Origin of the sequence: Streptomyces sp. NPDC088350 (assembly GCF_044753545.1) — a bacterium.
Taxonomy (GTDB): Bacteria; Actinomycetota; Actinomycetes; order Streptomycetales; family Streptomycetaceae; genus Streptomyces.
Genome location: NZ_JBIVNL010000001.1, coordinates 1030712 through 1088382 on the forward strand (window position 1 = coordinate 1030712; position 57671 = coordinate 1088382).

Annotated in this window: 49 protein-coding genes and 1 tRNA gene (1 of these 50 cut by a window edge); 34 read left to right on the plus strand and 16 right to left on the minus strand. The window is 69.4% G+C overall.

The features are described 5' to 3' along the window. Positions 1–56 precede the first annotated feature (56 nt). Together ACIQBL_RS04805 and ACIQBL_RS04810 are read right to left on the minus strand one after the other, a co-directional pair. Positions 57–3404: an N-6 DNA methylase gene (locus ACIQBL_RS04805; protein ID WP_401936780.1), complete on the minus strand. Its 3348-nt coding sequence runs from the start codon at positions 3402–3404 to the stop codon at positions 57–59. Between the two features lie 642 nt (positions 3405–4046). Continuing rightward, a tRNA-Arg gene (locus tag ACIQBL_RS04810) sits at positions 4047–4118 on the minus strand. A gap of 59 nt (positions 4119–4177) precedes the next feature. Here ACIQBL_RS04810 and ACIQBL_RS04815 point away from each other — a divergent pair. From ACIQBL_RS04815 to ACIQBL_RS04940, 26 genes are all read left to right on the plus strand, one after another. Further along, complete coding sequence (locus ACIQBL_RS04815) at positions 4178–4786, plus strand: response regulator (RefSeq protein WP_401936783.1); 609 nt, start codon at positions 4178–4180, stop codon at positions 4784–4786. Between the two features lie 155 nt (positions 4787–4941). Beyond that, positions 4942–6213, plus strand: coding sequence for an ArgS-related anticodon-binding protein NrtL (gene nrtL, locus ACIQBL_RS04820; RefSeq protein WP_401936785.1), 1272 nt, complete (start codon positions 4942–4944; stop codon positions 6211–6213). Between the two features lie 68 nt (positions 6214–6281). After that, positions 6282–7673 carry a diaminopimelate decarboxylase gene (lysA, locus tag ACIQBL_RS04825; protein ID WP_401936788.1) on the plus strand — a complete coding sequence of 464 codons (1392 nt, stop codon included), beginning with the start codon at positions 6282–6284 and terminating at the stop codon, positions 7671–7673. 161 nt (positions 7674–7834) lie between these two features. After that, positions 7835–9127, plus strand: coding sequence for a homoserine dehydrogenase (locus tag ACIQBL_RS04830; protein WP_401936789.1), 1293 nt, complete (start codon positions 7835–7837; stop codon positions 9125–9127). A gap of 6 nt (positions 9128–9133) precedes the next feature. Further along, complete coding sequence (gene thrC, locus ACIQBL_RS04835; protein WP_363097098.1) at positions 9134–10192, plus strand: threonine synthase; 1059 nt, start codon at positions 9134–9136, stop codon at positions 10190–10192. Between the two features lie 270 nt (positions 10193–10462). Next, entirely contained in the window at positions 10463–11392 is a 930-nt protein-coding gene (gene thrB, locus ACIQBL_RS04840) for a homoserine kinase (protein WP_033285391.1), read from the plus strand. Between the two features lie 411 nt (positions 11393–11803). Then, positions 11804–13876: a transcription termination factor Rho gene (rho, locus tag ACIQBL_RS04845; protein ID WP_401936792.1), complete on the plus strand. Its 2073-nt coding sequence runs from the start codon at positions 11804–11806 to the stop codon at positions 13874–13876. Between the two features lie 164 nt (positions 13877–14040). Next, complete coding sequence (locus tag ACIQBL_RS04850; RefSeq protein WP_401936795.1) at positions 14041–15903, plus strand: trypsin-like serine protease; 1863 nt, start codon at positions 14041–14043, stop codon at positions 15901–15903. 218 nt (positions 15904–16121) lie between these two features. Then, positions 16122–17258 (plus strand): LCP family protein, encoded by a 1137-nt coding sequence (locus ACIQBL_RS04855; protein WP_401936797.1) that lies wholly within the window; start codon positions 16122–16124, stop codon positions 17256–17258. 194 nt (positions 17259–17452) lie between these two features. Continuing rightward, the gene (gene rpmE / locus ACIQBL_RS04860) at positions 17453–17677 is read left to right on the plus strand and encodes a 50S ribosomal protein L31 (protein WP_401936800.1); all 225 of its coding nucleotides are present in this window, start codon (positions 17453–17455) and stop codon (positions 17675–17677) included. Between the two features lie 108 nt (positions 17678–17785). Then, on the plus strand, positions 17786–18862 hold the full coding sequence (prfA, locus tag ACIQBL_RS04865; RefSeq protein WP_401936802.1) for a peptide chain release factor 1: 1077 nt from the start codon (positions 17786–17788) through the stop codon (positions 18860–18862). A 55-nt stretch (positions 18863–18917) separates the two neighbouring features. Beyond that, on the plus strand, positions 18918–19763 hold the full coding sequence (gene prmC / locus ACIQBL_RS04870; protein WP_401936805.1) for a peptide chain release factor N(5)-glutamine methyltransferase: 846 nt from the start codon (positions 18918–18920) through the stop codon (positions 19761–19763). A gap of 163 nt (positions 19764–19926) precedes the next feature. Further along, positions 19927–20574, plus strand: a complete 648-nt coding sequence (locus ACIQBL_RS04875) for an L-threonylcarbamoyladenylate synthase (RefSeq protein WP_033285396.1) — start codon at positions 19927–19929, stop codon at positions 20572–20574. Further along, positions 20571–21248, plus strand: a complete 678-nt coding sequence (locus ACIQBL_RS04880; RefSeq protein ID WP_401936808.1) for a protein-tyrosine-phosphatase — start codon at positions 20571–20573, stop codon at positions 21246–21248. Before ACIQBL_RS04875 ends, ACIQBL_RS04880 begins: the two co-directional genes overlap by 4 nt. 71 nt (positions 21249–21319) lie before the next feature. Next, positions 21320–22558, plus strand: a complete 1239-nt coding sequence (gene glyA, locus ACIQBL_RS04885) for a serine hydroxymethyltransferase (protein ID WP_401936811.1) — start codon at positions 21320–21322, stop codon at positions 22556–22558. A 129-nt stretch (positions 22559–22687) separates the two neighbouring features. Next, complete coding sequence (locus ACIQBL_RS04890) at positions 22688–24001, plus strand: MraY family glycosyltransferase (protein ID WP_401936813.1); 1314 nt, start codon at positions 22688–22690, stop codon at positions 23999–24001. Positions 24002–24295: 294 nt separating this feature from the next. Next, the gene (locus ACIQBL_RS04895; RefSeq protein ID WP_401936815.1) at positions 24296–24709 is read left to right on the plus strand and encodes a hypothetical protein; all 414 of its coding nucleotides are present in this window, start codon (positions 24296–24298) and stop codon (positions 24707–24709) included. Between the two features lie 210 nt (positions 24710–24919). Beyond that, positions 24920–25756, plus strand: coding sequence for a F0F1 ATP synthase subunit A (atpB, locus tag ACIQBL_RS04900; RefSeq protein WP_200711013.1), 837 nt, complete (start codon positions 24920–24922; stop codon positions 25754–25756). 74 nt (positions 25757–25830) lie between these two features. Beyond that, positions 25831–26067, plus strand: coding sequence for an ATP synthase subunit C (locus tag ACIQBL_RS04905; RefSeq protein ID WP_043683105.1), 237 nt, complete (start codon positions 25831–25833; stop codon positions 26065–26067). Positions 26068–26108: 41 nt separating this feature from the next. After that, on the plus strand, positions 26109–26651 hold the full coding sequence (locus ACIQBL_RS04910; protein WP_200679770.1) for a F0F1 ATP synthase subunit B: 543 nt from the start codon (positions 26109–26111) through the stop codon (positions 26649–26651). Next, complete coding sequence (locus ACIQBL_RS04915; protein WP_401936819.1) at positions 26648–27463, plus strand: F0F1 ATP synthase subunit delta; 816 nt, start codon at positions 26648–26650, stop codon at positions 27461–27463. Before ACIQBL_RS04910 ends, ACIQBL_RS04915 begins: the two co-directional genes overlap by 4 nt. A 131-nt stretch (positions 27464–27594) precedes the next feature. Beyond that, positions 27595–29184 (plus strand): F0F1 ATP synthase subunit alpha, encoded by a 1590-nt coding sequence (atpA, locus tag ACIQBL_RS04920; protein WP_043683095.1) that lies wholly within the window; start codon positions 27595–27597, stop codon positions 29182–29184. 21 nt (positions 29185–29205) lie between these two features. Continuing rightward, on the plus strand, positions 29206–30123 hold the full coding sequence (locus tag ACIQBL_RS04925; protein WP_401936823.1) for a F0F1 ATP synthase subunit gamma: 918 nt from the start codon (positions 29206–29208) through the stop codon (positions 30121–30123). Further along, on the plus strand, positions 30123–31559 hold the full coding sequence (gene atpD / locus ACIQBL_RS04930) for a F0F1 ATP synthase subunit beta (protein ID WP_401936826.1): 1437 nt from the start codon (positions 30123–30125) through the stop codon (positions 31557–31559). The genes ACIQBL_RS04925 and atpD overlap by 1 nt, the downstream gene beginning before the upstream one ends. A gap of 110 nt (positions 31560–31669) precedes the next feature. Then, positions 31670–32044 (plus strand): F0F1 ATP synthase subunit epsilon, encoded by a 375-nt coding sequence (locus ACIQBL_RS04935; RefSeq protein ID WP_401936829.1) that lies wholly within the window; start codon positions 31670–31672, stop codon positions 32042–32044. 138 nt (positions 32045–32182) lie between these two features. Continuing rightward, entirely contained in the window at positions 32183–32629 is a 447-nt protein-coding gene (locus ACIQBL_RS04940; protein ID WP_200679780.1) for a DUF2550 domain-containing protein, read from the plus strand. On the opposite strand, the gene ACIQBL_RS04945 is transcribed toward ACIQBL_RS04940, so the two are convergent. The 3 genes from ACIQBL_RS04945 to ACIQBL_RS04955 form a co-directional block, all read right to left on the minus strand. Continuing rightward, entirely contained in the window at positions 32616–32825 is a 210-nt protein-coding gene (locus tag ACIQBL_RS04945; RefSeq protein WP_401936832.1) for a hypothetical protein, read from the minus strand. The genes ACIQBL_RS04940 and ACIQBL_RS04945 overlap by 14 nt on opposite strands. Before the next feature lie 201 nt (positions 32826–33026). After that, positions 33027–34853, minus strand: a complete 1827-nt coding sequence (locus tag ACIQBL_RS04950) for a glycosyl hydrolase family 18 protein (protein WP_401936835.1) — start codon at positions 34851–34853, stop codon at positions 33027–33029. Positions 34854–34955: 102 nt separating this feature from the next. Beyond that, the gene (locus tag ACIQBL_RS04955; protein WP_401936836.1) at positions 34956–35099 is read right to left on the minus strand and encodes a hypothetical protein; all 144 of its coding nucleotides are present in this window, start codon (positions 35097–35099) and stop codon (positions 34956–34958) included. Here ACIQBL_RS04955 and ACIQBL_RS04960 point away from each other — a divergent pair. Beyond that, positions 35098–36594 carry a M4 family metallopeptidase gene (locus ACIQBL_RS04960; RefSeq protein WP_401936839.1) on the plus strand — a complete coding sequence of 499 codons (1497 nt, stop codon included), beginning with the start codon at positions 35098–35100 and terminating at the stop codon, positions 36592–36594. The genes ACIQBL_RS04955 and ACIQBL_RS04960 overlap by 2 nt on opposite strands. On the opposite strand, the gene ACIQBL_RS04965 is transcribed toward ACIQBL_RS04960, so the two are convergent. After that, positions 36591–37163, minus strand: coding sequence for a cob(I)yrinic acid a,c-diamide adenosyltransferase (locus ACIQBL_RS04965; RefSeq protein WP_401936841.1), 573 nt, complete (start codon positions 37161–37163; stop codon positions 36591–36593). The two genes, ACIQBL_RS04960 and ACIQBL_RS04965, sit on opposite strands and share 4 nt — an antisense overlap. Before the next feature lie 194 nt (positions 37164–37357). Here ACIQBL_RS04965 and ACIQBL_RS04970 point away from each other — a divergent pair, with 194 nt between their 5' ends. The 3 genes from ACIQBL_RS04970 (at position 37358) to ACIQBL_RS04980 (ending at position 41413) form a co-directional block, all read left to right on the plus strand. Further along, entirely contained in the window at positions 37358–38206 is an 849-nt protein-coding gene (locus ACIQBL_RS04970; RefSeq protein ID WP_401936843.1) for a 3-hydroxyacyl-CoA dehydrogenase family protein, read from the plus strand. Positions 38207–38362: 156 nt separating this feature from the next. Continuing rightward, positions 38363–38686, plus strand: coding sequence for an STAS domain-containing protein (locus ACIQBL_RS04975; protein WP_393620160.1), 324 nt, complete (start codon positions 38363–38365; stop codon positions 38684–38686). 219 nt (positions 38687–38905) lie between these two features. Beyond that, positions 38906–41413 carry an ATP-binding protein gene (locus ACIQBL_RS04980; RefSeq protein WP_401936845.1) on the plus strand — a complete coding sequence of 836 codons (2508 nt, stop codon included), beginning with the start codon at positions 38906–38908 and terminating at the stop codon, positions 41411–41413. Between the two features lie 97 nt (positions 41414–41510). On the opposite strand, the gene nucS is transcribed toward ACIQBL_RS04980, so the two are convergent. Next, the gene (gene nucS, locus ACIQBL_RS04985; protein ID WP_401936848.1) at positions 41511–42182 is read right to left on the minus strand and encodes an endonuclease NucS; all 672 of its coding nucleotides are present in this window, start codon (positions 42180–42182) and stop codon (positions 41511–41513) included. A gap of 253 nt (positions 42183–42435) precedes the next feature. Between nucS and ACIQBL_RS04990 the strand changes: the two genes are divergently transcribed. After that, on the plus strand, positions 42436–42828 hold the full coding sequence (locus ACIQBL_RS04990) for an SCO5389 family protein (RefSeq protein ID WP_317887470.1): 393 nt from the start codon (positions 42436–42438) through the stop codon (positions 42826–42828). Between the two features lie 81 nt (positions 42829–42909). Here the strand turns inward: ACIQBL_RS04990 and ACIQBL_RS04995 are convergent, their stop codons facing one another. After that, positions 42910–43938 carry an LLM class flavin-dependent oxidoreductase gene (locus ACIQBL_RS04995; protein WP_401936849.1) on the minus strand — a complete coding sequence of 343 codons (1029 nt, stop codon included), beginning with the start codon at positions 43936–43938 and terminating at the stop codon, positions 42910–42912. 221 nt (positions 43939–44159) lie between these two features. On the opposite strand from ACIQBL_RS04995, the gene ACIQBL_RS05000 reads away from it, so the two are divergent. Continuing rightward, positions 44160–44492, plus strand: coding sequence for an ATP/GTP-binding protein (locus ACIQBL_RS05000; protein ID WP_401936851.1), 333 nt, complete (start codon positions 44160–44162; stop codon positions 44490–44492). Positions 44493–44505: 13 nt separating this feature from the next. Here ACIQBL_RS05000 and ACIQBL_RS05005 read toward each other — a convergent pair whose 3' ends face one another. The 5 genes from ACIQBL_RS05005 to ACIQBL_RS05025 form a co-directional block, all read right to left on the minus strand. Beyond that, positions 44506–45378 (minus strand): ABC transporter permease subunit, encoded by an 873-nt coding sequence (locus ACIQBL_RS05005; protein WP_401936854.1) that lies wholly within the window; start codon positions 45376–45378, stop codon positions 44506–44508. Beyond that, positions 45375–46856: an ATP-binding cassette domain-containing protein gene (locus ACIQBL_RS05010; RefSeq protein ID WP_401936855.1), complete on the minus strand. Its 1482-nt coding sequence runs from the start codon at positions 46854–46856 to the stop codon at positions 45375–45377. The genes ACIQBL_RS05005 and ACIQBL_RS05010 overlap by 4 nt, the downstream gene beginning before the upstream one ends. A gap of 143 nt (positions 46857–46999) precedes the next feature. Further along, a complete protein-coding gene (locus tag ACIQBL_RS05015; RefSeq protein ID WP_401936860.1) occupies positions 47000–47770 on the minus strand; it encodes an ABC transporter permease in 771 nt (256 codons plus the stop codon). Position 47771: 1 nt separating this feature from the next. Next, on the minus strand, positions 47772–48746 hold the full coding sequence (locus ACIQBL_RS05020) for an ABC transporter ATP-binding protein (RefSeq protein ID WP_401936863.1): 975 nt from the start codon (positions 48744–48746) through the stop codon (positions 47772–47774). A gap of 9 nt (positions 48747–48755) precedes the next feature. Further along, a complete protein-coding gene (locus ACIQBL_RS05025) occupies positions 48756–49949 on the minus strand; it encodes an MDR family MFS transporter (RefSeq protein WP_401936866.1) in 1194 nt (397 codons plus the stop codon). Between the two features lie 297 nt (positions 49950–50246). On the opposite strand from ACIQBL_RS05025, the gene ACIQBL_RS05030 reads away from it, so the two are divergent. Then, complete coding sequence (locus tag ACIQBL_RS05030; protein WP_401936869.1) at positions 50247–50825, plus strand: TetR/AcrR family transcriptional regulator; 579 nt, start codon at positions 50247–50249, stop codon at positions 50823–50825. A gap of 73 nt (positions 50826–50898) precedes the next feature. Here ACIQBL_RS05030 and ACIQBL_RS05035 read toward each other — a convergent pair whose 3' ends face one another. The 3 genes from ACIQBL_RS05035 to mce form a co-directional block, all read right to left on the minus strand. Then, positions 50899–51834 (minus strand): cellulose-binding protein, encoded by a 936-nt coding sequence (locus ACIQBL_RS05035; RefSeq protein ID WP_019060749.1) that lies wholly within the window; start codon positions 51832–51834, stop codon positions 50899–50901. A gap of 205 nt (positions 51835–52039) precedes the next feature. After that, positions 52040–55888 carry a polarized growth protein Scy gene (scy, locus tag ACIQBL_RS05040; protein ID WP_401936871.1) on the minus strand — a complete coding sequence of 1283 codons (3849 nt, stop codon included), beginning with the start codon at positions 55886–55888 and terminating at the stop codon, positions 52040–52042. Positions 55889–56097: 209 nt separating this feature from the next. Continuing rightward, positions 56098–56538, minus strand: coding sequence for a methylmalonyl-CoA epimerase (gene mce, locus ACIQBL_RS05045; protein WP_401936873.1), 441 nt, complete (start codon positions 56536–56538; stop codon positions 56098–56100). A gap of 149 nt (positions 56539–56687) precedes the next feature. On the opposite strand from mce, the gene ACIQBL_RS05050 reads away from it, so the two are divergent. Further along, positions 56688–57671, plus strand: the 5' portion of a protein-coding gene (locus tag ACIQBL_RS05050; RefSeq protein WP_401936875.1) for an acetyl-CoA C-acetyltransferase. 219 nt of this gene lie beyond the right edge of the window; 984 of the gene's 1203 nt are visible here — the first part of the coding sequence; the start codon lies at positions 56688–56690; its stop codon lies off the right edge, out of view.

Consider the following 57671-nt stretch of genomic DNA (forward strand, 5'->3'; position numbering starts at 1 on the left):
ACGCAAACCCGGGGTGGTTCAGCCTCTCCGACTGTTCACCACTGACGTCGAGTTACTCATTCGGGTTCACTGTCCGGGATCTCCAGGGTGTGTTCCTCTAGGCTGCGCAACGTCAACTGCCCGTCCCGCACCTGATTCAGCAAGAAGAGCTCGCGGGTCCGGCATTCGGGACACAGGCTCACGGCGGCAAGTGGCCACAGGTCCACCGGTGGGCCCGAAGGAGTGCTGTCGACGTATATACGATCGGGGCGCAAGGGATAGATGCTGGACCGCTCGAAGGGCTCCCAGCTCGGATGGCTCCCGCGAAGTCGTAGACCGACGAGCTTGTACGAGGACTCGTCGACGTACTCGCACCGTTCCACCCAGTCCCAGTGAGTACCGGAGAGCCAGCTGACCGAGCTGATGGCGGACACCACGTATGGCTCTAGTTTGTCCACGTCCTCATCGAGCTCGTGGGTTGCCCGCACACCGTGAGCATGGTGGGAGTCATTCCTGAAGTCCTTGATCTCGCCCAGCAACGGGCGCGCGTTGTCGCGACCGTGAAGTGTGGAGAGTTCTCTCAGACGAGGAGCATCGACCGCATTCGGGAGTCTGTCGATGAGCGTCAGCCAGGTTCCGAAGGTCGCCCCTGTACGGAATTTGTTCCGCACGTTCCTCGTGAAACCCTCGCTTGCGACGATCTCGCTCAGCGCCAGGAGGCCCAGAGTTCGGGCGATGCCCTCACCGAGCTTGAGGAGGCCGTCCTTCCGCTCGGCAGGATGGGTGCTGATCCGGTACCGGTGGGCGAGCGCGGCCACGTGATACGGGTAGCTCCATTCCGCCCGCCAGACTGGGTCGCCAAGAGGACGCACGAGCTCTCCGACCAACCGGGCTTCGTAGGCCGCGGACCGAACCTGCTCGCGGAGTCGCTGGATGTCCGACTCACTGTCCGTGAAAATGTTGGGCAAGATGCCCGATGTCGCGCTCCGGAGTGTACGTCGCCCCTCCTGCACCTCCATCAGGAGATCGTCGACCTCCTCGTCGGCAACCAGTGCCACGGGAACGGGCAGGTCGAGCAGGTCTCGTGCGTTGGGGAACTGTCCGTTTTCCTTGAGCGAGTTGAGCCATTCACACAATGCCCTTCCGCTGCCACGCAACGGACGCAGGACAAACAAAGAGGTGGCTGCTTCGCCGAAACCTGGAGGAAGAAGTCGCCACTTTCCGGGCCTTCCCACCAAGTTGCCTCCCGCGCAGGGCGTGAGCGCGGGACCTTCCTTCGGGGCATCCGGCAGTTCCACTGCAGATTCGGCCTGGTACAGATCCTGAGCTCTGAGGTGTTTGGGTCGGTCTCGCTCGCCTCGTCCGCGTCGTCGCGATGAGGTCCGATACGGACCGTCTCCAGGTGCGCGAAGTGCCGCAGTGGTTCCACCGGGCCGACGAACTCCGCTACGAGGAAGAGAGCGGGCGCGATCGCGTAGCCGACCCTGGTCCTGCTGTAGTCGATCCAGGCATTGGGCGTATGAGGGTGCACCTCGCGTCGGAGATAGTCTTCCGGGTCCTCGTGCAGTGCAAGGTCGACGAATGTGCGCAATTCTAGATCGGGTTCGGTTACCCCCCCTTGATCTCTGGACCTCCCCCTGGCTGGCGCGTACTCCGATTGCCTTGCGAACCGCTCTGTTGAAGGCGGCTCCGCCGGGCCAGGACTCTCCGCCGGCTGCGACCGCGTGCCGCAGCGCGGCGAACGCCGCGGAGCTGGTGCTCCAGATCGATCCGACGAGCGTGCGCAGGGACGCCAGCAGAGCGTCGGCAGTGCTCGTCCGCTGGACCAGCCGGGATGCGGCGAGTTGAGTCAGGCTCTCGGTGGTCAGTTCGTACCGCAGACGTAGTGGTTGCTCGATGGTGATGCGACGGTGGCCCAACTCGTCGTTGCGGAGAACGCGCACTCTGTCGTACTGCGGACGATCGGAGGTGGTAGGCAGCGCTTCCTGGCAGAGTCGGGTGATCTCACCGATCTGATCCGGTCCGATGTACTTCCGCTTGCCGCCTACTGCGCTGCGCATCTTCTGCCACTGATCCTGGGCGTTGACCAGGACGACGCTGCCTCTCCGGCTGGCGGACTTCCGGTTGGACAGCACCCACAGATAGGTACCGATGCTCGTGTTGTGGAAGAGCTGGTCAGGGAGGGCCACCACGGCCTCAAGCCAGTCGTTCTCGATGATCCACTTCCGGATGTCGGACTCACCCGACCCCGGAGCCCCTATATGCATCGTGGAGCCGTTGAAGATGACGGCCATGCGGCTCCCGCCGAGGCCGGAGGCGTCCACTGTCTTCATCTTCGACAGCATGTGCTGTAGGAAGAGCAGTGATCCGTCGTTGATACGCGGCAGGCCCGCACCGAACCGGCCCCTGTAACCGAGACTTTCGTGTTCCTCCCGGACGGAGTCCGCGACCCTCTTCCACTCCGTGCCGAACGGTGGGTTGGCCAACAGGTAGTCGAACTGCCCCTCTTGGTGTCCATCGCGGCTGAGTACATTTCCATAAGCGATGTTGTCCGGGTCGAGGCCCCGCATCATCATGTCGGAGCGACAGATGGCCCAGGTCTCCGCGTTGATCTCCTGTCCGTACAGGGCAACATGGGCCTGGGTATTGAGCCCCGTGATGTAATCTTCCGCCTCGCTCAACAACCCGCCGGTTCCGCAGACCGGATCGAGGACCGAACGGACGGTACCCGGCAGGGTGAGGATGTCCGTGTCGGGAGCCGCCAGGAGACTGACCATCAGCCGGACGGCTTCGCGCGGAGTGAAGTGCTCCCCTGCTGTCTCACTGCTGTGTTCCGCGAAGTGGCGTACGAGCTCCTCGAAGACGAGTCCCATCTGATGGCTGGTGACCGTCGGCCCGAGGTCCAGCGAGACGAACTTGTTGATGACCAGGTACAGCAGGTCGGTGTCGTGCAGCCGTTTGATCGTCTGGTCCAGCTCGAAGCGCTCCATCACCTCCCGGGCGTTGTCCGAGAGCCCAGCGACGTAATCCCGTAGCAGGGGCGCCGTGTTGTGCGGTGAGGAAGCGACATCCTCCAGCGTGAGACGGCTGGTGTTGAAGAAAGCTTGCCCAGAGGCGACTCTGAGGAGCGCCTCCAAGGCGTGCCCGCCGCCCTCGAAGTTGTCGGCCGCGTTATGTACTTTGCCCCTTGTTGGCGCCAGGACACCGTCCAGGCGCCGCAGGACGGTGAACGGCAGTATGACCTTGCCGTAATCGGAAGTCTTGAAGTCTCCGCGGAGAAGGTCCGATACGGACCAGATCAGCCGCGCCAGATGCCTCGACTCGTCACTCATGATGTCCCCCGTGAAATCAGTCGTGCGAATACTTCCGATCCTCTCACTTGCGTCGTCGGTGCATTCATCGAAGGGGTGGTACTCGTCCTCCACCGCTCCGCTCAACGCCCGCAGGCGTTCGCTAGGTTGTCGGGCGCAGACAGCGGCGGCAACCCCGCGACGCTCGGCTGATCTCGTTCCGCGGCGAGTGCGCCCGCTAATGTTCCAGCGCCCATCGAGTGAGTTCGTCCACGCTCCCGTAGTACGTGGAGGAGGCGAGACTTCCGATGCCCTACGGTGGTTCAGTTTCTACGCGGGCTCCCGGGCCGAGGCGAGTTGGGGGAACCGGAGCTTGGGGGAGGCGTCACTGTGCCGGGCGTTAGCTTCTGCGGTGCCTCACCCGGGCCGCCCGGCGGGCACGAACACCTTCGCGAGACCGTGCCGAGTCTGGTCCGGGAAAGTGCAACGGCCTGTTCCTCCGTGTGCCTTCTGGCTGGCCCGCTTGGTAAACATGCAGCTCAAAGTGGCCTCCTGAGGGTGAGGGACCGACGTTGCGGCTTTCTCGGCCCACGTATGTCCCGCAGGAATTAATTTCGCGGGATCGGACAATTAGGATCTCGTCCGCCCGGCCATGGAAAACCCCAGATCAGGGCAATGAGGGGTCGAGTGGTCACGGCCAAGCAGGCCGTGTGCGTTTTGGCATGCACAAGAAAGGCCCTGACCGGCGTTTCCGCTGGTCAGGGCCTAAATTTCCGGTGCCCCCGGCAGGATTCGAACCTGCGCACACGGCTCCGGAGGCCGTTGCTCTATCCCCTGAGCTACGGGGGCGTGTTCGTCGCGGTGTTCGCGGCGACGGGTAGAACCCTACCAGCTCCATACCGGTGTTCATGAACAGGTTTCCCGGTGGTCAGAGAGGCGGTCCGGGAGGTCGTCGGAGAGGTGTCCCGGGTCCCTCGCAGGGGGTGGAAGTGGGGAAAACCCGGACGCGGTGGCCGGTCCGGACCTACTCTCGAGTTGTGCCAGGCGCGTCGGGTCGGGTGCTTGTTGTGGACGACAACAAGGTCATCCGGCAGTTGATCAGGGTCAATCTCGAGCTGGAGGGTCTCGAGGTCGTGACCGCGGCCGATGGTGCCGAGTGCCTGGACGTCATTCACCAAGTGCGGCCCGATGTGGTGACCCTCGACGTGGTCATGCCCCGGCTGGACGGGCTGCGTACCGCCGCCCGGCTGCGCAGCGATCCCCGTACCCGTGATCTGCCCCTCGCCATCATCAGTGCCTGCACCCAGTACGAGGTCGAAAGCGGGCTCGACGTCGGCGTCGACGCGTTTCTCGCCAAGCCCTTCGAACCCTCCGAACTCATCACTCTCGTACGGCAGTTGATCGAGCGGGGGCGACGTGACCCGGCGGGAGGCCTCTCCCTCGATGACGCCCTCGACGGCGCCTTCGGTGCAGGCGAGGCCGAGCGGGCCGGGCGCGCCGGTCGTACCGGCGGCTGAGGTTCCCCACCCGCACCCACCTCCCCACCCGCCTCCCTGCCCACAGCTCCCCCATAAACAAGCCCCTCCCCTACACCCACCCCCGGCGTCCACATCCCGGACCCCCGGCCAAACCGGCTGGCCTACCCACCCCCCTCCTCCCCTACGCTTGTCCCGTGACCCCCGTCGAGCTCTCCCGTACCGTGCTGCGCGCGGTACGTCGTGCTGTCGACGACGGGGAGCTGAGCGTGGCCGTGCCGGAGAAGGCACTGGTGACCGTGCCGAGGGCCGGCGGGTGCGGGGACTACGCCACCAACATCGCCCTTCAGCTCGCCCGGCCCGCCGGGGAGACCCCCCGTCGCGTCGCCGAGCTGCTGCGGTCGCATCTCGTCGAGGCCCAGGGCGTCAGCGGTGTCGAGATCACCGGGCCCGGTTTCCTCAACATCAGCCTGGTGAGGGGGAGCGCCGCGTCCGTCCCTCTCGTCGAGGAGATCCTGCGGCGCGGACCCCGGTACGGGTTCGTCGACGAGGCCATCGACGAGGCCATCGACGAGGCCGCCATTACCCGCGACGCCATCATCACCCGCGACGCCCTACACACCCGCGACACCCTCCACGCCCCCGACCGACGCCAACCCACCTCCACCCCCACCCCCCACCACCGCCCCGCCGTACACCTCCACGCCCCCCACGAACCCCGCGCCCTCGTCGTCATGGACGTCGTCGCCCGCCTCCTGCGTTCGCAGGGCACCCCCGTCCGCACGAGCTGCGAAGCCCAGCCCGAGCCCGACTGGGTCGCCGTCCTCGGTGTCGAGGCCGACACGTACGGCACCCCCGAGACACCGGCCCCGGCACAGACGCCGGCCCCCCTCGACGGCAACGTCGGCATCACCATCGACGTACGGCCCGTGCCCGCCCCCGACCCCGCGGCCCTCCTTCTCCTCGGCCGTGACGCCGCCCGCTGGGCCCTCCTCCACCCGGCCGCTCACGACCGGCCCCGTCTCACCGCCGAGCATCTCGTGCAGCGGGAGACCAACCCGCTCTTCCGGGTCCGTTACGCCTACGCCCGCACCCGGGCCGTCAGCCGCAACGCCGCCGACCTCGGTCTCACCGCCCGACCCGGCGACGTAGAAGACGCACAAGACGTAGAAGACACACAAGACGCACAAGACGACACACAAGACACCACCACCCCCCTCCTCACCACCCTCACCGACCACCCCCGCCTCCTAGCCCGCGCGGCAGCCCACCGCGCCCCCGACCTGCTCGCCCGCCACCTGGTCGCCGTAGCCGACGCCACCCTCCCCGTTCTCGTCGCGGCGCTTCCGCTCGGGGACGAGAAACCCTCGGCCGCCCACCGTGCCCGGCTCGCGCTCGCCGAAGCCGCCGGGGCGGTGCTGGCCGGTGGCCTTTCCCTGCTCGGCATCGACGCACCCGGACACCTCTGAGCGCCAGGACCGACGAAGACACCACCCACACGGTCCGAGCGCCAGGAAGAGACAGAAGAGAACACGACATGAGCCGTTCCGCACACCCCGCCGGTCCCCGTCACGCCGACGTCCTGCCCGAGGGGCACTACTCCGCCCCGGCCGCCGACCTCAACGCACTCGACCCCAAGGTGTGGGCCCAGACCGTCGGCCGGGACGCGGACGGTGTCGTCACCGTCGGCGGTGTCGACGTGAAGACCCTCGCCGAGCAGCACGGCACCCCCGCCTACGTCCTCGACGAGGACGACTTCCGGCAGCGGGCCCGTGCCTGGCGTACCGCCTTCGGGCACGACGCCGACGTCTTCTACGCCGGCAAGGCGTTCCTGTCCCGTGCCGTCGTGCGGTGGTTGTACGAGGAGGGGCTGAATCTCGATGTGTGCTCCGGGGGCGAACTCGCCACCGCCCTCTCCGCCGGCATGCCCGCCGACCGCATCGCCTTCCACGGCAACAACAAGTCCGCGGACGAGATCGAGCGGGCCATCCGTGCCGGCGTCGGACGCATCGTCCTCGACTCCTTCCAGGAGATCGTCCGCGTCGCCCACACCGCGCAGTCCCTCGGCAAGCGGCAGCGCGTGCAGATCCGGATCACCGTGGGCGTGGAAGCGCACACCCACGAGTTCATCGCCACCGCCCACGAGGACCAGAAGTTCGGGATTCCGCTCGCCGGGGGGCAGGCCGCCGAGGCCGTACGGCGTGCTCTTCAGCTCGACGGGCTCGAAGTCGTCGGGATCCACAGTCACATCGGGTCGCAGATCTTCGACATGTCCGGCTTCGAGGTCGCCGCCCATCGGGTTGTCGGGCTGCTGAAGGACATTCGGGACGAGCACGGGGTGGAGCTGCCGGAGATCGACCTCGGGGGCGGGCTCGGTATCGCGTACACCAGCGACGACGATCCCCGCGAACCCCACGAGATCGCCAAGGCGCTCACCGAGATCGTCACCCGCGAGTGCGACTCCGCCAAGCTGCGGACCCCGCGGATTTCCGTCGAGCCCGGTCGCGCCATCGTCGGGCCCACCGCGTTCACCCTCTACGAGGTCGGCACCATCAAGCCCCTCGACGGGCTGCGGACGTATGTGTCGGTCGACGGCGGCATGTCCGACAACATCAGGACCGCGCTCTACGACGCCGAGTACAGCGTCGCTCTCGTGTCCCGGACCTCCGACGCCGAGCCCATGCTCGCGCGCGTGGTCGGCAAGCACTGCGAGAGCGGGGACATCGTGGTCAAGGACGCCTTCCTGCCGGGCGACCTGGCACCCGGTGACCTCATCGCCGTACCGGCGACGGGTGCGTACTGCCGTTCCATGGCGAGCAATTACAACCATGTGCTCCGGCCGCCGGTCGTCGCCGTGAAGGATGGCGAGTCGCGGGTCATCGTCCGCCGGGAGACGGAGGACGACCTCCTGCGTCTCGACGTCGGCTGAGATCTTCCACAAAAGAGGAAGCGGGAAAGGGGTGGAAGATCTCCGGTCTTCCACCCCCGTAGAAATGAAATCGATGTCTCACGATCCGGACCATGGATAGAAACTCCCGTCCGGTGAGTGAGACTGGTCCAACCGATGACGGTATGAGGAAACGAGGTCGGATGATGCGTACGCGTCCGCTGAAGGTGGCGCTGCTGGGCTGTGGAGTGGTCGGCTCAGAGGTGGCGCGCATCATGACGACGCACGCCGACGACCTCGCCGCCCGCATCGGCGCGCCGGTCGAGCTCGCGGGTGTGGCGGTACGGCGGCCGTCCAAGGTCCGCGAAGGCATCGACCCCGCCCTCGTCACCACCGACGCCACCGCGCTCGTCAAGCGCGGGGACATCGACGTCGTGGTCGAGGTCATCGGGGGCATCGAGCCCGCCCGCTCCCTCATCACCGCCGCCTTCGAGCACGGCGCGTCCGTCGTCTCCGCGAACAAGGCGCTGCTCGCCCAGGACGGTGCCGCGCTGCACGCCGCCGCCGAGCAGCAGGGCAAGGATCTTTATTACGAGGCCGCCGTCGCCGGGGCGATTCCGCTCATCCGGCCGCTGCGCGAGTCCCTCGCCGGTGACAAGGTCAACCGGGTGCTGGGCATCGTCAACGGGACGACCAACTTCATCCTCGACAAGATGGACAGCACGGGAGCCGGCTACCAGGAGGCCCTCGACGAGGCCACCGCCCTCGGGTACGCCGAAGCCGACCCCACCGCCGACGTGGAGGGCTTCGACGCCGCCGCCAAGGCCGCCATCCTCGCCGGAATCGCCTTCCACACGCGCGTGCGGCTCGACGACGTCTACCGCGAGGGGATGTCGGAGGTCACCGCCGCCGACTTCGCCTCCGCGAAGAACATGGGCTGCACCATCAAGCTGCTGGCCATCTGCGAGCGGGCCGAGGACGGCGGGTCCGTCACCGCGCGCGTGCACCCCGCCATGATCCCGCTGAGCCACCCGCTCGCCTCCGTCCGCGGCGCCTACAACGCCGTGTTCGTCGAGTCCGACGCCTCCGGACAGCTGATGTTCTACGGCCCCGGGGCGGGCGGCGCTCCGACCGCCTCCGCCGTGATGGGCGACCTCGTCGCCGTGTGCCGCAACCGGCTCAACTCGACCACCGGGCCCGGCGAGTCGGCGTACGCCGCGCTCCCCGTGTCGGGCATGGGCGAGGTCGTCACGCGGTACCACATCAGCCTCGACGTCGCCGACAAACCGGGTGTTCTCGCCCAGGTCGCCACCGTGTTCGCCGAGCACGGTGTCTCGATCGATACGGTTCGGCAGCAGGGGAAGGACGGCGAGGCCTCTCTCGTCGTCGTCACGCACCGCGCGTCCGACGCCGCCCTCACCGGCACCGTCGAGGCGTTGCGCAAGCTCGACACCGTGCGGGGTGTCGCCAGCATCATGCGGGTTGAAGGAGAGTAACCAGCAATGACCCACCAGTGGCGCGGAATCATCGAGGAGTACCGGGACCGGCTGCCGGTATCCGACAGCACGCCGGTCGTCTCCCTCCGCGAGGGCGGCACGCCCCTCGTGCCCGCGCAGGTGCTCTCCGAGCGCACCGGCTGCGAGGTCCACCTCAAGGTGGAGGGTGCCAACCCCACCGGGTCCTTCAAGGACCGCGGTATGACCATGGCCATCACGCGGGCCAAGGAGGAGGGCGCGCAGGCCGTCATCTGCGCCTCCACCGGCAACACCTCCGCGTCCGCCGCCGCCTACGCCGTACGCGCCGGGATGGTCTGCGCCGTCCTCGTGCCGCGCGGCAAGATCGCGCTCGGCAAGATGGGCCAGGCCCTCGTGCACGGCGCGAAGATCCTCCAGGTCGACGGGAACTTCGACGACTGCCTCACCCTCGCCCGCGAGCTGAGCGACAACTACCCTGTGGCGCTGGTGAATTCGGTCAACCCGGTGCGCATCGAGGGCCAGAAGACGGCCGCCTTCGAGATCGTCGACATGCTCGGCGACGCGCCCGACATCCACGTCCTGCCGGTGGGCAACGCGGGCAACATCACCGCGTACTGGAAGGGCTACAAGGAGTACGCCGGGGACGGGATCGCCCGGCAGACCCCGCGCATGTGGGGGTTCCAGGCGTCCGGGTCCGCGCCCATCGTGCGCGGCGAGATCGTCAAGGACCCCTCGACGATCGCCACCGCGATCCGCATCGGCAACCCCGCGTCCTGGCAGTACGCGCTGGCCGCGCGGGACGAGTCCGGCGGGTTCATCGACGAGGTGACGGACCGTGAGATCCTGCGCGCCTACCGGCTGTTGGCCGCTCAGGAGGGCGTTTTCGTCGAGCCCGCGTCCGCCGCTTCCGTCGCCGGTCTGCTGAAGGCCGCCGAGCAGGGCAAGGTCGACCCGGGCCAGACCATCGTCTGCACGGTGACCGGAAACGGCCTCAAGGACCCCGACTGGGCCGTCGCGGGCGCCCCGCAGCCGGTCACGATCCCCGTCGACGCGCCGACGGCGGCCGAGCGGCTCGGACTCGCGTAACCGACACCCTCGAAGCCCCTCGTAGGGAAGTCCCTACGGGGGGTGCACAGGGGGCTTACGACACGCATCGTGCGCCTCCTGTGCGCCCTATGTCGCCACAGAACCTTCCTTCGATAGGCTGTACCGAACCCGCCCGCCGCATATGCCTGCGCGCATGGCTCGGCACCGCGCCGTCTCCACGGCCCGAGGGTCTTCACGTACCTATCGGATGTCATCGAATTCCATCGAATGTCTTCGACAATCACGCAGCTCAAGGAGAGTCATCGAGCGATGGCCGGTCCAGCCTTCCGCGCCGCCGCCGTCCGGGTGCGCGTCCCCGCCACCAGCGCCAACCTCGGCCCGGGCTTCGACGCCTTCGGCCTCTCGCTGGGGCTCTACGACGACGTCGTCGTCCGTGTCGCCGACTCCGGGCTGCTCATCGACATCGCCGGCGAGGGCAGCGAGACCCTCCCGCGCGACGAGAACCACCTCCTCGTACGGTCCCTGCGCACCGCCTTCGACCTGCTCGGCGGACAGCCGCGCGGCCTGGAGATCGTGTGCGCCAACCGCATCCCGCACGGCCGCGGCCTGGGTTCCTCCTCCGCCGCCATCTGCGCCGGCATCGTCGCCGCGCGCGCCGTGACCATAGGCGGGGACTCCCGGCTCGACGACACGGCCCTGCTCGAACTCGCCACCGAGATCGAGGGCCACCCCGACAACGTGGCGGCCTGTCTGCTCGGCGGCTTCACGCTCTCCTGGATGGACGGCGGCGCCGCGCGGGCGATCAGGATGGATCCCGCCGATTCCATCGTTCCGGTGGTTTTCGTGCCCGGGAAGCCCGTCCTCACCGAGACCGCGCGCGGCCTGCTCCCGCGGAGCGTCCCGCACGTCGACGCCGCCGCCAACGCGGGCCGCGCCGCACTGCTCGTCGAGGCCCTCACCCGCCGCCCCGAGCTGCTGCTGCCCGCCACCGAGGACCGTCTGCACCAGGAGTACCGCGCGCCGGCCATGCCGGAGAGTGCCGCACTCGTGGACCGCTTGAGGGCGGACGGAGTTCCGGCCGTCATCTCCGGTGCCGGGCCCACCGTGCTGGCACTCGTCGACGCAGACAACGCCGACAAGGTGTCCCACCTCGCCGGCGAGGGCTGGGCCGCCAACCGGCTGGACCTCGACGCACAGGGCGCGTGCGTCCTCCCGCTCGCCGCCCCGAGCGCCAATTGACTACGTACCGTCGCCGGATTTCGAGAGGGGGAATGTTTGTTGGATCCGGTAGTGTTAATCTCAAGTCTGCACCCGACCCCACCATGGCGAGGTGCTTGTTGTCCCCGTCCGGGACAGACATTCTTCCGGGAGCCTCCCAAGCCGCACTGTGTTTCGTACGACGTACGCGGGCAGTACCTCGTACGCGGGCACTGAGCGGTTCGCCGGGCACGCTCCGGAATTGGTGCGACCAAGCCACGTGACACAGACACTCGGTGCCACTGCTTTGGGAAGCGCCGTCACCAGAACACTCTTCCGCCGCTTAGGCGGACCACCGCCCCGGCACGGTTCACACAGCAAGAACCGAAGCCGGACAGCACAACCGGTCGCCGAGCCAGACAGGCCGACGTCCGCTCCAGGGAAGGACCCTTCGTGAGCGACACCACCGATCTGATGGGCGCACGTGTCGAGGAGACCGCTGCCGCGCCCGCCACGGACGCCTCCGCGCCTGCCACCGGTGCCGGCTCCCGGCGGCGCCGCGGTACCGGCCTCGACGGCATGGTGCTGGCCGAGCTGCAGCAGGTCGCATCCGGCCTCGGCATCAGGGGCACCGCGCGTATGCGCAAGAGCCAGCTGATCGAGGTCATCAAGGAGGCGCAGGCGGGAGGGGGTGCTCCGGCCAAGGCCGAGACCGCCACCGAGACCAAGCCGAAGCGCCGCGCCACCTCCAAGGCCCGTACCGGCGACGAGGCCGTGGCCCCGGCCGAGCAGAAGGCCGAGAAGGTCGCCGCCGAGAAGGCCGTGGCCCAGCAGCAGATCGAGATCCCCGGCCAGCCCGCTGGGGGCCCCTCCCGCGCGAGCGAAGCCGAGCGTGGGGGAGACGACGCGCCTGTGGAGCGTCGTCGTCGCCGTGCCACCGCCGAGGCCGGCAGCCCCGAGACGGTCACCGCCGAGGCGAAGAGCGAGCCGAGGGCCGAGACGCCCGCCGCCGCGCAGGGCGAGGCCAGGGGCGACGCCGGTGACGACGGCCGTCAGGGCCGCCGTGACCGCCGTGACCGCGACCGCGGTGGCCGTCAGGAGCGCGACCGCGGCGACCGCCGCAAGCCCGAGGAGCAGCAGGGCGGCGGCCAGCAGCAGAGCGGCGGCCGTCCGGACCGCCAGCAGCAGGACCGTCAGCAGGGCGGCCAGCAGCAGAGCGGTGGCCGCCAGGACCGTCAGGACCGCCAGCAGCGCGACAACGGCCCGCAGGACGACGACGAGTTCGGCGACGGCCGGCGCGGCCGGCGCGGCCGGTACCGGGACCGCCGTGGCCGTCGCGGCCGTGACGAGTTCGGCGGCGGCGCCGCGGGCGAGCCGCAGGTCGCGGACGACGATGTCCTGATCCCCGTCGCGGGCATCCTCGACATCCTCGACAACTACGCCTTCATCCGTACGTCGGGCTACCTGCCGGGTCCCAACGACGTGTACGTCTCCCTCGCCCAGGTCCGCAAGAACGGCCTGCGCAAGGGCGACCACGTCACCGGCGCGGTCCGCCAGCCGAAGGAGGGCGAGCGCCGCGAGAAGTTCAACGCGCTCGTGCGTCTCGACTCCGTCAACGGCATGGCGCCCGAACACGGCCGCGGGCGGCCGGAGTTCAACAAGCTGACGCCGCTGTACCCGCAGGACCGGCTCCGTCTGGAGACCGACCCGGGGGTGCTGACGACCCGCATCATCGACCTCGTCGCGCCCATCGGCAAGGGCCAGCGCGGTCTGATCGTGGCCCCGCCGAAGACCGGCAAGACCATGATCATGCAGGCGATCGCCAACGCGATCACGCACAACAACCCCGAGTGCCACCTGATGGTCGTCCTGGTCGACGAGCGTCCGGAAGAGGTCACCGACATGCAGCGGTCGGTGAAGGGCGAGGTCATCTCCTCGACCTTCGACCGCCCGGCCGAGGACCACACCACGGTCGCGGAGCTGGCCATCGAGCGCGCCAAGCGCCTGGTGGAGCTGGGCCACGACGTGGTCGTCCTGCTCGACTCGATCACGCGTCTGGGCCGTGCCTACAACCTCGCCGCCCCCGCCTCCGGCCGCATCCTCTCCGGTGGTGTCGACTCGACGGCGCTGTACCCGCCCAAGCGCTTCTTCGGTGCCGCGCGCAACATCGAGGACGGCGGTTCGCTGACCATCCTCGCCACCGCGCTCGTCGACACCGGCTCGCGCATGGACGAGGTCATCTTCGAGGAGTTCAAGGGCACGGGCAACGCCGAGCTGAAGCTCGACCGGAAGCTCGCCGACAAGCGCATCTTCCCCGCGGTGGACGTCGACGCGTCCGGTACCCGTAAGGAAGAGATCCTGCTCGGCAGCGACGAGTTGGCCGTCACCTGGAAGCTGCGCCGGGTGCTGCACGCGCTCGACCAGCAGCAGGCGATCGAGCTGCTCCTCGACAAAATGAAGCAGACGAAGTCGAACGCCGAGTTCCTGCTCCAGATCCAGAAGACCACTCCCGGCAACGGCGACTAAGACAAGTCGGTCAAGGGAAGTCAGCGTTACCAAAGGGCCGTCCCCTGTTAAGGGGGCGGCCCTCTGCGTTGTCAGTGGCTCGCTGTACGATCGCGCCCTTCGGACTTGCTTTCGGTAATCGTCCGAACTTCTGATCCCGAGGGGGGACTTGAATGGGTACGCCCATGCCTGGGGCCGGTCGGCACAGACGCCGGACGCGTTTCGTACTGCCCGTCGCCGCGGCCGGTATCGCCGCCGCCGTGGCCGCCGCACTGATGACGACGTCCGCCGACGCGGCCACCGCGCTGCCGACGCCGACCGCGAAGCCCGCCATCAGCACGACCTCGCTCGCCACGCTGAAGGAACGCGTCGCGGGCGCCCAGGCCAGTGACGACACCGCCGGCGCGACGACCAAGAAGTCGTCCGCGACCGCGAGCGGCAGCGGCTCCGCCGTCAGCCCGAAGATCATCGGCGGCACGGACACCACCATCACGACCGCGCCGTTCATGGCGCAGCTCTGGTACTACGACGACAAGGGCACCACCAGCGAGGGCGACGACCTGGGCTTCTTCTGCGGCGGCTCGGTCATCTCGCCGACGAAGATCCTCACGGCCGGGCACTGCACCAAGGACGACCACGGCAAGGCCTACAACTGGGCCAAATACGGCGCCGTCATCACCAGCACCGCGCAGCTGCCGACCAGCACGACGAACGCCGACGGCACCACCACCACCGACCTGCACGGCGGCCAGGCCACCGCGGTCCTGCGCCAGTGGACCCAGCCGTCGTACAACCCGGCGACCGTCGACAACGACATCGCGGTCCTCACCCTGGGGCTCCCCGTCAAGGCCACCCCGGTCCGTCTGACGACGAACACCGACACGGCGTCGTACGCGGCCGGCAAGAGCGCCACCGTCTACGGCTGGGGCCGCACCAGCTCCACCACGGACGACCTCTCCGACACGCTGAAGACGGCCACCCTGCCGATGGTGTCGGACACCACCTGCGCCGGCACCTACGGCCACCTGTTCATCAAGGGCCACATGGTCTGCGCGGGCAAGCCCGCCACCGGCAGCGACACCGGCACGACGGCGATCTGCAACGGCGACTCCGGCGGCCCGCTGATCGTCGGCGGCCGGATCGTCGGCGTCGTCTCCTGGAGCGCCGACGACGGTGACGCCACCACGGTCAACGACTGCGTCGTCGAGGGCTCCTACGGCGTCTTCTCGAAGGTCAGCACCTACGTCGGCGCCGCCTACGCGCAGGTCGACGACGGCAACCTGAGCTACACCGACAACAAGGCCGACGTCTTCGCCCGCAAGTCCTCCAACAAGGTCGGCTACGAGCTGGACTCCAAGGGCACCTCGCTGGCCACCCGCGTGTCCCTGGGCGACTGGGGCGGCGTCAACCTGGTCCGGTCCGCCGACCTGAACCGGGACGGCTTCCAGGACTGGATCTACCGGACCACCTCCGGCGCGGTCTACTGGGACCACTTCGTGCTCAACAGCGCGCGCACCGACGGCAGTTGGGCCAGCACGAAGATCTTCGCCAACTGGAAGACCCGCACCCGGATCCTCGCCCCCGGCGATGTCACCGGCGACTACCTGCCCGACCTGGTCTCGGTCGACAGCGCCGGTGTGCTGTGGATCTACCCGGGCAAGGGCAACGGCACCTTCGGCACCCCGTCGCGGGTCGGCGGGGGCTGGAGCCAGTACAACGTGGTGGTCGGCAAGGGCGACTTCACCGGCGACGGCAAGGCCGACCTGCTCGCCCGCAACAAGAGCACCGGCGCCCTCTACCTGTACAAGGGCGCAGGCAAGTCCGGCTCGGGTGCCTTCGCGGCCCGCGTGAAGGTCCGCACCTGGGCCAGCTACAACGCCTTCGACGCGGTCGGCGACTTCACCGGCGACGGCAAGGCGGACCTCCTGATCCGCAACGCGAGCGGCACGCTCTACGTCTACCCGGGCACCGGGAAGGCGACCAGCGAGATATTCGGCACACCGAAGTCACTTGGTACCGGTTTCCAGCAGTACGACATCTTCGGGTGAAAGAGCAGGTGAGCGGGGTGTGACCCGCTGACTCGACTACGCAGAGTGCCCATCGCCGTACGCGATGGGCACTCTGCGTTGTGCAACCCTTTCCCGAGTTTCCCTGTCTGACCTGGTGGAGCGACCATGGAGCGAGGATTGAGCGGTATCGGTCGCTTCGGCCAGGCCTGAACCCTGAAAGCAGGGGGTAACCGACCGGAACGAGATTCGAGGAGCCCATGTCCGCCGAGAGCACGCCGGAGCCCGCCATACCGGGCAAGGACGGCAACAGCGGCCCGCGCCACCGCGCCGAAGGCCGCAAGAAGGACCGCGGTCCGCGTCACAAGGCCCTGCTGATCACGGCCTGGGTCGCGGGAGGCGTCCTGGTGCTGGGCGGCACCGGCGCCGGGTACGTGTACTTCAAGCTCAACGGCAATATCAAGAGCGTCGACATCAACCAGGCCCTCGGCACCGACCGGCCGGTCAAGGTCGACAACGGCTCGGAGAACATCCTGGTGCTGGGCTCGGACACCCGCTCCGGCACCAACAAGAAGCTGGGCGGCGGCACGGACGACGGCAGCGCCCGCTCTGACACCGCGATGATCATCCACGTCTACAAGGGCCACAAGAAGGCCAGCGTGGTGTCCATCCCGCGCGACACCCTCATCGACCGTCCCGAGTGCACCGACACCAAGGGCGTCACGCACGACCCCGCCTCCGGCGTCATGTTCAACTCGGCGTACTCGACCGGCGGCGCGGCCTGCGCGGTGAAGACCGTCGAGTCCCTCTCCGGCCTGCGCATGGACCACTACCTCGAAGTCGACTTCTCCGGCTTCGAGAAGCTCATCAACGAGCTCGGCGGCGTCCGGATCACCACCACGAAGGACATCAAGGACTCCCAGAGCCACCTGGACCTCAAGGCCGGCACCCACACGCTCAACGGCTCCCAGGCCCTCGGCCTGGTCCGCACCCGGCACGGCGTCGGCGACGGCTCCGACCTCGGCCGCATCCAGCTCCAGCAGGCCTTCATCAAGGCCCTGGTCAACCAGGTCAAGCACATCGGCGTCCTCACCAGCCCGACCAAGCTCTACGACCTCGCCAACACCGCCACCAAGGCCGTCACCACCGACTCCGACCTCGGCTCCGTGAACTCCCTCACGTCCTTCGCCAACGGCCTCAAGAGCATCAGCTCCGCCAACATGACCATGGTCACCATGCCGGTCGAGTACGACCCGGCCAACCCGAACCGCGTGATCGTGGAGAAGTCGAAGGCACAGCTGGTCTGGACGGCCCTGAAGAACGACCAGCCGATCCCGGCGGCGGCGAGTAAAGGCACGGCCACCGGTGAGGCAAAGGGTGTGGTGAGCGCCCCCTAGGGGCGCGGGGCTGAGACATTGTGCGGCTCCGCCGCGTGGGCGCGACCAGCCACAACGGACCCGCCGGGAATACACCACGCGAACCCCCGGTTTGGGGGGATGGCCCCAGTCCTGGCAGACTGGACAGTCGGCCCCGGTTCACGCCCCGCAAACCCGCGGAGCGACCCGGAGCCCTCCCGAACCTAGGAGACACCTTGAAGCGCGAGATCCACCCCGAGTACGTCGAGACCCAGGTCAGCTGCACCTGTGGCGCGTCGTTCACCACCCGCTCGACGATCACCAGCGGAGCGATCCGCGCTGACGTCTGCTCCGAGTGCCACCCGTTCTACACGGGCAAGCAGAAGATCCTCGACACCGGCGGCCGCGTGGCCCGCTTCGAGGCCCGCTTCGGCAAGGCTGGCGCCGGCTCCAAGAAGTAGCGAGCTTCAATTTCGCCGGTCCACGGCCACGCCCCTCTACAGGCGTGCCGGGACCGGCGTTTTTGGTCGCCCGCCTTCCCTTTCTCCACCGCATTTCAGGAGCCCAAGATGTTCGAGGCTGTCGAGGACCTCATCGGCGAGCACGCCGACCTTGAGACGAAGCTCGCCGACCCGTCGGTCCACGCCGACCAGGCCAACGCGCGCAAGCTGAACAAGCGCTACGCCGAGCTGACCCCGATCGTCGCCACGTACCGCTCCTGGAAGCAGACCGGCGACGACATCGAGACCGCGCGTGAACTCGGCGCCGACGACCCGGAGTTCGCGGCCGAGGTCAAGGAGCTGGAGAAGCACCGGGACGAGATCACGGAGAAGCTGCGGCTGCTGCTCGTGCCGCGTGACCCCAACGACGACAAGGACGTGATCCTTGAGGTCAAGGCGGGCGCGGGCGGCGACGAGTCCGCCCTGTTCGCCGGTGACCTGCTGCGCATGTACCTGCGGTACGCGGAGCGCGTCGGCTGGAAGACCGAGATCATCGACGCCACCGAGTCCGAGCTGGGCGGCTACAAGGACGTCCAGGTCGCCGTGAAGACCAAGGGCGGCAACGGCGCCACCGAGCCCGGACAGGGCGTGTGGGCCCGCCTGAAGTACGAGGGCGGAGTGCACCGCGTGCAGCGCGTCCCGGCGACCGAGTCCGCGGGCCGTATCCACACCTCCGCGGCCGGTGTCCTCGTCACCCCCGAGGCGGAGGAGGTCGACGTCGAGATCAACCCGAACGACCTCCGTATCGACGTCTACCGCTCCTCGGGCCCCGGCGGCCAGTCCGTCAACACGACCGACTCCGCGGTGCGCATCACGCACATTCCCACCGGAGTCGTCGCCTCCTGCCAGAACGAGAAGAGCCAGCTGCAGAACAAGGAGCAGGCGATGCGTATCCTGCGCTCCAGGCTGCTCGCCGCGGCACAGGAGGAAGCGGAGAGGAACGCCGCCGACGCCCGCCGCAGCCAGGTCCGCACGGTCGACCGCTCCGAGAAGATCCGTACGTACAACTTCCCGGAGAACCGCATCTCCGACCACCGCGTCGGCTTCAAGGCGTACAACCTCGACCAGGTCCTGGACGGCGACCTCGACGCGATGATCCAGGCCTGCGTGGACGCGGACTCGGCCGCCAAGCTCGCGGCGGCGTAACACGACGGCACGCACGGCACGTTCGGCACGGACGAGTACGACACGGAGGACTTGCGTGAACCTGCTGCTCGCAGAGGTGGCCCAGGCCACCCAGCGGCTGGCCGACGCCGGCGTGCCCTCGCCGCGCAACGACGCGGAGGAGCTCGCCGCGTACGTGCACGGTGTGAAGCGGGGCGAGCTGCACTCCGTGAAGGACGTGGACTTCGACGCCCGCTACTGGGAGACCATCGCCCGGCGCGAGCAGCGAGAGCCGCTCCAGCACATCACCGGCCGCGCCTTCTTCCGCTACCTGGAACTCCAGGTCGGGCCTGGGGTGTTCGTGCCGCGCCCCGAGACCGAGTCGGTCGTCGGCTGGGCCATAGACGCGGTCCGCGCGATGGACGTCGTGGAGCCGCTGATCGTCGACCTCTGCACCGGATCCGGCGCCATCGCGCTCGCCCTCGCGCAGGAGGTCCCGCGGTCCCGGGTGCACGCCGTGGAGCTGTCCGAGGACGCCCTCCAGTGGACCCGCAAGAACATGGAGGGGTCCAGGGTCGACCTGCGGCAGGGCAACGCCCTGGACGCCTTCCCCGACCTCGACGGCCATGTCGACCTGGTCATCTCCAACCCGCCGTACATCCCGCTCACGGAGTGGGAGTACGTGGCGCCGGAGGCCCGGGACTACGACCCCGAACTCGCCCTGTTCTCGGGGGAGGACGGCCTCGACCTGATCCGCGGCATCGAGCGCACCGCACACCGGCTTCTCCGTCCGGGCGGTGTCGTCGTCATCGAGCACGCCGACACCCAGGGCGGCCAGGTGCCGTGGATCTTCACCGAGGAGCGTGGCTGGGCCGACGCGGCCGACCACCCCGATCTCAACAACCGCCCGCGCTTCGCGACCGCCCGCAGGGCGATGCCATGACAGCCGCATTCGCTACGGCAGCAGCGAGTGAGCCGAAGGGGCGCGTCGGTGTCGAGAGCCCGAGCGCGCGGAGGCCCGAAGGGGTGAGCACGGTCGGGGGCTCGACACCGACAACAGGCGCCCCGGAGGCGAACCGAGCTACAAAAAAAGGAGACCGCTAGACATGGCACGGCGATACGACACCAATGACGCGACCGACCGCACGACGGGTCTGCGCGAGGCCGCGTCCGCCGTCCGCCGGGGCGAACTCGTGGTCCTGCCGACCGACACGGTCTACGGCATCGGGGCCGACGCGTTCTCCTCGGAGGCCGTCGCCGATCTCCTGGACGCCAAGGGCCGGGGCCGCAACATGCCCACCCCCGTCCTCATCGGCTCCCCGAACACGCTGCACGGCCTCGTCACGGACTTCTCCGAGCTGGCCTGGGAACTCGTCGACGCGTTCTGGCCGGGCGCACTCACGCTGGTCGCCAAGCACCAGCCGTCCCTCCAGTGGGACCTGGGGGACACCCGGGGCACGGTCGCCGTGCGGATGCCGCTGCACCCGGTCGCCATCGAGCTGCTGACCGAGGTCGGCCCGATGGCGGTCTCCTCCGCCAACCTCACCGGCCACCCGGCGCCGGAGGACTGTGACGCGGCCCAGGAGATGCTCGGCGACTCGGTCTCCGTGTACCTCGACGGCGGTCCGACGCCCGGCAACGTGCCGTCCTCGATCGTCGACGTCACCCGCGAGGTGCCGCTGCTGCTGCGCGCGGGCGCGATCTCGGCGGAGGAGCTGCGCAAGGTCGTACCCGACCTCGAGGTGGCGAATTGACAGCCCCTGACGCGGGGCGTGGCATAGGCAACGGGGAAGTGACGGGGAACCTGTTCGAACGAGGCCTTCCCATGGACAGCTTCCGCATCCTCCACGTCAGCACCGGCAACGTGTGCCGCTCGCCGATCACCGAGCGGCTGACCCGTCATGCCCTGGCGGACCGGCTCGGCGACCCGCTGTGGGGCGGGCTGATCGTGGAGAGCGCGGGCACCTGGGGCCATGAGGGCGCGCCCATGGAGACCAACGCGGCGACGGTCCTCACCGACTTCGGCGCGGACCCCTCCGGGTTCACCGGCCGCGAGCTGCTGGACGACCACGTGATCCGCGCCGACCTGGTGCTGACCGCCACCCGCGACCACCGCGCCCAGGTCATCTCCATGGGCCACTCGGCGGGCCTGCGCACCTTCACCCTGAAGGAGTTCACCCGCCTGGTGAAGGCGATAGACCCCGCGACCCTGCCGCCCCTGGAGGACGGCATGGTGGCCCGCGCCCGCGCCCTGGTCCGCGCGGCGGCGGCCCTCCGCGGCTGGCTCCTGGCCCCCACGGCGGAAGCGGACGAGGTCTTCGACCCGTACGGCGCCCCGCTCCCGTTCTTCCGCTCCATCGGCGACGAGATAAACCAGGCGATCGATCCGGTGGTGACGGCGCTGACGGGCGTACCGGCGAAGACGTAGCAACAGCCGCGCGCCCCACCCGCCCCGGGCCTACATTGGACGTACGTCACCGTCGACGCCCGGAGCCCACCATGTCGGTCACCCCTGTCCTTGAGGCCGATGTCCTGCGCCGTCAGGACCCCGAGCTGGCCGAGATCCTGCTCGGGGAGCTGGAGCGGCAGTCGACGACGCTCCAGCTGGTCGCCGCCGAGAACTTCACCTCGCCCGCCGTGCTGGCCGCGCTCGGCTCGCCGCTCGCCAACAAGTACGCCGAGGGATACCCCGGCGCCCGCCACCACGGAGGCTGCGAGATCGTCGACGTCGCCGAGCGGGTCGCCGTGGAGCGGGCCAAGGCGCTGTTCGGTGCCGCGCACGCCAACGTGCAGTCCCACTCCGGGTCTTCGGCCGTGCTCGCCGCGTACGCCGCGCTGCTGCGGCCCGGTGACACCGTCCTCGCGCTGGGGCTGCCGTACGGCGGGCATCTCACGCACGGGTCGCCCGCGAACTTCTCCGGGCGCTGGTTCGACTTCGTGGGGTACGGGGTCGATGCCGAGACCGGGCTGATCGACTACCAGCAGGTGCGGGCCCTCGCCCGTACGCACCGGCCCAAGGCGATCGTGTGCGGTTCCATCGCCTACCCCCGGCACATCGACTACGCCTTCTTCCGCGAGGTCGCCGACGAGGTGGGCGCCCATCTCATCGCCGACGCGGCCCACCCCATCGGCCTGGTCGCCGGGGGAGCGGCGCCGAACCCGGTGCCGTACGCCGACGTCGTCTGCGCCACCACGCACAAGGTGCTGCGCGGGCCGCGCGGCGGGATGATCCTGTGCGGCGCGGAACTCGCCGAGCGGGTCGACCGGGCCGTCTTCCCGTTCACGCAGGGCGGCGCCCAGATGCACACCATCGCCGCGAAGGCCGTCGCGTTCGGCGAGGCGGCGGCGCCGGCCTTCACGGCGTACGCCCATCAGGTGGTCGCCAACGCCCGCGTGCTCGCGGCGGGGCTGGCGGCCGAGGGGCTCGTCGTCACCACGGGCGGGACCGACACCCATCTCATCACCGCCGACCCGCTGCCCCTCGGCGTCGACGGCCGTGCCGCCCGCGGCCAACTCGCCGCCGCGGGAATGGTGTTGGACTGCTGCGCGCTCCCGCACGGAGACTCGCGGGGGCTGCGGCTGGGTACCGCCGCGGTGACCACGCAGGGCATGGGGGAGGGCGAGATGGCGGGCATCGCGGCGCTGATCGCGGGTGTGCTGCGCGGGCGGGTCGACGCCAGACGGGCCCGTGACGAAGTGCGGGATCTTGTGGGTGGATTCCCGCCGTATCCGGGCTGAACGGGGGTACCCGTCACCGGGTGCACAGCCACACGTGCAACCATCGTCGCTACCCGGAAGTCCCCAACCATATGCGTCCCTCGCTAGGGTGTGGGGCTGTGATGGCCAGCGAGACCTGTGGGGAAGCCTGTGCGTGAATACCTGCTGACGCTCTGCGTGACGGCCGCGGTGACGTATCTGCTGACCGGGCCGGTGCGGAAGTTCGCGATCGTGGCCGGGGCGATGCCGGAGATCCGGGCCCGTGACGTGCACCGGGAACCGACTCCGCGGCTCGGCGGTATCGCCATGTTCTTCGGCCTGTGCGCCGGCCTGCTGGTCGCCGACCATCTGACCAACCTCAGCGAGGTCTTCAAGAACTCGAACGAGCCGCGGGCGCTGCTCTCCGGTGCGGCCGTGATCTGGCTGATCGGTGTTCTGGACGACAAGTTCGAGATCGACGCGCTGATCAAGCTCGGCGGCCAGATGATCGCCGCCGGCGTCATGGTCATGCAGGGTCTGACGATCCTGTGGCTGCCCATCCCGAAGGTCGGCACGGTCGCGCTGACGCAGTGGCAGGGCACCCTGCTGACGGTCGCGCTCGTCGTCATCACCATCAACGCGGTGAACTTCGTGGACGGCCTCGACGGCCTCGCCGCCGGCATGGTGTGCATCGCCGCCGCCGCGTTCTTCATGTACACGTACCGCATCTGGTACTCGTACGGCATCGAGGCCGCCGCTCCGGCCACGCTCTTCTCGGCGATCCTCATGGGGATGTGCCTGGGCTTTTTGCCGCACAACATGCACCCCGCGCGCATCTTCATGGGGGACTCGGGCTCGATGCTGATCGGGCTGGTGCTGGCGGCGGGCGCGATCTCCGTCACGGGCCAGGTCGACCCGGACAACCTGTTCGGCGGGTCCGAGCGCAGCACCGTGCACGCGATGGTGCCGATCTACATCCCGCTGCTGATGCCCCTCACGATCATCGCGGTGCCGGCCGCCGACCTGGTGCTGGCCATCGTGCGCCGGACCTGGCGCGGTCAGTCGCCGTTCGCCGCGGACCGCGGCCATCTGCACCACCGGCTCCTGGAGATCGGCCACTCGCACAGCCGGGCGGTGCTGATCATGTACTTCTGGTCGGCGCTGATCGCGTTCGGCGCGCTCGCCTACTCGGTCAACTCGGCCTCGATGTGGATCGTCCTCGGCATCGTCTTCCTGAGCGCGATCGGCCTGCTCCTCCTCCTGCTGCCCCGCTTCACCCCCCGCGCCCCCCGTTGGGCCGAGCACCTCGTGCCGCCCCGTTATCGCCGTCGTGGGACGGCGGTTGAGCCCGTGGTCGTGCTGGCGGAGGAGGACCGCGACCCGCGTCCGCCGGTTGTCGCCGGAGTGTCAGGAGTCAACGGGGCGACCGCTGTCGGCCCCCGTGGGCGGCTCTTGAACGGACGTAAAGCGGAGTCCTCGCGCTGACGCCAAGGTAAGAATCTGACTAAAGCGTTGCCATCTCGTGGGAGGACAAAGCCTCCCTATAGCAGACAAGTTGGCCGCTTTTCTGCACAGACGCGCGGCATCACTCTCATGTGTGACAGCAAGCACACCTTCTAGGTAAAGACCGCATCAAATAGTTTGTGATACGGTTCACGAGAACCCGGGACAGAGCCGAAGGACCCTAGTGCGACGGTCCATTGGCGTGAGGTTCTCTCTCATCCCGGGACTACGCTCGTCCATGACGACACGCCCCCCTTAGCAAGCGGAGTTGCCGCCATGCCGTCCAATGACGCCCGGATTCTCCTTCAGGCCGCTGTGCCCACAGCTGCCGTCGGCGCGATTGCCGCCGTCGTCAGTGGTGTGGTCGCCGGTGGCAAAGGAGCTATTGGGGCAGCCGTTGCGACGCTGATCGTGATCCTCTTCATGGGAATCGGGCTCTACGTACTGCAGCGCACTGCCACATCGCTTCCGCACTTGTTCCAGTCGATGGGCCTCATGCTTTTCGCGGCGCAGATTCTTCTGCTGTTCATCTTCCTGGCGGCGTTCAAGCACACCACGCTGTTCAATCCCAAGGCCTTCGCGTTCACCCTGCTCGCCGGAACCATCATCTGGACCGCCGCGCAGACCCGTGCCCACATGAAGGCCAAGATCCTCTACGTCGAGCCCGAGAAGTCGGGGCACTCGTCGTGAGAGGTAGGGCCGGGATAAGAGCACGTAAGCGACCCTGCTATCGTCCGGTGCCAACTGCGGCATCGCGGGCGCGGGCATCTGAGCTGACGCCTGCTCAATCGCGAGGCTTGATGCCCCACTGCCGCCCCCACATCCGTAACACCAGTCCAGTGCCGAACCGCGGCTGCGCGCCGCGCCGACACAACGAGGTTGCCGTACCTATGCGCCACGCTGAAGGAGCCCGCGGTGAGTGCTGACCCGACGCAGGTGCTCGCCTTCGAGACCGACTGCCACATCTTCGACGGCTGTGGCTTCCCGGCTCCCGGCCTGCACTCGTTCCTGTTCAAGCCCCTTCTGGGGGACGGCGACAGCAACGTGTACTTCAACAAGCCGATGCTGCTGGCGCTGATCGGCTCGGTCATCGTTGTCGGCTTCTTCTGGGCCGCCTTCCGCAAGCCGAAGGTCGTCCCCGGCAAGCTGCAGATGGTCGCCGAGACCGGCTACGACTTCATCCGCCGCGGTGTCGTCTACGAGACCATCGGAAAGAAGGAGGGCGAGAAGTACGTACCGCTGGTCGTCTCGCTGTTCTTCTTCATCTGGATGATGAACCTCTGGTCGATCGTCCCGGTCGCCCAGTTCCCGGTGACCTCGATCATCGCGTACCCGATCGTCCTCGCGGCGATCGTCTACATCACCTGGGTCTCGCTGACGTTCAAGCGGCACGGATTCGTCGGCGCCTTCAAGAACTTCAGTGGTTACGACAAGTCGCTCGGCGCGGTTCTCCCGCTGGCGATGGGCATCGAACTGCTCTCGAACCTGATCGTCCGGCCGTTCACCCACGCCGTGCGACTCTTCGCCAACATGTTCGCGGGCCACACCCTGCTGCTGCTCTTCACGATCGCCAGCTGGTACCTGCTCAACGGCATCGGCATCGCCTACGCGGGTGTCTCGTTCGTCATGGTCATCGTGATGACGGCCTTCGAGCTCTTCATCCAGGCCCTGCAGGCGTACGTCTTCGTGCTGCTGACCTGCACCTTCATCCAGGGCGCGCTCGCCGAGCACCACTGAGCACCCCCTCCCGAACCCCCCTTGGTGTCCGGTGGCCAACCCCCGCCGGTCCGTACAGATAAGGAAGAATCAGCATGGCTGCCACTGAGACCCTCGCTGCCGTCTCCGGTTCGCTCGGCTCCATCGGCTACGGCCTCGCCGCCATCGGTCCGGGCGTCGGCGTCGGCATCATCTTCGGCAACGGCACCCAGGCTCTTGCCCGTCAGCCCGAAGCTGCCGGCCTGATCCGCGCCAACCAGATCCTCGGCTTCGCCTTCTGTGAGGCCCTTGCCCTCATCGGCCTGGTCATGCCGTTCGTCTACGGCACCTGATCAGTCGATCAGCAACAGCCCACTAGACGAAAGGCACTGACATGAGCCAGCTGCTCATTCTGGCGGCCGAGAAGGAGAACCCTCTCGTCCCGCCGATCCCCGAGCTTGTCATCGGCCTGATCGCCTTCGTCATCGTCTTCGGCTTCCTCGCCAAGAAGCTCCTCCCGAACATCAACAAGGTTCTGGACGAGCGGCGCGAGGCCATCGAGGGCGGTATCGAGAAGGCCGAGGCCGCCCAGACCGAGGCACAGAGCGTCCTTGAGCAGTACAAGGCGCAGCTCGCCGAGGCCCGGCACGAGGCCGCGCGTCTGCGCCAGGAGGCGCAGGAGCAGGGCGCCACGCTCATCGCCGAGATGCGCGCGGAAGGCCAGCGGCAGCGCGAGGAGATCGTCGCCGCCGGTCACACCCAGATCGACGCCGACCGCAAGGCCGCTTCGCAGGCCCTGCGCCAGGACGTGGGCAAGCTCGCCACCGACCTGGCCGGCAAGCTCGTCGGCGAGTCCCTCGAGGACCACGCCCGGCAGAGCCGCGTCATCGACCGTTTCCTCGATGAGCTCGAGGAGAAGGCCGAGGCGGCGCGATGAACGGAGCGAGCCGCGAGGCCCTGGCAGCCGCACGTGAGCGTCTCGACGCGCTGACGGACTCCACGTCCGTGAACGCGGCGCCGCTCGCCGACGAGCTGGCCGCCGTCACCGCGCTGCTCGGCCGTGAGGTGTCGTTGCGTCGGGTCCTCACCGACCCGGCGCAGGACGGCGAGGCCAAGGCCCAGCTTGCCGAGCGCCTGCTCGGCGCCCAGGTCGGCGGCCCCGCCCTCGACCTGCTGTCCGGCATGGTGCGCTCCCGCTGGTCGCAGTCCCGCGACCTGGTGGACGCGCTGGAGGAACTGGCGGCCACCGCCGACCTCACCGCCGCCCAGCAGTCGGGCGAGCTCGACGACGTGGAGGACGAGCTGTTCCGGTTCGGCCGGATCGTCTCCTCGAACACCGGGCTGCGTGCCGCGCTGACCAACCGCGCGGCGGGCACCACGGCCAAGAGCGAGCTGCTGAACAGCCTGCTCGGCGGCCGGGCCAAGCCGGCCACCGAACGACTGGTGACGCGCCTTGTGACCGCGCCCCGGGGACGTAGCCTGGAAGCGGGACTCGAGTCCCTGTCCAAGCTCGCCGCCGAGCGCCGCAGTCGCCTGGTCGCGGTCGTCACCACGGCGGTCCCGCTGAGCGACCCGCAGAAGCAGCGCCTGGGCGCCGCCCTCGCGAAGCTCTACGGCCGTCACATGCACCTGAACATCGACGTGGACCCCGAGGTCCTCGGCGGGATCCGGGTGCAGGTCGGCGACGAGATCATCAACGGCTCCATCGCGGACCGCCTCGATGACGCCGCCCGCCGCATGGCGAGCTAGCAGCACCCATACAAAGACGTAGTAAGGCGGCCCGAGTTGGGCCGTGCAGAGGATTCACCTCGTTCATGGGGGGAGTCCCCCCATCCCCCCAAGTGAAACTTCGGGCCCAACAAGGAGAGCAGGGAACCCAGATGGCGGAGCTCACGATCCGGCCGGAGGAGATCCGGGACGCGCTGGAGAACTTCGTCCAGTCGTACAAGCCGGACGCGGCCTCGCGCGAGGAGGTCGGTACGGTCACCCTTGCCGGCGACGGCATCGCGAAGGTCGAGGGCCTGCCCTCGGCCATGGCCAACGAACTGCTGAAGTTCGAGGACGGCACCCTCGGTCTCGCGCTCAACCTCGAAGAGCGTGAGATCGGTACCGTCATCCTCGGCGAGTTCAGCGGTGTCGAGGAGGGCCAGCCGGTCACCCGCACCGGAGAGGTCCTGTCCGTCGCCGTCGGCGAGGGCTACCTCGGCCGTGTCGTCGACCCGCTCGGCAACCCGATCGACGGCCTCGGCGAGATCGAGACCACCGGTCGCCGCGCCCTGGAGCTGCAGGCGCCGGGCGTCATGGTCCGCAAGTCGGTGCACGAGCCGATGGAGACCGGCTACAAGGCCGTCGACGCGATGACCCCGATCGGCCGTGGCCAGCGTCAGCTGATCATCGGCGACCGCCAGACGGGCAAGACCGCCCTGGCCGTCGACACGATCATCAACCAGCGCGACAACTGGCGCTCGGGCGACGTGAACAAGCAGGTCCGCTGCATCTACGTCGCCATCGGTCAGAAGGGCTCCACCATCGCCTCCGTGCGTGGTGCGCTCGAAGAGGCCGGCGCCCTGGAGTACACGACCATCGTCGCCGCCCCGGCGTCCGACCCGGCCGGCTTCAAGTACCTGGCGCCGTACACCGGTTCGGCCATCGGCCAGCACTGGATGTACGACGGCAAGCACGTCCTCATCATCTTCGACGACCTCTCGAAGCAGGCCGACGCCTACCGCGCCGTGTCCCTGCTGCTGCGCCGTCCGCCGGGCCGTGAGGCCTACCCGGGCGACGTCTTCTACCTGCACTCCCGTCTGCTGGAGCGCTGCGCGAAGCTCTCCGACGAGATGGGCAAGGGCTCGATGACCGGTCTGCCGATCGTCGAGACCAAGGCCAACGACGTCTCGGCGTTCATCCCGACCAACGTCATCTCCATCACCGACGGCCAGTGCTTCCTGGAGTCGGACCTCTTCAACGCCGGTCAGCGCCCCGCGCTGAACGTCGGTATCTCCGTCTCCCGAGTCGGTGGTTCCGCGCAGCACAAGGCGATGAAGCAGGTCTCCGGGCGCCTCCGCCTCGACCTCGCCCAGTACCGCGAGCTGGAGGCGTTCGCCGCCTTCGGTTCCGACCTGGACGCTGCGTCGAAGGCCCAGCTGGAGCGCGGTCAGCGTCTGGTCGAGCTGCTCAAGCAGGCTCAGTACCAGCCGATGGCCACCGAGGACCAGGTCGTCTCCGTGTGGTCCGCGACCACCGGCAAGATGGACGACGTACCGGTCGAGGACATCCGCCGCTTCGAGAAGGAGCTCCTGGAGTACCTGCACCGCAAGGAGCAGGGCCTCATGACCTCCATCAAGGAGGGCGGCAAGATGTCGGACGACACCCTCACCGCCGCCGCGGACGCGATCGCCGAGTTCAAGAAGCAGTTCGAGACCTCGGACGGCAAGCTCCTCGGCGAGGACGCCCCGGCCGCGGCCAAGTGACGTAAGGAAGGGACCTGACTCATGGGAGCCCAGCTCCGGGTCTACAAGCGTCGCATCCGATCCGTCACCGCGACCAAGAAGATCACCAAGGCGATGGAGATGATCGCCGCCTCGCGCGTCGTCAAGGCGCACCGCAAGGTGCAGGCCTCGACGCCGTACGCGAAGGAACTGACGCGTGCGGTCACGGCGGTCGGCACGGGTTCCAACACCAGGCACCCGCTGACCACCGAGGCGGAGACGCCGACCCGTTCCGCGGTGCTGCTCCTCACGAGCGACCGCGGTCTGGCCGGCGCCTTCAACTCCAACGCCATCAAGGCCGCGGAGCAGCTGACGGCACGTCTCGAGGCCGAGGGCAAGGAGGTCGACACGTACATCGTCGGCCGCCGCGGTGTCGCCCACTACAACTTCCGTGAGCGCAAGATCTCGGAGCAGTGGACCGGCTTCACCGACGAGCCCACCTACGCGGACGCGAAGAAGGTCGCGGCTCCGCTGATCGAGGCCATCGAGAAGGACACGGCGGAGGGCGGCGTGGACGAACTCCACATCGTCTACACCGAGTTCATCTCGATGATGACGCAGACGCCGGTCGACAGCCGGCTGCTGCCCCTCAGCCTCGAAGAGGTCGCGGAGGAGGCTGCCCCCCAGGGCGAGATCCTTCCGCTGTACGACTTCGAGCCGTCGGCGGAGGACGTCCTGGACGCCCTCCTGCCGCGGTACGTCGAGAGCCGTATCTACAACGCGCTGCTCCAGTCGGCCGCCTCCAAGCACGCGGCCACCCGCCGCGCGATGAAGTCGGCGACCGACAACGCGGGAGACCTGATCACCACGCTCTCCCGTCTTGCCAACGCGGCCCGCCAGGCCGAAATCACCCAGGAAATCAGCGAGATCGTCGGTGGCTCCGCAGCCCTGGCCGACGCGACCGCGGGGAGTGACAAGTAATGACGACGACAGTTGAGACGGCCGTTGCCACGGGCCGCGTCGCCCGGGTCATCGGCCCGGTCGTCGACGTGGAGTTCCCCGTCGACGCGATGCCGGAGATCTACAACGCTCTGCACGTCGAGGTGGCCGACCCGGCTCTCGACGGTGCGAAGAAGACGCTGACCCTGGAGGTCGCCCAGCACCTGGGTGACGGCCTGGTCCGCACCATCTCGATGCAGCCCACCGACGGCCTGGTCCGCCAGGCCGCCGTCACCGACACGGGCACGGGCATCACCGTCCCGGTCGGCGACTTCACCAAGGGCAAGGTGTTCAACACCTTGGGTGAGGTGCTGAACAGCGAGGAGAAGTACGAGGGCGAGCGCTGGTCCATCCACCGCAAGGCCCCGCGCTTCGACGAGCTCGAGTCGAAGACCGAGATGTTCGAGACCGGCGTCAAGGTCATCGACCTGCTCACCCCGTACGTCAAGGGCGGCAAGATCGGCCTGTTCGGCGGTGCCGGTGTCGGCAAGACGGTGCTCATCCAGGAGATGATCTACCGCGTCGCCAACAACCACGACGGTGTCTCCGTGTTCGCCGGTGTCGGCGAGCGCACCCGTGAGGGCAACGACCTCATCGAGGAGATGGCCGACTCGGGCGTCATCGACAAGACGGCGCTCGTCTTCGGCCAGATGGACGAGCCCCCGGGCACCCGTCTGCGCGTGGCCCTGGCCGGTCTGACCATGGCGGAGTACTTCCGCGATGTGCAGAACCAGGACGTGCTGTTCTTCATCGACAACATCTTCCGCTTCACGCAGGCCGGTTCCGAGGTCTCGACCCTGCTCGGCCGCATGCCCTCCGCGGTGGGCTACCAGCCGAACCTGGCCGACGAGATGGGTCTCCTCCAGGAGCGCATCACCTCGACCCGCGGTCACTCGATCACCTCGATGCAGGCGATCTACGTCCCCGCGGACGACCTGACCGACCCGGCCCCGGCCACCACGTTCGCCCACCTCGACGCGACGACGGTTCTGTCCCGTCCGATCTCCGAGAAGGGCATCTACCCGGCCGTGGACCCGCTGGACTCCACGTCCCGCATCCTGGACCCCCGCTACATCGCGGCGGACCACTACAACACCGCGATGCGCGTCAAGACGGTCCTGCAGAAGTACAAGGACCTTCAGGACATCATCGCGATCCTCGGTATCGACGAGCTGGGCGAGGAGGACAAGCTCACCGTCCACCGTGCCCGTCGCGTGGAGCGCTTCCTGTCCCAGAACACCCACGTCGCCAAGCAGTTCACCGGCGTCGACGGGTCGGACGTCCCGCTGGACGAGTCGATCGTGGCCTTCAACTCGATCATCGACGGCGAGTACGACCACTTCCCGGAGCAGGCGTTCTTCCTCTGCGGTGGCATCGAGGACCTGAAGGCCAACGCGAAGGAGCTGGGCGTCTCCTGACCCCGCGCTTCACCTGAGGGGGTGGGGCGTGTCCCACCCCCTCTTCCATGCCTACTAGAATTGAACCCACACCCGGCACGACCGCCGGGTGGTGACCCGAGGAGCCCACCTTGGCTGCTGAGCTGCATGTCGAGCTCGTCGCCGCGGACCGCCAGGTCTGGTCCGGCGAGGCCACCCTGGTCGTCGCGCGCACCACGTCCGGCGACATCGGCGTCATGCCCGGTCACCAGCCGCTGCTCGGTGTGCTGGAGTCGGGCCCGGTGACCATCCGTACGAGCGACGGAGGGACGGTCGTCGCCGCGGTGCACGGCGGTTTCATCTCGTTCGCGGACAACAAGCTGTCGCTGCTCGCCGAGATCGCCGAGCTGTCGGACGAGATCGACGTCCAGCGCGTGGAGCGCGAGCTGGAGCAGGCGAAGGCGGCGGGCGACGAGTCCGCCGAGCGCCGCGCGGACGTCCGACTGCGTGCGGCGGAGACGCGCTGAACCCAGCGTTGACGCGATGACGTGACTCAGCCGCGGCTGGGACCGGAGGAATCCGGTCCCAGCCGCGGCTGAGGCGAATGTGGGTGTTTTTTCCGTTCCGTTACCTGTTTTACCTAGGAGACGAGGAGGTCGGTGTCGATGGTCCTCGCTCTGACTGTGTGCGGAATCGTGGTGGCCCTGGTAGTGCTGGGGCTGTTCGTCTTCGGCCTGCGCCGCAGACTCATCCAGCGCTCCGGCGGCACCTTCGACTGTTCCCTGCGCTGGGACGTCCCGGAGAAACCCGACACCAACGGCAAGGGCTGGAGCTACGGGGTCGCCCGCTACAACGGCGACCGCATCGAGTGGTACCGCGTCTTCTCCTACGCCTACCGCCCGCGCCGCACCCTGGAACGCTCCGCGATCGAGGTCGCCGGCCGCCGCCTCCCCGAGGGCGAGGAGGAACTCGCCCTGCTCTCCGACGCGATCATCCTGACCTGTCTGCACCGGGGCACGCGGCTCGAACTCGCCATGAGCGAAGACGCGTTGACCGGTTTTCTGGCCTGGCTGGAGGCGGCACCCCCCGGCCAGCGGGTCAACGTGGCCTGATCGGACACACAGGGTTGGGTATGTCGGCCTGGCCGACGACGACCGTGTGCGGCGCGGAGCCGATTGCCACGGTGACGTCCACCGGAGAGGCGGCGATGAGAGCGGCTGCGGCGGCCGTGGTGAGGGCGCCGGCGGACGCGGCCCAGGAGTGGACGGACCTCTTGCCGGTGCGGGACGTGGTGGTCCTGCGCTTCATGGTTTCCCCCGTGGTGCGGTGTTCCGCTTGCTGTCGTAGGACCAAGATGCCCCAGGTCAGCAGCTTCCTACCGACGCCAACCGGCCTCCACCCCGGGCCGAAGGGCCCTCCGAGGTGCACGCCGGGGGCGCGCGCCGCACGCAACGCGCCGCGGACAGACCGGAGAGGTCCGCCCGCGGCGGTGTGCTGAGGGGGTGGGGATCAGCTCAGCCCGTTGTTGATGGCCGTCACCAGCTCACCGTTGCTGGTGTCGCCGCTGAAGTCCCAGAAGAACGCGCCGCCCAGACCCTGGGTCTTGGCCCAGCTCATCTTTCCGGCGATCGTGCTCGGGGTGTCGTACGACCACCAGTTGTTGCCGCAGTAGGCGTACGCCGTGCCGGCGATCGTGCCGGTGGCCGGGCAGGTCGTCTTGAGGACCTTGTAGTCCTCGATGCCCTGCTCGTAGGTGCCCGCCGCCGGGCCGGTCGCCGAGCCGCCGGGTGCGGCCTGGGTCACGCCGGTCCAGCCTCTGCCGTAGAAGCCGATGCCGATGAGGAGCTTGCTCGCGGGGACCCCCTTCGACTTGAACTTGGCGATCGCGTCGGCCGTGGTGAAGCCCGGTGTCGGGATGCCGGTGTAGGTGGTGAGCGGGGAGTGCGGGGCGGTCGGGCCGGTCGCGTTGAAGGCGCCGAAGAAGTCGTACGTCATCACGTTGTACCAGTCGACGTACTGGGCCGCGCCCGCGTAGTCGGCGGCGTCGATCTTGCCGCCGGAGGTGCCGTCCGCCGTGGTGGCGGCGGTGACCAGGTTGCCGGTGCCGAACTTCGCGCGCAGGGCCTGCATCAGGTTCTTGTAGGCCGCCGCGCCGCTGGTGTCGCAGGACAGGCCGCAGGCGTTCGGGTACTCCCAGTCGATGTCGATGCCGTCGAACACGTCGGCCCAGCGCGGGTCCTCGACCAGGTTGTAGCAGGAGTTGGCGAACGCGGTCGGGTCGGCCGCCGCCTGCGCGAAGCCGCCGGACCAGGTCCAGCCGCCGAAGGACCAGAGGATCTTGATGTTCGGGTACTTGGCCTTCAGCTCGCGCAGCTGGTTGAAGTTGCCGGCCAGCGGCTGGTCCCAGGTGTCGGCGACACCGCTGACCGACTGGTCGGCGGTGAACGTCTTCTGGTAGTCGGCGTAGGCGTCACCGATCGCGCACTGCCCGTTGGTCACGTTGCCGAAGGCGTAGTTGATGTGTGTGATCTTCGCGGCCGAGCCGGAGGTCACCAGGTTCTTGACCTGGTAGTTGCGCTGGTAGGTGCCCCACTCGGTGAGGTACCCCAGCCTGACCTTGCTGCCGGTGGTCGGGGGAGTGGTCGTACCGCCCGTGGTGTGCACGGCGACCGCGCCGCTGACCGGGCCGGTCTGGTCGGCGGTGTCGCGGGCCTGCACGGTGTAGGAGTAGTCGGTGCCGGCGGTGAGACCGGTGTCGGTGTACGAGGTCGTCGTCACCGTGGCGACCTTCGTCCCGCCCCGCAGCACGTCGTAGTTCTTGACACCCTTGTCGTCGGTGGCCGCGCTCCAGGAGAGGTTCACCGAGGTGTCGGTGATGGAGGAGGCGGTGGGGGTGCCGGGTGCGGAGGGCGCCGCGTCACCGGGGACCGTGGTGCCGCCGTCACAACTGCCGCCGTTCAGCAGACAGTTGGAGGGCGAGCCGGAGCCGGTGCCGTTGAAGCCGAAGGAGACGGAGGCGCCCGCGGCGATGGTGCCGTTGTAGGACTTGTTCTTCGCGGTCCAGTGGGTGCCGGAGCTGGTGACGTCCGCGTCCCAGGCCGACGTGACGGACGTACCGGAGGGGTAGTCCCACTCGACCGTCCATGAACTGATCGCGCTGCTACCGGTGTTCTTGACGGTCCACTGCCCGCCGAAGCCGGTGCCCCAGTCGCTGGTCTTGGTGAAGGTGGCGGTCGCGGTCGACGCGGCCTGGGCGGGACCGGCCAGACCGACGAGCGCGGCGAGCGGAAGCAGCAGGGTCGCGAACCCGGCAACTGCTCGATGTCTGAAGCGCATTGAGCGCCTCCTCTGTTGTTTTCCGGGGTGTCGGGGGTATCCGGGTGCGACTGAGCCTTCGCACCCACAGTGCCGTGAGAATAGAAAGGTCTGGACCACGGGTCAATAGGTCTGGACCACTTGGGTGTTGGTGTGCTGGATCCCCAACTCCCGCGCGGCCACGGCCGCTTGGGGCCGCCGACGGAGGAGAAATACGTCCGAAGCGCACTTGGCGGAACCCGTGGCCGACCCGGACCATGCGGCCATGGACAGCACTCTGCTGGCGACGCTGATCGGTACGGCGGGCGGCGCGCTGGCCACCGCGGGCGGGGCCTGGCTGCGGACCCGGAACCGGCTGCGGACGGCGGCGCGGCTCATCTACGCCGAGCTGACCCGGGACAGCGCGGCGGTCGCGTACTTCCGGCAGACCGGCCACTGGGTGGCACCCACCCTGTCCCGCGCGGCCTGGGACAGCCAGGGCGCGGTGCTGGCCCGGCGGCGCGACGTACGGGTCTTCGAGACGGTGCACCGCGGCTACGAGGCCCTGGAACTGCTGCCGTTCCTCGCGGACGACGCCCTCTCGCCCGCCGCCCGGGACCGGTGGCTGGCCGGCGAGGTGGAGCAGATCGCCGCCGCCATCGAGAGGATCGGCGCGCTGGCACAGGTGTCCCGCGAGCAGATCGTGGCCTGGACACGGCGACTGCGGCGCGGGCGGCCGGGCGCGGGTTACGCGGCGGACCCGCTGATGACGTCAGGAGTGGTGCCCCCGCTGGCGCTGCTGGAGCGGCTCACCCGCGAGGAGGCACTCGCGCTGGACTTCGGGGGCGGACCGGGGGTGACCCTGAAGGACGGCGGGCTGCGGCTGCGGCGCCCGGCGGATCAGGTCGCGGCCCATGTCGTGTTCGACGCGGCGGGCGGCGACACCCTCGACCGGCTCCGGCCGGTGCGGTACACCGGTCTGCCGCCCACCGGTGATCCCGCGGTCGACGAGGCGTACGACGGGATGGTCGCCGCGTCCACGTTCCTGTCCGAGGTGTTCGGGCGGGCCACGATCAGCGGGCGGAACGGCCCCCTGGCAGCCGTCGTGCACTACGACGTGGCGTACAACAACGCGTTCTGGAACGGCGAGCTCATGGTCTTCGGCGACGGGGACCAGGAGCGCTTCGGGCGCTTCACGCAGTGCCTCGACGTGGTGGTGGTCGAGGCCGTGGCGGGACTGCCCGAGCTGGCGTGGACCTTCCACGGACAGAGCGGCGCGCTCACTCTCTCGGTACGCGACGTCCTCGCCCAACTCGCCAGGCAGTACAAGCTGGGGCAGAGCGCGGACGAGGCCGACTGGCTGGTCGCCGGGGGACTGGTCGTGCCCTCGGCGGGCGGACAGGCGTTGCGCTCCCTCAAGGCCCCGGGCACCGCGTACGACAACGAACTGCTCGGCAGGGACCCGCAGCCGGACCACATGCGCGGGTACGTGGAGACCGAGGCGGACAACGGAGGCGTCCACCTGAACAGCGGTATCCCCGGCCACGCCTTCTACCTTCTCGCCGCGGCACTCGGCGGCAGGGCCTGGGAGCGCGCGGGACGCGTCTGGTGGGACGCGCTCACCTCCGGCGAGGCCATGGAGACCCCGACCTTCGAGGACTGGGCCCGGCGCACCGCCCACGCCGCCGTCGCCCGCTACGGCGAGGACGGCGAGGAGCACCGCGCCGTCCTCGCGGCCTGGGACTCCGTAGGCCTGCCCGTCGGCGACCAGGACAGGCCCTAGCGCTCGCCCCCCGGCACCCACAGCACGTCCCCCGCCGCCTTGTTGGCCGTGCGGGCGAGGATGAACAGGAGGTCCGACAGGCGGTTGAGGTAGGTCGCGGTCAGGGGGTTCATCACCTCCGCGTGGACCTCCAGGGCCGACCAGGTCGAGCGCTCGGCCCGTCGTACGACCGTGCAGGCCTGGTGGAGCAGGGCCGCGCCCGGTGTGCCGCCCGGAAGGATGAAGGAACGGAGCTTCTCCAGGCGGTCGTTGAAGTGGTCGCAGTCCGCCTCCAGCTTGTCGATGTAGAACTGCTCGACCCGCAGCGGCGGAAACTCCGGCTTCTCGACGACCGGTGTGGAGAGATCGGCGCCCACGTCGAACAGGTCGTTCTGGACGCGGACGAGGACCTTGACGATCTCCTCGTCCAGGCCGCCCAGTGCGATCGCCGTGCCGATCGCGGCGTTCGCCTCGTTGGCGTCGGCGTACGCCGAGATCCGGACGTCGGTCTTGGCGACCCGGCTCATGTCGCCGAGGGCGGTGGTGCCCTGGTCGCCGGTCCTGGTGTAGATGCGCGTCAGATTGACCATGCGGCCAGCGTAGTCAGGGCAGGGCGATGCTCAACTAGGCCGTACGGGCGGTCGAATGCCCCGTGCCGGTGTGATGTCCGTCAGATGAGACGTGACGCGCGTTACTTACCGGTCACACAGCGCCGCACCTTCGCTAGTGTCCGCCGAGAGGCATACGGATACACGCTGTAAGCGTTTCAAAGGGGAGTCGCACAGTGGCACGGAAGCTTGCCGTCATCGGCGCCGGACTCATGGGTTCCGGTATCGCCCAGGTCTCCGCGCAGGCGGGCTGGGACGTCGTTCTGCGCGATGTCACCGACGAGGCCCTGAAGCGTGGCACCGACGGCGTCAAGGCCTCGTACGACAAGTTCGTGAGCAAGGGGAAGCTGGAGGCGCACGACGCCGACGCGGCCCTGGGACGCATCACGGCGACCACCGACCTCGACGCCGTCGCCGACGCGGACATCGTCGTCGAGGCCGTCTTCGAGAAGCTGGAAGTCAAGCACGAGATCTTCCGCGCGCTCGACAAGATCGCCCGGGAGGACGCCGTCCTCGCCTCCAACACCTCCGCCATCCCGATCACGAAGATCGCGGCCGTGACGGAGCGTCCGGAGCGCGTGGTGGGCGCGCACTTCTTCTCACCGGTACCGATGATGAAGCTGTGCGAACTCGTGCGCGGCTACAAGACGAGCGACGAAACCCTCGCCACCGCGCGGGAGTTCGCCGAATCCGTCGGCAAGACCTGCATCGTCGTCAACCGTGACGTGGCCGGCTTCGTGACGACCCGTCTCATCTCGGCGCTCGTCGTCGAGGCGGCGAAGCTGTACGAGTCGGGTGTCGCCACCGCCGAGGACATCGACCTCGCCTGCAAGCTGGGCTTCGGTCACGCGATGGGCCCGCTGGCCACGGCGGACCTCACCGGCGTCGACATCCTGCTGCACGCGACCAGCAACATCTACACCGAGTCACAGGACGAGAAGTTCGCCCCGCCGGAGCTGATGCGCCGAATGGTGGACGCCGGTGACATCGGCCGCAAGAGCGGGCAGGGCTTCTACAAGCACTGAGACCGCACACGCCCCTGACCCATCACACCCAGGGGTGAATTCGGTATCGGTTCGCTCACAGACGGCAACTTCTCGGCACTTCACGCAGTCAGTGCTTGCATCGGTTGCGTCAACCGACCACTACGGAGTACGTCACCGCACTCACGGGGAGCGCATATGTACATCAGGGGCGACCACGTCGAGCTGGTCGTCGGGGGCCGCCTCGACGTCCGCAGCGCGGCGGACGCCCGTACGGTCCTGCACTCGGCCGTCGACGACGGAGTCGGCGATCTGGTGCTGGACCTGTCCGAGCTCGATTCCTGGGACGCCACCGGCCTCGGCGTCATCATGGGAGCCCATCGACGGGCCGGCCGCTGCGGTCGCCGCCTGGTGCTGCGCGGTGTACCGCCGCAGATGCAGCGCCTGCTGGTGGCCACCCGGCTGCACCGCATCCTCGCCATCGAGGGCGGCATCGGGGTGGAGTCGCTTCCCAGGGTGTGACGTCCGCCGAGCACAATCCTCACGAGACTGTGACGTCTCGGACGGCGCGGTACCCCGCCCTGTCGTAGATACTGTGCGAAGGTTTAGGGTTCGGTCGCCCGCTGCATGACAACCCTTCGAGCGGGCCCGGACCAGAAGCGACAGCGCGGTGTGCACAAGGCCGGGAGGGGCCTTGGGTCCTGTCGACCCGCACACGACGCTTTTGGGGGGCTTGGACCTATGGACCCGATCGACCGGGGACCCGAGGAGTACGGCCATGACGGCGACGGCACCGCGTCGCCCCAGCGCCCGCCCCGGGAACCCCTCACACCCGACTTCGGCCAGCACACACCGGCACTCGCCCGCACCGTGCAGCTGGTCACCGGTGACTTCCTGCTCACCGTCAACCCCGTCGACGGCAGCGAGATCGAGGCCTGCCCGCCCGGGCAGCGCCCCGACCGGCCCGTGAAGCTCGGCGCCGCCGACCGCGCCGAGACCGACCGCGCGGCCAAACCGCCCGTCCCGCCCGGCCTGAACCGCCCCGAACTGCCGCTCCTGGAACGCCAGGAGGAGCGCGAGCGTCTCGTACGACTCCTCGCCCGCGGCCGTTCCGTGCGCCTCACCGGCCCCTCCGGCTCGGGCCGCACCAGCCTGCTCGACCTCGTCGCCGACGACTGCCTGGACCTCGCCCCCGACGGCGTGATCCGCCTCACCGGCTTCCACCGCACGGCGACCGACCTGCTCTACGACCTCTTCTACGCCGTCTACGACGCGCCCCTGCACCGGCCCGACCGGGAGGAACTGCTCGCCCTGACGCGGGAGATCGGCGCGGTCGTCGTCCTCGACGACATCGAGTTCGGCGCCACCGCCCTGGACGAGCTGCTCGACGCGACGCCCGAGTGCGCCTTCCTGATCGCCGCCACCCCGGAGGTACCGGCGCCGTCCGCGGACTCCGCGATCGAGGAGGTCTTCCTCGGCGGTCTGGCCAGGCCCGGTGCCGTGGAGGTCCTGGAGCGGGCCGTGGGCCGCGTCCTCACCGAGGAGGAGGCCAACTGGGCGGGCGACCTCTACTTCGAGTCCGAGGGCCTGCCCCTGCGCTTCGTCCAGGCCGGCGCCCTGCTCCGGCAGCGCGACGAACTGCGCGTCGGCACCAGCGCCGTCGAGGAGTTCGGCGTCTTCCAGGACGCGCTCCCGGCCGACGCGTCCTTCGACACGGCGCTCGACGCCGACGAGGAAGACGCCGTACCCCTGCCGTCCCTCGGCGAGGCCGCCGCGCCCGCCTCGCTGCTCGCCTCCCGGCTCAGCAACTCGGCCCGCGCCACCCTGCGCTTCGCCGTCGCGCTCGGCGGCGAGGTGCCGCACCAGGCGCATCTGCCCGCACTCGTCGGCGACACCCACGCGGACGCCGCCCTCGGCGAACTCGCCGGCTGCGGACTGGTCTCCCCGGTCGGCTCCCGCTACCGGCTCGCCGCCGGCGTCCAGACCCAGCTGGAGGCCGCCGGATACGGCGACGACGTCGACTCCGGCGCCCTCATCGCCGCCCTGCACTACTCCTGGTGGGCCGGACACCCCTCGGTCACACCCGAGCGCGTGTGCGCCGAGGCGGACGCCCTGCTCGCCGCGCTCACCGCCCTCGTACCGGCGACGACACCGCCCGGCGAGGGCGAGGAGAGCGCCACCGTCGAACTCGCCCGTACGGCAGCGCCCGCGTTCGCCGCCGGACTGCACTGGAGCGCCTGGGAGCGGGCGCTGCGCTCCGGCGCCGAGGCCGCCGAACTCGCCGGGGTCGTGGGCGAACAGGCCTACTTCCACCACGAGTTGGGCGTCCTCGCGCTCTGCGGGGGCGACCTCGACCGGGCCCGTGCCGAACTGGAGACCTCCCTCGGCCTGCGCGAGGCCGCCGCCGACAAGCGCGGCACCGTCGCGGGCCGCCGTGCCCTCGCCCTGGTCGCCGACCGCTCGGGCATCACGCTCGGCCTCGTCTCCACGGCCGGCGAGGAAGTGCCGGACGCGCGCTACGAGGAGTCGGCCTCGCCGCCCGGCGGGACACCGGCGCCCTTCCCGCCGCTCCAGTCGCCCGGCGAGACGTACACCCTCGTCTCCCACCAGGCCTCGGCCCCGACGCCCCACAACAAGGCCAGGGGCGGGCTGCGCGGCTACGCCCGGCGCAACCTCGTCGCGGCCGGCGCGGGCGTCCTGCTCGCCGCCGTCCTCGGCACGGTCGTCACCCTCGGCGCCACGTCCAACAACAACGCCGACAACCCGTCCGACAAGGTGGGCGTCAACCCGTCCGCCAGCCAGGGAAACTCCGACGACAGCCTCGGCGCGGACCCGGCGAAGAAGGGCGACAAGAGCGACCCGGGTTCGGCGACCAGCAGCCCGACCGACCCGGGCCCCGACGGGACCTACGGCACGTCGGACGACCCGACGCCCCCGTCGAGCAGCGGCACCCCTTCGGACAACCCGAGTGGGACGAGCGGCAGGCCCACGTCGCCGACACCGTCCAGGTCCACGACGACGAGGCCTTCTTCGCCGAGCCCGTCCACGTCGAAGCCGACGACTCCGACCACTCCGGCGTCGCCGACCACTACTCCGCCGACGGACACCACGACGCCGTCGCCGTCGGACTCGTCCAGTGCGCCGGCCACTGACACCTCGGCGAGCGGCGCGGCCTCCTCCAGCGCCCCCGTCGACACGACCAGTTCGGCCGCCCCCGCGAGCAGCGCCGCTTCGGGTGCCGTGATCTGACACCCCGTACGAAGCGAAAGGGCCGGCTCCGATGATCGGAACCGGCCCTTTTCGGCGTAGTCGAAGTCGTGCGAAGTCAGTGTCGGGCGACGTCTGTTCAGAACAGGCGCAGCTTGTCGTCCTCGATGCCGCGCAGGGCGTCGTAGTCCAGGACCGTGCAGCCGATGCCGCGGTCGGTGGCGAGGACGCGGGCCTGGGGCTTGATCTCCTGGGCGGCGAAGATGCCGCGGACCGGGGCGAGATGGGGGTCGCGGTTCAACAGCTCCAGATAGCGCGTGAGTTGCTCCACGCCGTCGATCTCGCCGCGCCGCTTGATCTCGATCGCGACGGTCTGGCCCTCGGCGTCCCGGCACAGGATGTCGACCGGGCCGATGGCCGTCATGTACTCGCGGCGGATCAGCGTGTAGCCGTCGCCGAGGGTGTCGATGCGGTCGGCGAGCAGCTCCTGGAGGTGTGCTTCCACGCCGTCCTTGATCAGGCCGGGGTCCACGCCGAGTTCGTGCGAGGAGTCGTGGAGGATCTCCTCCATCGTGATGATGAGCTTCTCGCCCGCCTTGTTGATGACGGTCCAGACGCCCTCGTCGTCCCCGGAACCCTCCTTCAGCGTGCAGGGCGGCGACATCCAGTTGAGGGGCTTGTAGGCCCGGTCGTCCGCGTGGATCGAGACGCTGCCGTCCGCCTTCACCAGGATGAGACGGGGGGCGGAGGGGAGGTGGGCGGTGAGCCGGCCCGCGTAGTCCACTGAACACCGGGCAATGACGAGACGCATGGTCCGCAACGCTACTCGACGGGCGTGGGTGCACGCGATTCGCCCTGGAAAACCCCTGACGCCCCTTGTTCATTCATGGCCGATTGTGGGCCCATTGAGAGTTCTCTATGTACGCATTCTCCTGGTGCCGCCACCCTCCGTTGCCTACCGTATAAACGGGAGGTCGCGAGACATGTACGCAGCGTGTTCGTCATCGCGAACTCCCTTACCTGTCCGGCAACCCCCGCGAGCTGGGGGTGCGAGAGGAGAACCCATGTCGCTCGACGTCTCACCGGCCCTACTCGAAAAGGCCGAGCGAGGCGAGGTCGACGAAGCTGAATTCGTCGACTGCGTCCGGACCTCCCTGCCTTACGCATGGGAGATGATCAGCTCCCTGGTGGCTCAGCTGAAGGTCGACGGCGGTGCGTTCGCCGACAACCAGACGCCGCCGCCGGACGAGCAGGCACGCGGTCAGTTGCTGCGTGCGCTCGCGAGTGACGCGATACGCGGCGCGCTGCAGCGGCACTTCGGTGTACGGCTGGCCTTCCAGAACTGCCACCGGGTCGCGGTGTTCCCGTTGGACGGTTCGGTCGACGAGAAGCTGGCCCGCTTCACCTCGGTGCGCAGTCAACTGCTGAACCAGTCCCCGGAGTTCAGGGACTGCTGACGCGGACGACGGCGCACTGCTTGCCGCTCCGTACGCGGGAGGTGCTTTTTGTACTGGGGCGGCAAGCTCCCCGCGGATCGTTCAGCCGAGGTGGGGGAGCACCTCGGCACCGAGCCGCCGTACGTTCTCCTCGGTCGCCGCGAGGTCCCCGGACCCCTCGACGAGCAGCGCGAAGCGGGAGATCCCGGTCCGCTCGGCGGTCGCCGCGAGCCGGTCGACGCACAGCCGCGGGGTGCCCACCGGGTGCAGCCCGCAGAGGAGTTCGGTGTACGCCAGCGGGTCGCGCATCCGGCGCTCGCGGTCGTCCACCGTCACATGGGCTTCCAGCCCCTGCTTCAGCCAGCCCGGCATCGCCTTCACGAGGGCCTCCACGGCGTCCGCGCGCCGGTCGGCGATCTGGCAGACCCCGGCCGACACATGGGCCGCGCCGAGGACCTCCTCCGCCGGCCGCCCGGCCGCCCGCGCCAACTGCCGCCACAGGCCGACCATCTCGGCCTTCTCCTCGTCCCCGACATGCATGCCGAGCAGCATCGGCAGGCCCCGCTCGGCCGCCAGCCGCACGCTCGCCGGCGAGGTGCAGGCGACGACGACCTCGGGGCCCGGCACGTCCGACAGCGCCTCCGACGGCCTTGGCACGACCGGGACTTCACGGAAGGCGAAGCGGTCCCCGGTGCCCGCGACCGACGGTTCGCGCAGCCAGTTCATCAACAGATCGAGTGATTCCGGGAATCCCTGTTCGTACGCCGCGAGGCCCGCGCCGAACACCTCCAGGTCCACCCACGGCCCGCCGCGCCCCACACCCAGCGAGAAGCGCCCGCCGCTCGTCACGTGCAGCAGCGCCGCCTGCTCGCCGAGGGCGACCGGGTGGACGGTGGGCAGTACGCTGACCGCGGTGCCGACCCGGATGCGCTGGGTGCGGCCCAGCAGCAAGGCGGCCAGGGTGACCGCGGACGGGCATGTGCCGTAGGGCACGAAGTGGTGCTCGGCCAGCCAGACCGTGTCGAGGCCGGCCTCCTCGGCGACCTCCACCGAGCGGACCGCGCGGTGCAGGGCCTCCCCCTGGCCCTGCCCCGGGAACTGGGCCGCCAACACAAAACTTCCGACGCGCATGGCATTTCCTGCTTCCTTGGCTCCGACACGGAGCTCCCCCACCGGGCATAACCGCCCGACACGTGCCGAGGACACGGCCTGGCAAAGAGATTTGCGGATTGTCTGCAGAATGGGCGGCCCCGAGGGGGACTTGTGTGGGTTGATGCCCTTCGCATACCCCTGCGCGCGCCCCGTAGGCTGGACACAGCCCTTGCCTCCTGTATAGCCCCGTGAGGTGTTCTGTGTCCCCGCGTCGCAACCGACCCAAGGAGTCCGGTCCCTCCGGCCCCAGTGCCGACGACGACCGCTCGGGCCGCTACGGCGGCTGGCAGTCCACGGAGCTCTGGCAGGGCGAGGAGTGGAGTGTGCGGCACGTGGCGGGGGCGAGCGCCCAGGGCAAGACGTACCGCTGCCCCGGCTGTGACCAGCAGATCCCCTCCGGCGTCCCGCACGTCGTGGCCTGGCCCGAGCACTCGGGGGTCGACGAGCGCCGGCACTGGCACAAGGCGTGCTGGAACGCGAAGGACCGCCGCACCACACGGGTGCAGCGGTCCAGGAACGCGCCGAAGTTCTAGTACGTGTTGTGTCTCACACGTCCCGCTTCTCCAGCAGCGCGACGGCGCCGGCGAACGCGACGGCCGTCACCCCCACGATGATCCACAGCGGGTCCCAGCCCGACGGGCCGGTCTCGGTGAGGGAGTTGGAGTAGAAGACGCTCAGCTGGTTCGGGATCGAGTACTCGAACAGCTTCTCGCGTACGGTCTCCAGCGACTGCGAGAACATGAACAGCGCGATGACCAGCGGGGCGAGCACGGCACCGATCATGATGGTGATCGCGCCCGCCGAGTGCCGGATGATCGAGCCGACGATCAGCGAGAGCAGCCCGAGCAGCGCGATGTAGAGGGAGACGCCGACGGTCCCCTTCAGCCACTCGGAGGCGGACGGGTTCTTCGCGCCGTTGCCCTCCAGCAGCGAGGCGTCCACGAAGGCGATGAACGTCGAGGCCACCAGCGTGACCACGAAGGCCACCGCGAAGAACACGATCGACTTCGCCGCGAGGACCCGGCCGCGGCTCGGGCACGCGGTCATCGTCGTGCGGATCATGCCGGTGCCGTACTCCGAGGCCGTGGTCAGCACGCCGAGCGTGATGATGCACATGCAGCCGAGCAGCAGCCCGAAGAAGCCGTAGGAGAGCGGGTTCTCGCCGTGCAGCTCCGAGGACGAGTTGCTGACCACGACGCCGGCGAGCAGACCGATGCCGACGACGAGCACCACGAACACACCGAGCGTCCAGAGCGTCGAACGCACCGACTTGATCTTCGTCCACTCGGAGGCGAGCGCATGCCCGAGATGCGTGCGCACCACCGGGATCGGCGAGGTGTACCCGCCGTACGAAGGACCGGGCGCCGCCTGCCAGTTGGGCACGGCTGCCGACGGCATCGGGGGCTGGGGCGTACTCATCGGGCGTCCTCGGGCTTGGTCAGGTCGGCGGCGGGGGAGGCGGGCTGCGCGGGGGCGGCGTCCGCCGGAGCGGGCGCGGACGGTGCCGGGGCGGCCTGGGGCGGTTGCGCGGCCGAGGGGGTGGGCGCGGACCGGCCCGGGGCCGAAGTCGCGGACGCGGCCGGAGCCGCACCGGGAGACTCAACCGCAGGCACGGGCGCGGCCGGGATCGCATCCGCGACCGGAGCGGGGGCAGGAGCGCCGGCCGGGGCCTGAACCGCCGGCGCACCCTGCGCCTGGAGCGCGGCCTGCGGCGCGCCCTGAGGCTGCTGTGCCGGTGTCTGCGGGGCCATGGGGGCCGGAGCCCCGTACGGGCCGGGCATGCCCCCGCCGGGCGCCGCAGGGGCGGCGTACGGGTTCGGGGTGCCGTAAGGATGCGCCGGGGGCCGGCCCATGGCGAACGGCTGGCCGCCCTGCTGCGGGGCCGGCGGTGCGTACCAGCCCGGCTGGCCCTGTCCCGGTACCGGCATCGGCGGCTGGGCGCCCGGCGGCAGCTGCTGCATCAGGCCGGCCTTCTGGTCGGTCGTCGAGCGGTAGTCGACGGCCCCCTGTGTCATCCGCATGTACGCCTCCTCCAGCGAGGCCTGATGCGGGGACAGCTCCCACAGCCGCACGTCCGTGTCGTGCGCGATGTCGCTGATGCGCGGCAGCGGCAGTCCCGTCACGCGCAGCCCGCCGTCCTGCTCGGGCAGCACGTGCCCGCCCGCCTCGGTCAGCGCGGAGGTCAGCTTCTCGCGCAACTGGGGCTCGGTGTCCGGGGTGCGCACGCGCGCGAAGTCGGCGGAGTTGGCCGAGATGAAGTCGCGCACGCTCATGTCCGAGAGCAGCTGCCCGCGCCCGATCACGATCAGATGGTCCGCCGTCAGCGCCATCTCGCTCATCAGGTGCGAGGAGACGAAGACGGTACGGCCCTCCGCCGCGAGCGCCTTCATCAGGTTCCGCACCCAGAGGATGCCCTCGGGGTCGAGGCCGTTGACCGGCTCGTCGAACAGCAGCACCTGCGGGTCGCCGAGGAGCGCGGCGGCGATGCCGAGCCGCTGGCCCATGCCGAGGGAGAAGCCCTTGGAACGCTTTCTCGCCACGTCCTGGAGGCCCACGACCCCGAGCACCTCGTCCACGCGCCGGGCCGGGATGCCCGACAGCTGGGCCAGGCTCAGCAGGTGGTTGCGGGCGTGCCGGCCGCCGTGCACGGCCTTGGCGTCGAGCAGGGCGCCGACCTGTCTGGGCGCGTTCGGCAGCTTGCGGTAGGGGAAGCCGCCGATCGTGACCTGGCCCGACGTGGGGTTGTCCAGGCCGAGGATCATGCGCATCGTCGTCGACTTGCCCGAACCGTTGGGCCCGAGGAAGCCGGTGACCGCACCGGGCCGCACCTGGAAGGAAAGGTTGTACACGGCGGTCTTGTCGCCGTAGCGCTTGGTCAGGCCGACAGCCTCGATCATGCTCCGCACCCATCGAAAGGATCAGGACAGCAGGGCACACGCCCCCGTAAGGGTTAGGAGGATATCGGGGCGCTGACGGTTCCGCCCAAGGGAAAGTAAAGCTGTGGCCGTAGAGCTGTCGCCGTAGAGCCGTGGCCGTGGAGCTACGCGTCCCGGCGCTTCAGGAGGACGTAGGCCCCGGCGAGCGCCGCCGCCACCCACAGCGCCATGATCCCGAGCCCGCCCCACGGTCCGTACGGCGTGGAGTCGTCGACCGGGGTGACCACCTGCATGATCTTGCTGCCGGCCTGGTCGGGCAGGTAGCGGCCGATCTTCTTCGTCGCGGAGACGTTGCCGAGGATGTTGGAGATGAGGAAGAAGAACGGCATCAGGATGCCCAGCGACAGCATCGGCGAGCGCAGCATCGAGGCGACGCCCATGGAGAACATCGCGATCAGGGTCATGTAGAGCCCGCCGCCGATCACCGCGCGCAGCACGCCCGGGTCGCTGATCTGCGCCTTGTGGGAGCCGAGCATCGCCTGTCCGAGGAAGAACGTGACGAAGCTGGTCACGAGTCCGACGACGAGGCACAGCCCGGTGGCCACCGCGATCTTGCTGAACAGGAAGGTGCCGCGCTGCGGTACGGCCGCCAGCGAGGTGCGGATCATGCCGGTGCTGTACTCGTTCGACACGACGAGCACCCCGAACACGATCATCGCGAGCTGCCCGAGACTCATCCCGGCGAAGCTGATGAACGTCGGGTCGAAGGACAGCTTGTCCTTGGCGCTCATGTCGTCGAACTGGCTCTTCGACAGCGCCGAGATCAGCATGCCGAGCCCGATCGTCACCACGAGGGCGAGCGAGAGCGTCCACACCGTCGACGCCACGGAACGGATCTTGGTCCACTCCGACCGGATGACCTGGGTCGCCGCCATGTCAGCCCTTCTTCCAGCCGTCGCCCCAGCCCTGCTGCTGCGCAGGTGCCGCGGGAAGGGGCGCGGGTGTGTCGGAATGCGCGTGGTACTCCACCGACTCCGCGGTCAACTGCATGAACGCCTCCTCCAGGGAGGCCTGTTGGGGACTCAGCTCGTGCAGCACGAGCTGGTGCGACGCGGCCAGCTCACCGATCTGCTCGGACCTGCCCCCGTCGACCTCCAGGACCCCGCTGCCGGACTCGACCACCGTGATCCCGGCCTGGTGCAGCACGTCGAGCAGCCGCTCGCGCTGCGGGGTACGGATACGGACGTACGACCGCGAGTTCTGCTGGATGAAGTCGGCCATGGAGGTGTCGGCGAGGAGCCGGCCCTGGCCGATGACGACGAGGTGATCGGCCGTCAGCGCCATCTCGCTCATCAGGTGCGAGGAGACGAAGACCGTACGGCCTTGTGCGGCAAGGGACTTCATCAGGTTGCGGATCCAGTGGATGCCCTCGGGGTCGAGCCCGTTGACCGGCTCGTCGAACATCAGGATCCGCGGATCGCCGAGCAGCGCGCCCGCGATACCGAGCCGCTGCCCCATGCCCAGCGAGAACCCCTTGGCCTTCTTCTTCGCCACACTGGTGAGGCCGACGGTGTCGAGCACCTCGTGCACCCGGCTCTTCGGGATGCCGTTGCTCTGCGCCAGGCACAGCAGATGGTTGAAGGCGCTGCGCCCGCCGTGCATGGCCTTGGCGTCGAGGAGGGCGCCGATGTACTTCAGCGGGTCCTTGAGGTGGTCGTAGCGCTGGCCGTCGATGCGTACGTCACCTGCGGTCGGCCGGTCGAGACCGAGCATCATGCGCATGGTCGTCGACTTGCCGGCGCCGTTCGGGCCGAGGAAGCCCGTGACGATACCCGGCCGCACGGCGAAGGTGAGGTTGTTCACCGCCACCTTGTCGCCGTACCGCTTGGTCAGCCCCGAGAGCTCGATCATGCGGCCACGCTAAGACGGCCGTTCGGCGGATGCCACCCGAACGGGCAAACAGAGCCCGACGAGGCAGGCAACAACGGTGAACGCCGTCGCCCAGGCGAACGCGTGCGGGAAGGCCGTGGTGCCGTGCCCGTGCGCGAGGACCGTCGCCAGTACGGCGGTGCCGACACCGCCGCCGAGCTGCTGCACGATCCGGACGGTCGTGCTCGCGTGCGGGATACGGGCGCGGTCGAGACCCTGGTACGCGCCCACCATGACGGCCATGTTGGCCGCGCTCATCCCCAGCCCGCGCACGACCAGCGCGACGGTGAGCAGTACGGCACCGGGGCGCGCGAGGATGAAGGGGAGGGTGCCCAGCACGCACAGCAGCATGCCCGCCACCACGACCGGGCGCGGCCCGAGCCGGTCGGTCAGCGGTCCGGTGACCCGGGCCAGCAGACTGCCCACCCCCTGCGGCGCCAGCAGCAGCCCGGCCGCGAGCACGCCCTCACCGCGCACCTGTTGGTAGTAGAGGGGGAGCAGGAACATCCCGCCGAACAGGGCGAGCCCGTTCAGGAACATCAGCAGCGAGGAGACGGCGAACGCGCGGTCTCGGAACAGCCGCAGGTCGACGAGGGGTTCGCGGGAGCGCAGCGCGTGACGGGCGAACAGGGCGATCAGTACGGCGCCCGCGGGGATCGCCGTCGCACGGGCGACACCGGTCTCGGAGAGGCCGTAGACGAGGGTCGCGAGGCCGGGGGAGAGGAGCAGGAGGCCGGTCAGGTCCAGGTGGTGGCCGGGGCGAGGGGTGTCCTTGGGGACGCCCCGCCAGGCGAGGGCCAGGGCCACGAGGCAGACGGGCAGGTTGACGTAGAAGATCCAGCGCCAGCTCAGGTGGCCGACGATCAGGCCGCCGAAGACCGGGCCGAGGATCGGTACGACCACGACGGGCAGGGTGATCGCCGCCATCAGGCGGCCGAGGGGGCGACCGCCGGTGGCTCGCATCACCAGGGTCTGCATGACGGGCAGCAGCAGTCCGCCGCCGATGCCCTGGACGACCCGGAAGGCGATCAACGAGCCGATGTTCCAGGCGAGTCCGCAGAGCAGCGATCCGGCGAGGAACAGGGTCAGCGCGCCGAGCCAGACCTGCCGGGAGTCGAAGCGTTCGACGGCCCAGCCGGAGACCGGGACGACTGTGGCGAGGGCCAGGAGATAGGCGGTGCTCACCCTCCCCCACTGCCTTAAAGGCGTGGGGGGACCCCCATCGGCTCGTCGTGGAGGCGTTCAGGTCGTGGCCCAGGGAGTGCAGGGCGATGGAGACGATCGTGCTGTCGAGGAGCGGGGCGAGGGCGCCGAGGACGAGGACGCCGGCGAGTTTGCGGACGGCGGGGTCCAGGCGTTCGGAGGAGCGGACGGTGGTGGCAGGCAAGGTGAGACCCCCTTTAGAGACGTTGCGTCTCTAAAGGGCCACGATAGGCTGGACTCGATAGGAGACGCAAGGTCTCCTAGTGGGAGGTGCCGGGGATGACCGGAGAGCAGACGCGGCGGCGCGGGGCCGCCCTGGAGGCCGACATCCTGGACGCCGTATGGGAGGAGCTGGCCGAGGTCGGCTATGCCCGCCTCACCATGGAGGGCGTCGCGGCCCGCGCCAGGACCGGTAAGCAGGTCCTCTACCGGCGGTGGGCCAACCGCGCCGAACTCGTCAAGGCCGCCCTGCCGCACCGCACCGGCTTCATCGTCGACCAGGTTCCCGACACCGGGGAGCTGCGGTCCGACCTGCTGAGCCTGCTGCGGCTGATGGTCGAACGGCAGCGGGAACTCGGCCCGGACGTCATCCGGGGCCTGCTCGCGGAGGCGACCGATCTGGATCCGAAGGTCTTCGGGATCATGCACGACATCCTGCTGACGCTGCTTCAACGGGCCGTGCGGCGGGGCGAGATCCCCACCGCCGACCTGCCCCGACGGGTCGTCACCGTCCCCGCGGAACTGCTGCGTTACGAGATGTTCCTCTCCCGTGACCTGGTCGCCGACGCCACCCTCGTCGGGATCGTCGACGACGTGTACCTGCCCCTGCTGGCCGGGCACGGCCGAGACGCGGCCTGATACGGCCGGGACACGGCTGAGGCCCGCACCCCCCGAAGGGAATACGGGCCTCAGCCGTACGACAGATACCTGCTTACCGGGACTGCTGAGCCGGAACTCCACGAGAGATCGGCTCGTCCTCGACCGGCGAGCTCGCGGCGGCCACCGCGGCGCCGGTGAGCGTGGCGAGCATCTCGCGCACGTTCGTCAGCTGCGCGTTGATGCTGTCGCGACGGTTGGTGAGGGCGGCCAGCTCGCGCTCGGACTCCGAACGGATGCGGTCGGCCTTGGCGTTCGCGTCGGCCACGATGTCCTCGGCCTGGCGCTGAGCCGTCTCCACCGTCTGACGGGCGCGGCGCTCGGCGTCCGTACGCAGCTTCTCGGCCTCCAGCCGGAGCTGCTCCGCGCGGTGCTCGATCTCCGCGAGGCGCTTCTCGGCCTTCTGCTGACGGGACGCCAGGTCGCGCTCGGACTGCTCGCGCCGCTTGGCGAGGTTCGTCTCGAAGTCGGCGGCGGCCTGCGCGGCCTTGGCGCGGGTCTCCTCGAAGAGGGCGTCGGCCTCCTCGCGCTTCTGCTGCGCGTCCTTCTGGGCCTCGCCACGCAGCTGGGCGGAGTCGCTCTTGGCCTTCTCGACGATCCGGACGCCCTCGTCCTCCGCCTTGGCCTTGCGCTCCGCAGCGAACGATTCTGCGTCGTTGCGGACCTGCTGAGCAGCGGACTCCGCGAGTTCGCGGTGCTGCTCGGCCGCGCGCCGGGCCTCCTCGCGCAGATCCTTGGCCTCTTCCTCGGCGAGGCGGAGGATCTTCTCGACCCGCGCGCCGAGCCCGGCGTACGACGGCTCGGCGTCGCTTACCTGGGCCGCGGCGTTCTGCGTTTCGAGGTGGAGCTCCTCGATGCGCTTTTCAAGAGCAGTGATACGAGCCAGAGCGCTGTCACGGTCGGAGACGAGCTTCGAGATGCGTTCGTCCACCTGAGCGCGGTCGTACCCACGCCGCACAAGCTCGAAGCCGTAGGGGGAAGTGTCGCTCATGGGGTTCCTGTCGAATGAGACCGGTGAGGTGATAGGGGGAATCCTAGGGGCCGAAGCGGTGTGTCATCGAGCGGATGCGTGTTTGATCTGGAGAATGACACCCCTTTTGAGTGGCTAACCGTCGGACCGCTTGCCAAAGATTTGCTCAAAGGCCCCAGAACACCCCGAACCTCACAGGGTCTTCTCAACCTTCGACGGACGTGCCCTAGCCTTCGACGGACTTGCCACCCGAACGTGTTGCGCCCGCCGCGGCTCCCGCCTTGACCCCGCCGTCCTTGGCCGCCGTAGGGGCCTCGAAAGACTCCAACGCCTCAAGGACGTCCTGGACACGGGAGATTTCGGCATTGATGTCCTCGCGGCGGCGGACCAGCACGTCGAGTTCGCGCTTGCCCTCCTCGACCGTGCGGCGGGCCTCGCGGATCGCCTCCGCCTTCAGCTCCTCGGCCTCACGGATGAGCGTGGACTTCTTCTGCTCGGCCTCCTTGAGGAGACCCTCGGCCTTCTTCACGGCGGCGATACGGACCTTGCCCGCCTCGGAGTTGGCCTCCGAGACCAGTTCCTTGGCCTTCATCTGGGCCTTGCCGAGCTGCTCCTCGGCCGCCTTGATGAGCGCGTCGCAGCGGTCGCCGGCCGACCTCATCGTCTCGGCCGACTCCCGGCGGGCCCGCTCGTGCAGGTTCTCGATCTCGGTCGTGATGCGGTCGCGCAGCTCCTCGGAGCGCTCCCTTATGGCGGTGGCGTCCCGGCGCGCGCCGACGAGCAGCTCGTCCGCGTCCGTACGGGCCCGCTCCACCCGGGAGTTGCCCTCGACCGTGCCCTCGGACACCAGCCGGTCCGCCTCGGTGCGGGCCGCGCCGACCATGGAGTCGGCCTGCGCCTCGGCGTCCGCCGTCGTCTTCTGCGCCTGCTGCTGCGCCTCGCTGAGCAGCTTGTCGGCCTCCGCCGCCGTCTCCGTGATGAGGGTGTCGACCTGCTCGGCCGCCTCGGAGCGCCGTTTGTTGGCTTCCTTGCGGGCCTCGTCCAGCGTCCGCTCGGACTCCTCGCGCGCCGCCGAGGTGACCCGCTCGGCATCGGCCGCCGTCTCCGCCTTGAGACGCGCGGACTCGCTCCGGGTCCGCTCGGCGTGCAACTGCGCGGCACCGACCGTCTCGGCGGCCTCGGCGCGCAGCCGCTCCGCGTCCCCGGTCGCGTCCGAGATGAGTTTCTCGGCCTTGGCCACGGCCTCGGACCGCACCCGCTCGGCCTCGTTGATCGTCTCCGTCTGGAGCCGCTCCGCCTCCGCCGTCACCTCGGTGATGAGGGTGTCGGCCTGCGTCGCCGCGTCCGAACGGATGCGGTTGGCGTCCTCGCGGGCGTCCGCCCGGGCCCGCGCCGCGTCCTGGTCGGCCTGCGCGATCGCGTCCGACGCCTCCGTGCGCACCCGCTGGGCGTGCTCGGCGGCCTCGGAGCGCAGCCGCTCGGACTCCGCGATCGCGTCCGAGACGGTGTGCTCGGCGAGGGCCTTGGCGGCGTCCGTCTCCTCGGTCGCCCGGCGCCGGAGCCGGCCCGCGTCCTCGGTGGCCCGCTCCCGCTCGCTGTAGGCGTCGGCGCGGACCCGGTCCGCCTCCTCCTGCGCCTCGCGCCGGGTACGGTCCGCCGCGTGCTCGGCGGCCGACCTGAGTCCCTGGATCTCCTCCTGGGCCACCTCGTGCAGCCCGGCGACGGAGTCCCGTACCTGCTGGGCGTGCTGCTCGGCGCCCGACACCATCTCGGTGGCGTGCCGGTCGGCCTCCTCGACCAGCCGTACCGCCTCGGCCTGTGCCTCCTCGACGCGGTTGCGCGCCGAGGCCAGCAGCTCCTCGCTCTGCTCGCGGGCCCGCTCGCGCTCCTGCCCGGCCTCCTCACGGGCCGACCCGAGCAGCTCCTCCGCCTCACGACGACGCCGTACGGCCTCCTCCTGGGCGGCGGCCAGCGTCTCGGAGGCCTCCGTGGCCAGCCGCTCGGCGGCGGCCTGCGCCTCCGCGCGGACCCGGTCGGCGGTGTCCTGCGCCTCGGTCTTGAGCCGCTCCGCCTCCGCGGAGGCCTCTGACCGCAGGCGTACGGCGATGGCCTCGCCCTCGGCGCGGGAGGCGGACGCGTCGGCGGCGGCCTCGTTGCGCAGCCGGTCGGCCTCCGCGTCGGCCTGCGCCTGGAGGGAGCGGATGCGGTCGGCGGCCTCGCCGCGCAGGCGCTCCGTCTCCTCGGCGGCCTCGCGGCGGATCCGCTCGGCCTCCTCGCGGGCGTCGGTCAGCGCCTGCTCGGCCGCGGCGAGCCGCTCCTCGGTCTCCGTGTGCAGCCGCGTCAGGCCCTCGGCGGCCTCCTCACGGCGTGCCTCTATGGCCCGCTCGGTCTCGTCGCGCAGATCGCGCGCCGCCTGTTCGGCGTCGGCCTTGATGCCCTCGGACTGCTCGATGACGTCCGAGCGGTGCCGCTCCGCCTCCTTGCGGGTGCGGTCGAGGGTCTCCTCGGCCTGCCGGCGCAGGGTGGTGGCGCGCTCGATGGCCTCGGTGCGGACCTTCTCGCTGTCCGTGGTGGCGGTCTGGCGCAGCTCGTCGGCGTCGGCCCGTGCCTTGGACAGCAGTTCCTCGGCGGTCTTGGCCGCCTCCTCGATCTGCTGGACGGCCTCGCGGCGGGCCTCGGCGCGGATGCGCTCGCCCTCGCCGACCGCGTCGGCGCGCAGCTGCTCGGCCTCGCCGCGCAGCCGGCGGGCCTCCTCCTGCAGTTCGACCGTCTTGGCGCGGTATTCCTTGGTGTCGTCCTTCGCCGTGCCCTTGAGCTGTTCGGCGATGTCGTGCGCCTGGGCGCGCAGCCGGTCGGCCTCGGCCTCCGCCTCGGAGCGGATGCGCTCGGCCTCCTCGGTGGCGGCCTTCGTGGTGTTCTTGGCCTCCTCGGACGCCTTGTCGAGGACGTCCTCGGCGGTCCTGGCGGCCTTGGCGAGCTGGGAGGCGGTCTCCTCAGCGGTGAGGCTGCGGGCGTTCTCCTCCGCCTCCGCGACGATCTTGTCGGCCTTGGCCTGGGCGTCGGCGACGATCTGCTCGGCGTCCGACTTGGTGGTCTCGGCCTCCTTGGTGGCCTCCGTGACCAGCCGGGCGACCTGCTCCTTCGCCGTCCGTGTGCGCTGCTCGTTGGCCGACTCGGCGCTCGCGAGGGCCTTTGCGGCGGCCTCCTTGGCCTCCGAGAGGACCTTCTCCGCCTCCAGGCGCGCTTCACGCAGTGAGGTTTCGGCCTCGGCCATGCGCGTCTCGGCGGCCCGGCTCATCTCGGTGGCCTGGCGGCGGGCGCTGTCCGACTCGTTGACCGTGGAGCTGCGCAGCTGCTCGGCGTGGTCGGTGGCCTCCTGGGCCTGGCTGGAGGCCGCGTTCAGCAGTCGCTCGGCGTCCGTGCGGGCGCGGCGCAGCAGTTGCTCGGCCTCGGCGCGGGAGGCCTCGGCGTCCATCTCCAGCCGCTGGCGGGCCTCGGCGGCGACCCGCTCGGCCTCGGCGCGGGCGGCGGCCAGGGCCTGGTCGGCCTCGGTCCGCGACTCCTCCACGAGACGGCGGGCCTGGGACTCGGAGCGGGCGCGCAGCTGCTCCGCCCACGCCACGTTCTCGTTGACGTGCGACTCGACGGTCTGCCGGCGCTCCGACAGCTCCTGGTCGAGCTGCTGGCGCCGGGTGACCGCCTCCTGGTGCAGCTCCGCCTGGAGGCGGGCCGCGTTCTCCGCGTGCTCCTGGAGGATGCGCTGGGTCTGCGCGCGGGCCTGGCTCAGCTCCCGCTCGGCGTCCTGACGCAGCTGGTCGGCCTGGATCTGGGCGTTACGGAGCATCTGCTCGGCCTGATAGCCGATGTCACCGCCGTCGTAAGCCGGCCGGGACATGAGGGTGCGGCGCGCCTCGTGCAGCTTGGCGCGCAACACCTCGACCTGGTAGCCGAGGTCCTCGGCATGCTGGATCGCCTTTTCCCGCTCGGTCTTCAGCCGCTCCATCTCGGCCTCGAACCGAGAGAGGTGGTCGACGTCAGCCGCCGGCTCTCGCTCCTGGCGTTCGTAGCCCCGCACTGCGCGGTCCCATCCGTCCCCTGGTCGCGGTTTACTCCAACGAGCTCCGTCCGTCCGCCGAACGGGGCTCCCGGGGAATGGTGTCAGATCAACGGCCGAGCACGGGCTGCTGCCCCGACGCTCGCCCCCCGAAACCGGACCCCGGCATGCCGTTGCCCTGGTTGCGAGCGACGACCGACCCCAACCCTACCGGCCCATATGTACGAGGGTCAGTGCTCAGGTGACTCAACAGGCGCCGAAGTGACCAGTTCTGTCAGTACGCCATGGCAATCCTTTGGATGCAGGAACGTGATCCGGGACCCCATGGAGCCGCGCCGGGGCTCGTCGTACAGAACGCGTACGCCCTTGCCCCGGATGTCCTCGGAGTCCGTGTCGACGTCCGCCGTACCGAAGGCGATGTGGTGGACCCCCTCGCCGTTCTTCGCCAGCCACTTGCCCACGGCGGAGTCCTCGCGGGTGGGTTCGAGGAGCTGGAGGTAGGAGGCGCCGCCGTCGTCCGTGTTGTTGATCTTCAACATGGCCTCGCGTACGCCCTGCTCCTCGTTGACCTCGGAGTGGAACACCTCGAAGCCGTACGTGGCCCGGTAGAACTCGACGGTCCTGTCGAGGTCGAAGCAGGCGATCCCGATGTGGTCGATTCGCGTCAGCATGTAGGTAGTGCAGCGCTCGCCGGGTGGTTACGCAACGTGCGCGCGATCACACCGACGGCCCGATGACGGGGTGGTCTACCGCTCAGTACATTTCAAGTAAACCCTCGTTCACTCCTCAGCTGAAACACGCTGGAAGGGGATCGCACCTCATGTCTGGAACGAACAGCACGACCTCGGTGATCGTCGCGGGCGCCCGGACGCCCATGGGACGGTTGCTGGGCTCCCTGAAGTCCTTCTCCGGAGCCGACCTCGGCGGCTTCGCGATCAAGGCCGCCCTCGACCGTGCGGGTATCGGTGGCGACCAGGTGCAGTACGTGATCATGGGCCAGGTGCTCCAGGCCGGGGCAGGGCAGATCCCGGCACGCCAGGCCGCCGTCAAGGCGGGCATCCCCATGGGCGTCCCGGCGCTCACCATCAACAAGGTGTGTCTGTCGGGCCTCGACGCCATCGCTCTCGCCGACCAGCTCATCCGTGCGGGTGAGTTCGACGTGATCGTCGCGGGCGGCCAGGAGTCCATGACCAACGCCCCGCACCTGCTCCCCAAGTCCCGCGAGGGATACAAGTACGGCGCGATCGAGATGCTCGACGCGATGGCCTACGACGGCCTGACCGACGCCTTCGAGAACATCGCGATGGGCGAGTCGACGGAGAAGCACAACACGCGGCTCGGCATCGCGCGGCCGGAGCAGGACTCGGTGGCCGCCCTGTCCCACCAGCGGGCCGCCGCCGCGCAGCAGAACGGCGTCTTCGAGGCCGAGATCACCCCGATCGAGATCCCGCAGCGCAGGGGCGAGTCCGTCGTCTTCAGCAAGGACGAGGGCATCCGCGCGGAGACCACGGTCGAGTCGCTCGGCAAGCTGCGCCCCGCGTTCACCAAGGACGGCACGATCACCGCGGGCACCTCTTCCCAGATCTCGGACGGTGCGGCGGCCGTGGTCGTGATGAGCAAGACCAAGGCGCAGGAGCTGGGCCTGGAGTGGATCGCCGAGATCGGCGCCCACGGCAATGTGGCGGGACCCGACAACTCCCTCCAGTCGCAGCCGTCGAACGCGATCCTGCACGCCCTGAAGAAGGAGGGCCTGGAGGTCGAGAACCTCGACCTCATCGAGATCAACGAGGCCTTCGCCGCCGTC

Excerpts from the sequence above, each read along its gene's own strand:
- ACIQBL_RS04910 (WP_200679770.1), top strand. The coding sequence starts at position 26,109 with ATGAGCCAGCTGCTCATTCTGGCGGCCGAGAAGGAGAACCCTCTCGTC.
- ACIQBL_RS04990 (WP_317887470.1), top strand. The coding sequence starts at position 42,436 with ATGTCGCTCGACGTCTCACCGGCCCTACTCGAAAAGGCCGAGCGAGGC.
- ACIQBL_RS04975 (WP_393620160.1), top strand. The coding sequence starts at position 38,363 with ATGTACATCAGGGGCGACCACGTCGAGCTGGTCGTCGGGGGCCGCCTC.
- ACIQBL_RS05010 (WP_401936855.1), bottom strand. The coding sequence starts at position 46,856 with ATGATCGAGGCTGTCGGCCTGACCAAGCGCTACGGCGACAAGACCGCC.
- ACIQBL_RS04905 (WP_043683105.1), top strand. The coding sequence starts at position 25,831 with ATGGCTGCCACTGAGACCCTCGCTGCCGTCTCCGGTTCGCTCGGCTCC.
- ACIQBL_RS04940 (WP_200679780.1), top strand. The coding sequence starts at position 32,183 with ATGGTCCTCGCTCTGACTGTGTGCGGAATCGTGGTGGCCCTGGTAGTG.
- ACIQBL_RS04950 (WP_401936835.1), bottom strand. The coding sequence starts at position 34,853 with ATGCGCTTCAGACATCGAGCAGTTGCCGGGTTCGCGACCCTGCTGCTT.
- ACIQBL_RS04960 (WP_401936839.1), top strand. The coding sequence starts at position 35,098 with ATGGACAGCACTCTGCTGGCGACGCTGATCGGTACGGCGGGCGGCGCG.
- ACIQBL_RS05020 (WP_401936863.1), bottom strand. The coding sequence starts at position 48,746 with ATGATCGAGCTCTCGGGGCTGACCAAGCGGTACGGCGACAAGGTGGCG.
- lysA (WP_401936788.1), top strand. The coding sequence starts at position 6,282 with ATGAGCCGTTCCGCACACCCCGCCGGTCCCCGTCACGCCGACGTCCTG.
- ACIQBL_RS04925 (WP_401936823.1), top strand. The coding sequence starts at position 29,206 with ATGGGAGCCCAGCTCCGGGTCTACAAGCGTCGCATCCGATCCGTCACC.
- ACIQBL_RS04850 (WP_401936795.1), top strand. The coding sequence starts at position 14,041 with ATGCCTGGGGCCGGTCGGCACAGACGCCGGACGCGTTTCGTACTGCCC.
- prfA (WP_401936802.1), top strand. The coding sequence starts at position 17,786 with ATGTTCGAGGCTGTCGAGGACCTCATCGGCGAGCACGCCGACCTTGAG.
- ACIQBL_RS05030 (WP_401936869.1), top strand. The coding sequence starts at position 50,247 with ATGACCGGAGAGCAGACGCGGCGGCGCGGGGCCGCCCTGGAGGCCGAC.
- atpA (WP_043683095.1), top strand. The coding sequence starts at position 27,595 with ATGGCGGAGCTCACGATCCGGCCGGAGGAGATCCGGGACGCGCTGGAG.
- ACIQBL_RS04955 (WP_401936836.1), bottom strand. The coding sequence starts at position 35,099 with ATGGCCGCATGGTCCGGGTCGGCCACGGGTTCCGCCAAGTGCGCTTCG.
- ACIQBL_RS04995 (WP_401936849.1), bottom strand. The coding sequence starts at position 43,938 with ATGCGCGTCGGAAGTTTTGTGTTGGCGGCCCAGTTCCCGGGGCAGGGC.
- mce (WP_401936873.1), bottom strand. The coding sequence starts at position 56,538 with ATGCTGACGCGAATCGACCACATCGGGATCGCCTGCTTCGACCTCGAC.
- thrB (WP_033285391.1), top strand. The coding sequence starts at position 10,463 with ATGGCCGGTCCAGCCTTCCGCGCCGCCGCCGTCCGGGTGCGCGTCCCC.
- ACIQBL_RS04915 (WP_401936819.1), top strand. The coding sequence starts at position 26,648 with ATGAACGGAGCGAGCCGCGAGGCCCTGGCAGCCGCACGTGAGCGTCTC.
- ACIQBL_RS04875 (WP_033285396.1), top strand. The coding sequence starts at position 19,927 with ATGGCACGGCGATACGACACCAATGACGCGACCGACCGCACGACGGGT.
- ACIQBL_RS05005 (WP_401936854.1), bottom strand. The coding sequence starts at position 45,378 with ATGAGTACGCCCCAGCCCCCGATGCCGTCGGCAGCCGTGCCCAACTGG.
- ACIQBL_RS04980 (WP_401936845.1), top strand. The coding sequence starts at position 38,906 with ATGGACCCGATCGACCGGGGACCCGAGGAGTACGGCCATGACGGCGAC.
- ACIQBL_RS04945 (WP_401936832.1), bottom strand. The coding sequence starts at position 32,825 with ATGAAGCGCAGGACCACCACGTCCCGCACCGGCAAGAGGTCCGTCCAC.
- ACIQBL_RS04895 (WP_401936815.1), top strand. The coding sequence starts at position 24,296 with ATGCCGTCCAATGACGCCCGGATTCTCCTTCAGGCCGCTGTGCCCACA.
- ACIQBL_RS04815 (WP_401936783.1), top strand. The coding sequence starts at position 4,178 with ATGAACAGGTTTCCCGGTGGTCAGAGAGGCGGTCCGGGAGGTCGTCGG.
- atpD (WP_401936826.1), top strand. The coding sequence starts at position 30,123 with ATGACGACGACAGTTGAGACGGCCGTTGCCACGGGCCGCGTCGCCCGG.
- ACIQBL_RS05015 (WP_401936860.1), bottom strand. The coding sequence starts at position 47,770 with ATGGCGGCGACCCAGGTCATCCGGTCGGAGTGGACCAAGATCCGTTCC.
- thrC (WP_363097098.1), top strand. The coding sequence starts at position 9,134 with ATGACCCACCAGTGGCGCGGAATCATCGAGGAGTACCGGGACCGGCTG.
- ACIQBL_RS04965 (WP_401936841.1), bottom strand. The coding sequence starts at position 37,163 with ATGGTCAATCTGACGCGCATCTACACCAGGACCGGCGACCAGGGCACC.
- ACIQBL_RS04830 (WP_401936789.1), top strand. The coding sequence starts at position 7,835 with ATGATGCGTACGCGTCCGCTGAAGGTGGCGCTGCTGGGCTGTGGAGTG.
- nucS (WP_401936848.1), bottom strand. The coding sequence starts at position 42,182 with ATGCGTCTCGTCATTGCCCGGTGTTCAGTGGACTACGCGGGCCGGCTC.
- ACIQBL_RS05035 (WP_019060749.1), bottom strand. The coding sequence starts at position 51,834 with ATGAGCGACACTTCCCCCTACGGCTTCGAGCTTGTGCGGCGTGGGTAC.
- ACIQBL_RS04855 (WP_401936797.1), top strand. The coding sequence starts at position 16,122 with ATGTCCGCCGAGAGCACGCCGGAGCCCGCCATACCGGGCAAGGACGGC.
- glyA (WP_401936811.1), top strand. The coding sequence starts at position 21,320 with ATGTCGGTCACCCCTGTCCTTGAGGCCGATGTCCTGCGCCGTCAGGAC.